Consider the following 53581-nt stretch of genomic DNA (forward strand, 5'->3'; position numbering starts at 1 on the left):
AGCCGCGCGACTGGGTCGAGGCGGTGGGCTATGTCGGACCGGACCGGCGGCGCTTCAACTCGGACGACTACGCGGGTCCGCAGAAGCGACGGGCGGACAAGCCGCGCTCGGGCGCCGAGGCTGCGGTGGCGGTCAAGGATCAGGCGATGCGGATCCTGTTCTCGGCCCTGACGCAGTTCGACAGCGACCCGTTGCAGGCCGTGCGCGCCATCAAGCAGCAGGCCGAGACCCTGAAGGCGCTGGCCATCAAGACGGGCGATGCTCCGCTGGCTATCGCCGCGGCCGGGCTGGACACGGTGCTGGCCGCCGGAGCGCCGACCAAGGCTTCGCTGACGGCGCCGGTTCAGGCGGTGCTGAAGCTGGCGCCGCCCGAGACCCTGGCGCGGGCGGGTTAGGAGACGGGTCGACGTCAGGCGTCGACCAGGTTCCGTTCCTCAGCCGCAGCGCGCATGGCCTTCTGCAGCTTTTCGAAGGCGCGGACCTCGATCTGGCGGACGCGCTCGCGGCTGACGCCGTACTGACCGGCCAGTTCCTCGAGCGTGACCGGGTCGTCCTTGAGCCGGCGTTCGGTCAGGATGTGCTTCTCACGGTCGGTCAGCTCTTCCATGGCCTCTTGCAGCAGGCCCATGCGGATCGACTTTTCCTCGCTCTCGGCCAGTTCGGTCTCCTGGCTGACGGCGTTGTCGTCGGCCAGCCAGTCCTGCCACTCGCTTTCGCCGTCGGCGCGCAACGGAGCGTTCAGCGAGGCGTCGCCGCCGAGACGGCGGTTCATGTCGATGACGTCCTGCTCGGTCACGCCCAGCTTGGTGGCGATGTGCGAGACGTGGTCGGGGTGCAGATCGCCTTCCTCGAAGGCCGAGATCTGGCTCTTGGCCTTGCGCAGGTTGAAGAACAGCTTCTTCTGCGCCGCCGTGGTGCCCATCTTCACGAGCGACCAGGAGCGCAGGATGTATTCCTGAATGGACGCGCGAATCCACCACATGGCGTAGGTCGCCAGGCGGAAGCCCTTGTCAGGGTCGAATTTCTTGACGGCCTGCATCAGGCCGACGTTGCCTTCCGAGATCACCTCGCCGATCGGCAGGCCGTAGCCGCGATAACCCATGGCGATCTTGGCCACGAGGCGCAGGTGAGAGGTCACGAGTCGGTGGGCGGCCTCGGTGTCCTGGTGTTCGCTCCACCGCTTGGCGAGCATGAACTCCTCGTCCTTGGTCAGCATGGGAAACTTACGGATTTCCGTAAGATAACGGGACAGTCCCTGTTCGGGCGACATCACCGTCAGCGTATTGTTGGCCATATGGTCCCTCCGGCTGCATGAGCTGGCGCTACGGTTCCGACCACATGACGTGCATCTTCACCTCGCCCCTCAACTGACAAGATGGGAATCCGTTGCCCGAAGCGGAAGGGGCGGATTGTCCCAATTCGGCGGCGACGGTCCGTCGTCGTCGGTCATCTATCTAGCACAGATGTTGTTGCGAATAAAGCGGCCCGCTCCGGGGCCGCCTCAGAGGTCGGCCAGAAGGGCTTCCAGGCGTTGCATGTCCTCGGGCGGAGCGGTTTCGAAGCGTAGCGCCTGACCGGTCACAGGATGGACGAAGCCGAGGACGGCGGCGTGCAGGGCCTGGCGTTTCAGCCCGGCCGCCTCGACGGCCGCGCGGACCGGGGCGGAGGGGCTGCCCGAGCCGTAGACGGGATCGCCGAGCAGGGGCGCGCCTCTGGACGCCATGTGGACGCGGATCTGGTGGGTGCGGCCGGTGTGTAGAGTGCAGGCGACGCGGGCGGCCAGGGGGGCGTTCGAAGCCTTGGCCGGGCGGCCGAAGGTCTGCTGGACCACATAGTCGGTGATCGCCTCGCGTCCGCCGGAACGCAGCACGGCCATCTTCTTGCGGTCGCCGCTGGAGCGGCCGATCTGGGTCTGGATGCGGCCCTTCTCGGGCGTGGGGGCTCCGCGCGTGAGAGCCACATAGGTGCGTTCGATGTCGTGGGCGGCGAACAGGGCGGACAGGCCGACGTGAGCGCGGTCGGACTTGGCGGCGACCATGACGCCCGAGGTGTCCTTGTCGAGGCGGTGGACGATGCCGGGGCGGGCGACGCCGCCGATGCCGGACAGGCTGTCGCCGCAATGCGCCAGAAGCGCGTTGACCAGGGTGCCGGTCTCGCAGCCGGGCGCCGGGTGGGCGGCCATGCCGGGCGTCTTGTCGATGACGATCAGGTCGGCGTCCTCGAACAGAACCGTCAGCGGAAGGGATTCGGGTTGCGGCGTCGCCGGCGCGACGGGCGGCAGGGCGACGGCGTAGAGGCCGGGTCGGGCCTTGGCCGAGCCGCTGGAGACGACCTGCCCGTCGCGGGTCACGGCGCCGTCGGCCAGCAGGGCCTGGAGCCGGGCGCGCGACAAGGCGGGGAAGGCCTCCGCCAGCGCCTTGTCCAGGCGCACGCCGGAGGCGTCGATGCGCGCCTGCATCACCTCGACGGCGTCGCGGGGCGCCTCTTCAAGCGTTTCGTCGTCTTCCGTCAGCAAGGGTTCATCGGCCATAGGGCGAAATAGCATGGCTTGCGCAGAGAGGCGTCATCGGTCCTTGAACGCACGAAATACGCCCTGGAGGGGCCGAAGATGAAGTCGCTGATCGCCGCTGTTGTCGCTGTATCGGGCGTGGTCCTGCTGTCGGGCTGCGCCACCATGAACGAGGATCAGTGCCTTGTCGGCGATTGGGGCGGTCAGGGCTGGCGCGACGGCGCGGCCGGACGCCAGGTCAGCCGCCTGGACGATCACGCCAAGGCCTGCGCCAAATACGGGGTGGCGCCGAACATGAGCGCCTATCTGGCCTCGCGAGAGGACGGGTTGCGGACCTATTGCACGTGGGAGAACGGCTTCCGGCAGGGTCGTGAAGGGAACAGCTATGGGGGAGTCTGCGCCCCGGCCGAGGAGCGCGACTTCCTGCCCGCCTATGAGGACGGACGACGCATCCATGCGGTCGAGCAGGCGGTGAGCTCGGCGGAGAGCGCATTGAACTCGGCGATCAGCCGTATCGACAATCGCGAGGACAAGCTGGAAGCCAAACAGCGCGAACTGCGTCAGGAAGGGCTGACCGATGAGGAACGTCGTCGCATCCGCGACCGTATCCGCGAGGTGCGCGAGGAAATCCGCGACGCCCGCCGGGATGCGCGTCAGGCCGAGGAGGCGCTTCACTACGCCGAGATCGAGGCGCGGGCGGTGCGCGGCGCGATCGGCGGCCGCTACGGCGTCTGGTGAAGATGAAAACGCCCGCCTCCATCGACTGGAGGCGGGCGTTTCCGTCCGATCAGGACGCGACCGGCGATCAGCCGATGCGCGGGTCCAGTTCGCCCGAAGCGTAACGCTTGGCCATCTGGGCGGTGGACAGGGGCTTGATCTTCGAGGCCTGGCCTTCGCAACCGAAGGCCTGATAGCGCTCGATGCACAGCTTGCGCATGGCTTCCTTGGCGGGCTTCAGATAGGCGCGCGGGTCGAACTCGCCCGGCTTCTCGGCCAGCACCTTGCGGATGGCGCCGGTCATGGCCATGCGGTTGTCGGTGTCGATGTTGACCTTGCGCACGCCGTTCTTGATGCCGCGCTGGATTTCCTCGACCGGCACGCCCCAGGTCTGGGGCATCTGGCCGCCATACTGGTTGATGATGTCCTGCAGGTCCTGCGGCACCGAGCTTGATCCGTGCATCACCAGGTGGGTGTTGGGCAGGCGGCGGTGGATTTCCTCGATCACGTTCATGGCCAGGACTTCGCCGTCCGGCTGACGCGTGAACTTGTAGGCGCCGTGCGAGGTGCCCATGGCGATGGCCAGGGCGTCGACCTTGGTGGCCTTGACGAAGTCGACGGCCTGATCCGGGTCGGTCAGCAGGGCCGAGTGGTCCAGCTTGCCTTCAAAGCCGTGGCCGTCTTCGGCCTCGCCCATGCCGGTCTCGAGGCTGCCCAGCACGCCCAGTTCGCCCTCGACCGAGACGCCGCAGCTGTGGGCCATCTCGGTGACGCGGCGGGTGACGTCGACGTTGTAGTCGTAGGAGGCGGGCGTCTTGGCGTCTTCTTCCAGCGAGCCGTCCATCATCACCGAGGTGAAGCCGTACTGGATGGCGGTGGCGCAGGTGGCGGGGCCGTTGCCGTGGTCCTGGTGCATGCAGACCGGGATGTGCGGATACAGTTCGACCAGGGCGTCGATCAGCCGGGCCAGGACGATGTCGTTGGCGTAGGAGCGGGCCCCGCGCGAGGCTTGGATGATGACCGGCGCGTTGACGGCGTCGGCGGCCTCCATGATGGCCAGGCCCTGCTCCATGTTGTTGATGTTGTAGGCGGGCAGGCCGTAGTCGTGCTCCGCCGCGTGGTCGAGCAGTTGTCGCAGCGTGATGCGCGCCATGGATAGTCTCCTGAACCGGTTATGATTTTGCCCGACCTCTTAGCCGTTCGGGCGGGGGAAGTCACGCCGGGTTACAGCGCCGCGGCGTAGTGGACTTTGTGCGCTGAAGCCCTATGGGGTTCCGACGCGTGAACAGCGTCAGACCAGGGAGCGGCTATGGGCCAGAATGATGATGCGCTGGACGAGGACGGCGGCGGTTTCGACGTCGACGACTGGTCGCGGCTGACGCCCTTCGCCGGCACTGTGGCGACGCTGGATGACGTTCAGGCGGGCAAGGCCGTCTTCGCCCTGGGCGATACGGAAGAGGCGCGCGTCATCGACATGGAACTGCCTCAGCCGGTCATCTGGTGGGAAGATGACGGCGAGCAGGCGGCGGTCATCGTTCAAGCCGAGGCCCACGTCGGGCCCGACGGCGATCTGATGGAAGTGCTGGGCTTGATCCTGCCGGACGGCGGCGGGGCGGTGGCCCTGCTGGACGACGTCGATCTGGTGGACGACACCGATCCGACGTGGCGCGATCTGGTCGCGCGCGCCGTCGATATGGACGGCGAAGACTAAAGCTTTCGACATCAGGGGCGAGGGCCGCGAACAGCCCTCGCCTTGATGGTTGTCGCTTAAGCGGCGCGCAGGGCCTCGACGCCCGGCAGAACCTTGCCCTCCATCCATTCAAGGAAGGCGCCGCCCGCGGTGGAGACGAAGGTCATGTCGTCGGCCGTGCCCGCGTGGTTCAGGGCCGCGACGGTGTCGCCGCCGCCGGCCACGGCGACCAGCTTGCCGGCCTTGGCCAGTTCAGCGGCGTGCTTGGCGGCTTCGACCGTGGCCTTGTCGAAGGGCGGGACCTCGAACACGCCCAGCGGGCCGTTCCAGATCAGGGTCTTCGACAGGTCCATGGCGCGGTTCAGGCGGGCGACGGTTTCCGGCCCGGCGTCCAGGATCAGGTCGTCGGCGGCGATGCGGTCCAGGGCGCGCACGCCCGATTCGATGCCCGGCTTGACGCCCTTGGCCACCACCACATCGACCGGTAGCAGCAGTTCGCAGCCCTGACGGCGGGCTTCCTCGATGATCTCGCGGGCGGTGTCGGCCAGATCCTTCTCGCACAGCGAACCGCCGACATCGACGCCCTGGGCGAACAGGAAGGTGTTGGCCATGCCGCCGCCGATGGCCAGATAGTCCAGCTTGGCGACCAGGTTCTTCAGCAGGTCGAGTTTGGTCGAGACCTTGGCGCCGCCGACGATGCCGATGACCGGCTTCTGCGGCTTGCCGAGCGCCGCATCCAGCGCCTCAAGCTCGCGCGCCATGGCGCAACCCGCATAGGCGGGCAGCAGGCGGGCCAGCCCTTCCGTCGAGGCGTGGGCGCGGTGTGCGGCCGAGAAGGCGTCGTTGACGTAGAGGTCGCCCAGCTCAGCCAGCTGCTGGGCGAAGGCCGGGTCGTTCTTTTCCTCGCCCTTGTGGAAGCGGACGTTCTCCAGCAGCAGCACGCCGCCCGCGTCCAGATCGGCCACGGCGGCCTGGGCCTCATCGCCCACGCAGTCGTCGGCGAAGCGCACGGGGCCGTGCAGCAGCAGCTCCAGCGGTTGAACGACGGGCTTCAGGCTCATCGACGGCACGCGCTCGCCCTTGGGACGGTCGAAGTGGGCCAGCAGCACCACCTTGGCGCCCGCTTCGCGCAGGCGGTGGATGGTCGGCAGGGCGGCCGTCAGGCGGGTATCGTCGGTGACGTTTCCGTCCTCCATCGGCACGTTGAAATCCACGCGGACCAGGGCGGCCTTGCCCGAAAGGTCGGAAACGTCGTCGAGGGTGCGGAAGGTCATCGGTGATCCGTCTTTAATCTGGGGCGGCGGGCCCGTCGTCTTGAAACAAGGGGCTCTCAGCCGTTCGGCGAGAGCCCCTCATAGGTCAGCAGTCTGTCAGGCGCGAGACCGGATCAGAGGAACTTCGCCATCTCGAGGGCGGTGTCCGACATGCGGGTCGCGAAGCCCCACTCGTTGTCGTACCAGGTCAGGACGCGGGCCAGTTTGCCGTCGACGACCTGCGTCTGGGGCAGGGCGGCGGTCGACGAGGCGGCCACGTGGTTCAGGTCGATCGACACCAGCGGATCGGTGGTCGTGGCCAGGACGCCGCTCATCGGGCCGTTCGCGGCGGCCAGCAGGGCGGCGTTGATTTCCTCGACGGTGACTTCGCGACCGGCGACGACCTTCAGGTCCACGACCGAGACGTTCGGGGTCGGGACGCGGATCGACGAGCCGTCCAGCTTGCCCTTCAGTTCGGGCAGGACCAGGCCCAGAGCCTTGGCGGCGCCGGTCGAGGTCGGGATCATGCTGAGGGCGGCGGCGCGGCCGCGGTACAGATCCTTGTGCATCGTATCCAGCGTCGGCTGGTCGCCGGTGTAGGCGTGGATGGTGGTCATGTAGCCGCGCTCGATGCCGAACAGGTCGTGCAGCACCTTGGCCACCGGGGCCAGGGCGTTGGTCGTGCACGAGCCGTTGGACACGACGATGTCGTCGGCCGTCAGGGTCTCATGGTTGACCTTGAAGACGATGGTCTTGTCGGCGCCGTCGGCCGGGGCCGAGACCAGCACGCGCTTGGCGCCCGCCTTCAGGTGAGCCGAGGCCTTGTCCTTGGAGGTGAAGATGCCCGTGCATTCCAGGGCGATGTCCACCTTCAGCTCGGCGTGCGGCAGGTTGGCCGGGTCGCGCTCGGCCGTGACCTTGATCTTGCCGGTGCCGACGTCGATCCAGTCTTCGCCCGTCGTGACCGTGCCGGGGAAGCGGCCGTGCACCGAGTCATAGCGGAACAGGTGGGCGTTGGTCTCGACCGGACCCAGGTCGTTGATCGCCACGACCTCAATGTCCTTGCGGCCGTGCTCGACGATGGAGCGAAGGACGAGGCGGCCGATGCGGCCGAAGCCGTTGATGGCGACGCGAACGGTCATGGGGGGAGGTCTCCTGAACCAAGGGTTATTTATGATTGGCGCCTTAGTGGGACGGAGCGCGCGCGGTTGCAACCCCGTCGCCGTAACAAGGCCCGTAACAAGGTATGATCGCCTGTAACCGTCCGAGCGCGGCCCAGCCCTTCAGCAGCAGCGGAAGCCGCCCCCTTCGCCAAACCGCCGCGCCTCATGCAGGCGGAAGAAGGCGGTGCGGTCCAGCGGTTCCTGATCCGGGTGGGTCGCCTTCGCATGGGCGACATAGGCGTCATAGTCGGGCTGGCCGATCATCAGCCCGGCGGTGCGGCGGGCGTCCTTGCCCCACCGCACCAGAGTGTCGCGACAGGCGCAGAGCAGGTCCGCGCCCCCGGTTGTCGCCCAGGATGAAGAGGGCCTAGGCACGGGCGATGTCCATGGCTTCGTCGGCCAGGGTCAGCTCATGCTCGGCCGGGGTCTCGACCACGGTCGGGCGATCGGACTTCAGCGCCTTGAGGCAGGCGCCGACGCCATAGACCACGACCGTCAGCACCACGAACAGGAAGCCCGCCGTCAGCGCCGAGTTGACGTAGTCGTTGACGATGACGCGGTGCATGTCGCCGATGGTCTTGGCCGGAGCCAGGATGTCTCCGGCGGCCATGGCGTCCTGATATTTGCGGGCATGGGCGAGGAAGCCGATCTTCACGTCGGGGTGGAACAGTTTCTGCAGCCCCGCCGTGACCGTGCAGATCAGCAGCCAGACCGCCGGAACCGCCGTGGCCCAGGCGAACCTCTGCCGCTTCATCTTGAACAGGACGACCGTGCCCAGGATCAGGGCGACCGCCGCCAGCATCTGGTTGGCGATGCCGAACAGGGGCCACAGGCTGTTGATCCCGCCCAGCGGATCGACCACGCCGGTATAGAGGAAATAGCCCCACAGCCCGACCGTCAGGGCCGTGGCCACGACGTTGCCGGTCCAGGATTGCGTCTGGCGCATCTTCGGCACGGCCATGCCCAGCAGGTCCTGGATCATGAAACGGCAGACGCGGGTGCCCGCATCGACGGTGGTCAGGATGAACAGGGCCTCGAACAGGATGGCGAAGTGATACCAGAAGGCCATCATGGCCTTGCCGCCGATGACGCCCGACAGAATGTGGGCCATGCCGACGGCCAGGGTCGGGGCGCCGCCCGCGCGCGACAGGATGGAGTGTTCGCCGACGTCCTTGGCCAACTGCTCCAGCTCGGCCGGAGTAATGTGGAAGCCCCACTGGGCCACGGCGGCGGCGGCGGATGCGGCGTTGTCGCCGATCACGGCGACCGGGCTGTTCATGGCGAAATAGACGGCCGGGTCCAGCACGGTGGCGGCGATCAGGGCCATGATGGCCACGAAGCTTTCGCACAGCATGGCGCCATAGCCGATCAGCGGGATCTGGTTCTCGTTCTCCAACAGCTTGGGCGTGGTGCCGGACGAGATCAGGGCGTGGAAGCCTGACACGGCTCCGCAGGCGATGGTGATGAACAGGAAGGGGAACAGGGCGCCCGAGAAGACCGGGCCGCTGCCGTCGATGAAGGGGGTGATGGCGGGCATCTGCACGTGCGGCCGCACGATCAATATGCCGATGGCCAGGGCGACGATGGCGCCGATCTTCAGGAAGGTGGACAGATAATCGCGCGGGGCCAGCAGCAGCCACACCGGAATGACCGAGGCGATGAAGCCGTAGGCCATCATGGCCAGCGCCAGCGTCGTGCCCGAAAGGGTGAAGGCCGGACCCCAGAACGGATCGGCCGCAATATGGCCGCCGCCGATGATGGCCAGGACCAGCAGCACCACGCCGATGACCGACACCTCGCCCACGCGACCGGGCCGCAGATAGCGGGTGTACAGACCCATGAAGATGGCGATGGGAATGGTGGCGGCGACGGTGAAGGTTCCCCATGGGCTTTCGGCCAGGGCCTTGACCACCACCAGCGCCAGCACGGCCAGGATGATGACCATGATCATCAGCACCCCGACCTGGGCGATGACGCCGGGGATCGGGCCCATTTCGGTGCGGACCATGTCGCCCAGCGACCGGCCGTCACGGCGGGTCGACATGAACAGGACGATCATGTCCTGCACCGCCCCCGCCAGCACGGCGCCGACCAGAATCCACAGCACGCCCGGCAGATAGCCCATCTGCGCCGCCAGCACCGGCCCGACCAGAGGCCCCGCGCCCGCAATGGCCGCGAAATGGTGGCCGAACAGAACGTTTCTGGGCGTCGGGACGTAATCCAGCCCGTCGTTGTGCCGGACGGCCGGCGTGGGCCTGTGGGCGTTCAGCCCCAGCACCTTTCCGGCCAGGTAGCGGGCGTAGAAGCGGTAGGCGATGGCGTAGACGCACAGCGCCGCGACCACGATCCAGACGGCGCTGATGCTTTCGCCTTGGTGCAGGGCGATGACGGCGAAGGACACGGCCCCCAGGATGGCGATGGCGCCGAATATCAGCGCCGTCTTGAGCTTGCCCATGGCGAACGGTCCTCCGGGTCGACTGGGTGCGACCTTTCGCCTTTTTTGGACCCTAATCGCGCCCGGCGCCAATCGACAAAAGTCGAAGAAGCTTGGCTGCGGGCATGACCGGCGCCTCAACCCTCTCCCGGCGGGAGAGGGCTTGAGCGCACGAGAGCCGAAGGCGATCGTTCTTTGCGCGAAAGGGTGAGGGGCTTGTCCTGTGCGTCGGCGTAAGCCGTCGCGTCGACGATCAGCTACGGCCTTCGGCCGACTTCACCCGCGAACCCTCACCCTTTCGCCCAACCAATCGCTGCGCTCTTGGGGGCTCAAGCCCTCTCCCATTGGGAGAGGGAGAAGGATCAGGGCTTAATCACCCGCACCTTGCTCGCCGCCTCGGCTGCGCGCGCCCGCGCCTCGTCGGTGTCCGCGCCGCGGGCCAGAGCCACGCCCATGCGGCGGCGCTCGAAGGCCTCGGGCTTGCCGAACAGGCGCAGGTCGGCGGTCGGGACCGACAGAGCTTCGGCCACGCCCTCGAACACGACGCCTTCAGCCTCCATCCCGCCGTAGATGACGGCGCTGGCGCCCGGTTCGCGCAGGGTGACGTCCACCGGCAGGCCCAGAATGGCGCGGGCGTGAAGCGCGAACTCACTCATCACCTGCGTCGCCAGAGTCACCAGCCCCGTGTCGTGCGGGCGCGGCGACACCTCCGAGAACCAGACCTCGTCGCCCTTCACGAACAGTTCGACGCCGAACACGCCGAGACCGCCCAGAGCCTCCGTCACCTTGGCCGCGATGGCCTGCGACGCCTTCAACGCCGCCTCGCTCATGGCCTGCGGTTGCCAGCTTTCGACATAGTCGCCCTTCTGCTGGCGGTGGCCGATAGGGGCGCAGAAGTCCGTGCGGACCGCGCCATCGCGCAACGACCGCACCGTCAGCAGGGTGATCTCATAGTCGAAGTCGATGCGCCCCTCGACGATGACGACGCCGCCCGCGACCCGGCCCGAGGCTTCGGCATAGGCCCAGGCGTCGGCCACGCCCTCCGGCCCCTCGACATAGGACTGGCCCTTGCCCGAGGACGACATCACCGGCTTGACGAAGCAGGGGAAGCCGACGGCCTGCGCCCCCGCCGCCAGCTCCTCGGCCGAGGCGGCGAAGGCATAGGGACTGGTCGGCAGGCCCAGTTCCTCGGCGGCCAGACGGCGGATGCCCTCGCGGTTCATGGTCAGCTGCGTCGCCCGCGCGGTGGGGATGACGCGGGCCAGACCCGCCGCTTCGATGCCGGCCAGCACGTCGGTAGCGATGGCCTCGATCTCGGGCACGATGATGTGCGGCGCCTCGGCCAGGATGACGCCGTTCAGCACCTGGGCGTCGGTCATGGGGATGACGTGGCTGCGGTGCGCCACCTGCATGGCCGGAGCGTTGGCGTAGCGGTCGACCGCGATCACCTCGGCGCCGAGGCGCTGCAGCTCGATCGCGACCTCCTTGCCCAGTTCGCCCGAGCCCAGCAGCATGACGCGCGTGGCGTGGTCGGTAAGCGGCGTGCCGATCTTCATGGCGTCAGGCTCCGAAAAGTCGTTCAGGTTCCCGGCTCGGCCGGAACCGCATAGAGGCGACGAAAGGCGTCCAGCGCCGCGCCGTGATAGATGCTGGCGTGGCTTTCGGCCGGGCGCGGGGTGAAGTCCCATTTGACGCCGGGCAGGGCGTGGTCGCGCAGATTGGCGGTCAGCACGTCCATCGGCGCCTGCATCATCTCGCCCTCGTCGCCCAGCGTCAGGATCAGGGTGCGCGGGTCGTTGGAGTGGTCGCGCAGATGGGCGCCGGACTGCCGGGCCAGCCTGCCGCCGTCCCACCACAGGCTGGGGCTGACGGCGACATAGGCGTCGAACATCTGCGGCTCTTTCAGGAAGGTCTCGACCACGAACAGGCCCGCGAGAGACTCGCCCATCAGCGCCGTCTCGCCGCTGGTGCGCAGGCGGCTCTCGATGAAGGGCTGAACCTCTTCGCCGATGAAGCGACGGAAGCGGTCGGAATGCCCCTGCGTCGGATAGCGGGCGATCAGTTCGGCGTCTTCCGTCGGCAGGGCCAGTTCGTTGCGGCGGTCGACCGAGGCGACGCCGACGACGATCACATCGCGGGTCGCGCCGACGATGGTTCCCAACTGGGCGATGCCCGAGATGTGGTGGAAGTCCTGATCCTGGCCGCCGTCCAGCACATAGAGGACCGGATAGGTCTGGCCGCTTTCAGCATATCCGGGCGGCAGCCAGACGTTGATCTCGCGCGTCTGACCCATGACGGCCGAGGGCAGGGCGTAGGACCGGCCGATGACGATGGGCGTCTCGGCGACGGCGAGCGCGTCCTCGGCCGGTGTGGCGAGGGCGGTCGCGCCGCCCGCCATCGACAAGCCGAGGCTCAGGACGAGGGCGAGGCGGCGCATGAGGGTTACAGTCGGGCCTTGGCGGCTTCGACCACGGCCTCGGCGGTGATGCCGAACTCGCGGTAGAGGACTTCGGCCGGGGCCGAGGCGCCGAAGGACGACATGCCGACAAAGCCGCCGTCCTCGCCGATGAAGCGTTCCCAGCCCTGCTTGATCGCGGCCTCGACGGCGACGCGGACGGTGCCGCGGCCGATGACGGCGTTCTGATAGGCCTTGGGCTGCTGCTCGAACAGGGCGAAGCAGGGGACCGAGACCACGCGGGTCGGCACGCCTTCGGCCTCCAGCGTCTCGGCGGCCTTCAGGGCCAAGGCGACTTCGGTGCCGGTGCCGAACAGGGTGACTTTCGCCTCGCCGTTGGCGGCCTTCAGCTCATAGGCGCCCTTCCTAGAGAGATTTTCGCCCGCGTCGGTCACGCGCACGGCCGGAGTCTTCTGGCGCGACAGGCACAGGGCGGTCGGCGTGGTCTTGTGCTGCAGGGCGACCTGCCAGCACTCCAGCGCCTCGACCGTATCGGCGGGGCGCATGGTCAGCAGGTTCGGGATGGCGCGCAGGGCCGCCAGATGCTCGACCGGCTGGTGCGTCGGGCCGTCTTCGCCCAGGCCGATGCTGTCGTGCGTCAGAACGTGGACCACGCGCACGCCCATCAGGGCGCCCAGACGGATCGCCGGACGGCTGTAGTCCGCGAACGCCATGAAGGTGCCGCCGTAGGGGATGACCCCGCCGTGCAGCGCCAGACCGTTCATCGCCGCGGCCATGCCGAACTCCCGGATGCCGTAGTTCAGGTAACGGCCGGCATAGTCCGGCGCGTCCATGATCTGGGTGTTCTTGACGAAGGTGTTGTTCGAGCCGGTCAGGTCGGCCGAGCCGCCGACCATTTCGGGGATGGCGTTGAACACCGTCTCCAGCGCCTCGCCCGAGGACTGGCGCGTGGCCAGCGCAGGCTTGTCGACGACCAGCGACTTCAGCTTGGCGTCCAGCGCCTCGAAGGCGCCGGTGGGCAGGTCGCCGGCCATGGCGCGGGTGAAGTCGTCGCGGTGGTCGTGGTTCAGCAGGCGGGCTTCCCACGCCTTGCAGGCCTTGGCGCCCTGTTTGCCGACCTTGGCCCAGGCGGTCTTGATCCCTTCGGGCAGTTCAAACGGCTCGAACGGCCAGTTCAGCGCCTGGCGGGTCGCCGCGATCTCGGTGGCGCCCAGGGCGGCGCCGTGGGTCTTGTGGCTGCCTTCCATGGTGGCGGCGCCCTTGCCGATCTTGGTCTTGCAGGCGATCAGGGTCGGCTTGTCCTGCTTGGTCGCCCAGTTCAGCGCCTTCTGGATCTGCTTGTAGTCGTGGCCGTCGATGGCCTTGACCGCCCAGCCGGAGGCCTTGAAGCGCGCCAGCTGGTCGGTGGCGTCCGAGAGCGACAGCTTGCCGTCGATGGTGATCTCATTGTCGTCCCACAGGACGCACAGCTTGTTCAGCTTCAGGCGGCCCGCCAGGGCGACGGCTTCCTGCGACACGCCTTCCATCAGGCAGCCGTCCCCGGCGACGACCCAGGTGCGGTGATCGACCAGATCCTTGCCGAAACGCGCCGCCAGATGCCGCTCCGCCAGGGCGAAGCCGACCGAGGTGGCCAGGCCCTGACCCAGCGGGCCGGTCGTCGTCTCGATCCCGGCCATGTGGCCGTACTCCGGGTGGCCGGCGGTCTTGAAGCCCCACTGGCGGAAGTTTTCCAGCTGCTCCTTGGTCGCGTCCTTGTAGCCCGTCAGGTGCAGCAGGCTGTAGATCAGCATCGAGCCGTGACCGGCCGACAGGATAAAACGGTCGCGATCGGCCCAGTCGGGACGGCTGGCGTCGAACTTCAGGAATTTCGAGTACAGCACGGTGGCGACGTCGGCCATGCCCATCGGCATGCCGGGGTGGCCGCTCTTGGCTTTTTCAACCGCATCCATGGACAGCACCCGGATGGCGTCGGCCATCTGTTTGGGCGAAGGCTTGGCGAATGCGGCTTGGGCGTCGGTCACGGCGAGACCTTTCCTCAGGAACAGGATAAAGCGGGGGCGGCGCCGCTTTACCCCGGCGCGCCGGCAGGTTCTACACGGAATCTGGAAGAAAGGACCCCCATGGACGCCGTTACGGCTGCAAAGGCGCGGATTGATCGAGCGTTGGCCGATCTGGAGCGCAAGGTGCTGGAGCTGAAGGCGAGGCCCGCCTCGGCGCCGCCGATCGCCGATGACGACCTGTTCGCGCCACGTCCCTCGAACGCGGCCGATCTGGCGCGCATCGCCGAGCTTGAAGAGGTCGGCCAGGAAACCGCCCAGGCCCTGGCCCTTGCGGCCGACGCCGTGCGCGAGGTGCTGGCGCAACAGCAGGCGGCCTCACAGCAGGCCGCTGGGCGAGAGGAGGCGAACTGATGGCGACGGTGACGGTAGAGGTTCACGGCCGCCCCTATGCGGTGGGCTGCGCCGATGGTCAGGAGGCGCGGGTGCGCGACCTGGCGTCCCAGTTCAACGAGCGGGTGCAGGGCGTGGCCGATCAGGTCGGCCAGGTCGGGGACGTGCGCCTGTTCCTGATGGCGGCCCTTATGCTGGCCGACGAGCTTGGAGAGGCGAAACGTCAGGCGGCGGTCCAGAACTCGGGCCGGGCCAAGGCGACGGCTGCGGCCGCCGTTGCGCCGGCCTCCGCCAGCGACGGCGTGGCCGAAGCCCTGAACGCCGTGGCCGCAAGGATCGAGAAAATCACACAGACGATCTGAGCGCGGTTTCTCCTCCCCATAAAGGGGAGGGAGAGGGATGTTCGCCATTGTTGAAACCCGCGTGAACGCCTATCTTGTGCGGCGGCGGGTCCTGCTGCGGCTCACGTCGAAGACAACATATCCTTCTGACCTTAATTCACTCATAGGGATCTGTCCCTGTCCGGGCTCGAGGGCCTGGGCATACGGAGCCCACCTGGCTACCCAGGTCGAGAGGATTTAAACGCGCTTCACGGCTCACGCGGCGCCGCCAACCTTCTTTTTTAGTGCGCTACGCTCGCGACGCGGTCGCTCGCTGCTTGAGCGCGTTCTGTGTGCCATCGCTCGCCGCGTCGCGTCTCGCTGTTTGAGCGTGTTAGCCCAGTTCTTCTCCCGTTCCTCCCTCCGCCGTCATCCTCGGGCTTGACCCGAGGATCGGGTTGGGCGACGCGCTCTGCTTGTCGGCGTTCAGCGCGCCGTTGGGCTGGATCCTCGGGTCAAGCCCGAGGATGACGGTGGAATTTGGCGAAGGGCCGAGCGGCGATGACCCCCAAGCACGAACTTCGCGCCGCCATGCGCGCGCTTCGCAAGCGTCTGGCCGAGGCCGACCCCGAGGCGGCCGAGCGCGCCGCAGGCCATGCCGACGCCCTTCCTCCCGGCGAGATCGTCGCCCTCTACCGCGCCATGGGATCGGAGCTGGATACGGATGCTCTCGCCAATATCCTGCATCAGGCGGGGCGTCGTCTGTGCCTGCCGGTGGTGCTGGAGCGCGACGCGGCCATGATCTTCCGCGCCTGGGCGCCGGGCGAGCCGCTGGAGCTGGACGCGGCCGGGTGCCCCGCGCCCCTGCCTCTCGGCGAGGTGGTGACGCCCGACCTGATCCTGACGCCCCTGCTGGCCTTCGACGCTCACGGCGGGCGGCTGGGGCAGGGCGGCGGTTACTACGACCGGACCTTCGCGGTGCTGCCCGACGCCCGGCGCATCGGCTTCGCCTATGCCGGGCAGGCGGTCGAACGCCTGGATCTGGAGCCGCATGACATCCGTTTGCATGGCGTTCTGACCGAGACCGGCTATAGAGCGATCCCATGAGATTGGCGTTTTTCGGTGACGTGGTCGGCAAGTCCGGGCGCGATGGACTTTCGGACCACCTTCCGGGGCTGAGGCGCGACCTCAGGCTCGATTTCGTGGTGGTCAATGCAGAGAACGCCGCGGGCGGCTTCGGCATCACCGAGAACACGGCCAACGACATCTTCAACGCCGGGGCCGACGTCCTGACGCTGGGCAACCACAGCTGGGACCAGCGCGAGGCCCTGACCTATATCGTGCGCGAGCCGCGCCTGATCCGGCCCGCCAACTATCCGCGCCTGATGGATGCGCCGGGACGCGGCGCCGACGTCTTCGTCACGCCGGACGGGCGCCGAGTGCTGGTCATCAACGTGCTGGGCCGCGTGCACATGGACCCGATGGACGACCCCTTCAGCGCGGTCGAGCGCGAGCTGGAGGCCGCGCCCCTGGGCGTCGTCGCCGACGCCGTCATCGTCGACATGCACGCCGAGGCGACCAGCGAGAAGATGGGCATGGGCCACTTCTGCGACGGCCGGGCCAGCCTGGTGGTCGGCACCCACACCCACGTCCCGACGGCGGACGCCCAGATCCTGCCGCACGGCACGGCCTATCAGACCGACGCAGGCGGCTGCTGCGACTACGACTCCGTCATCGGCAACGACAAGGAAGAGCCGCTGCGCCGTTTCACCACCCGTCTGTCCGGCGGGCGCTACACCCCGGCCAGCGGTCCTGCCACCATCTGCGGCGTCTTCGTCGAGACCGATGACCGCACCGGCCTGGCCAAGCGCGTCGAGCCGATCCGCGTCGGCGGGCGTCTCAGCCAGGCGATCCCGCAGGTCTAGGCCGCAGCGGCCCGCTTCCGCGCCCTGAGCCGCAGGCGCAGGGTCCGCTGGCTGCGCAGGGTGACCTGATGGATGGGGCGGGGCTCGATCGGGGTGATGGCCTCGACCTCGGCGGCCTTCAGGATTTCGGCCAGGGCGATCACCGCCTCCTGCATGGCGAAGGCGGCGCCGATGCAGATGCGCGGGCCGCCGCTGAAGGGCAGCCAGGCGTAGCGATCGATCGACTTGCGGTTCTCGGGCAGGAAGCGTTCGGGGCGGAAGGCGTCGGGCTCGACCCACAACTTCTCATGCCTATGGATGACCCAGGGCGCGATCAGCACGCTCTGACCCGCCTTCACCTCATGGCCGCCGATCTCGTCGTCCTCCAGCGCCTGCCGGATCATGGCGGGGGCGGGCGGAAACAGACGCATGGCCTCCTCGATCACCGCACGGTGCCAGATCAGGTCGCGCACGCCCGCCGGACTGCGGTCCCAGCCGTCCGCCTCGGCCTTCAGAATGTCGGCCACGCGGCGGTCGCGGCTGATCAGGTGCAGGGTCCAGCCCAGGGTCCTGGCCGTCGTCTCATGTCCCGCCAGGATGAAGGTCAGGATGTTGGAGGCGACCTCATGATCCGACAGGCCCGAACCGTCGCCTTCCTCATCCCGGGCGTTCAGCAGGGCGGTCAGCAGGTCGTCGGGCGCGTCGCCGTGGGTCAGGCGGGCGCGCCGTCGCGCCACCAGGGCCGCCACCCGCTCCTCGAAGAAGCGCGCCGCCCCGCCTGAGGCCACGCGGCCCAGACGCGGGATCCAGTCGGGCGCCTTCAGCGCATCGAGCGGACTGATCCGCGCCCCGACCGACAGATACTGGTTCAAGGCCCTTTCAAACCCGGCGGCGTCGCCGTCCAGGTCGTCGGAGAACATGGTCGCCGACAGGATGTCGAAGGTCAGGCCGCTCATCTCGCTGTCGATGTTCAGCACGCGCGCGCCGTGGTGCGGCAGGCGCCAGCCCTCGACCCGGCGGCGGCAGACCCCATCCATGATTTCCGCCGTTCGGGCTGTGTAGGCGGGCGTGAAGAGCGGCGCCATGATGCGGCGTTGCCGCCGCCACTGCTCGCCCTCGGTCAGCAGCAGGCCGTCCGCCAGCATGGGCCCCAGCACCCGTCTTTGCAGGTCGCCCTTCACATAGTTGGCGGCGTTGTCGGTCAGGACATGACGCACGCCGGCCGGGTCGCTGACCACCAGCGACCGTCCCAGCGGCGACTGGCCGCTGATGTAGAGCTCCCTGAAGTGCGCCTCGCCCCAGATCTGCAGCGGGTCGCGCCAGCTCTGCCACAGGAAGGGCAGCAGGCTCATCCGCGCGGTCCGGCGCGGCGGCGTCCAGGGACGGAAGGTCGAGGCGGCGGCGTCTGTCATGGAGCGCTCCTTCTCAGGTCGACTCCATATTTATTGACTATAATGTCAAAATGAAGGGGGCTTCGAGGCTATCCCGCCAAACGCCTGGCGCTGAGCAACCGTTCACGCAGGTCGTGGAGTTGCGTCGCGCGACGCTGGGGAGCGTGGGTCTGCAGGACATAGGTCTGTGCGGCCCGGGCCAGCGCCAGGCGTCGTTCGGGATCGCCGATGAGGCCGTCCATCGCCGCAGCCAGTCCTTCGGCGGTCAGGTCGTCGACATAGACGGCGTGCGGGCCGCTGGCTTCGCGCAGGCCGCCGCGTCCCGACGAGATCAGGGCCGCCCCCGCCGCATGGGCCTCCAGCGCGGTCAGGCCCAGGGGCTCGGCCCAGACCGAAGGGGTCAGGGCGATGGCCGCCCGTTGCATCACCGCCTGGACCTCGCCCAGCGGCGCGGACTTCAACACCGATACGCGATCGCCGAACCGCTCCAACGGCGCGACGTGCGGTGCGGCCCAGGCGGCGTGCTTGTCCCAGTCGTTGAGCATCAGCACGGCGCGCCAGTCCGGATGGCGCTCCAGCACGGCGGGCAGGGCGGCGCAGATCAGGTGCACCCCCTTCTCCGGCATGGCGCGACCGGCGAAGGCGATCACCGGCTCGCGGTTCTCGACCGGCGCTCGCCACAGATCGACGCTGATCGGATTGGGAACGGCGAAGGCCTTCGGCTCCTGGCGCGGAAAGTCGTGCAGGAATTCCCGCCGCCCGGCCTCGCTGACGAAGACCAGGCCGTCCAACTGGCGAAAGCGCCGCTCGTAACGCCAGCGATCAAGCGGAGTGCGTGGGGATTTCAGCGCATTGTGCCGATAGAGAACCCGCGTGGCGCGAGGAAACCGGCGGGCGATATGAAGGGCCTGTCGGAGCTGCTGATGGAATTCGATCACATCCGGCTGATAGTCGCTCAGCGCCTTTTCAAGCGCCGCCATGCGCTTCCTGTCGCTAGGCAGGCGGTGGGCCGGCAGGTCGCCGTGGTCGTCAGCGCCTTCGCAGCAGAAGATGCGGAGTTCCGCCTTCTGCGCGCCGCGAGCCAGGGTGCGCACGACCGTCTCCATGGAATTCGGCTGGGATGCGGAGAAGCGGCAACCGGAAGGCAGGACGACAGCGACTTTCAGCGGAGGGCTCCGTCGGGGCTTGGCTATGCCGAGCGCCCTACACCATCAACATGAACGGCTGCTGACAATCCGCCTTAAGGTTGTACGGCGCGGCGCGCTTCAAGCGCGCGCAGGCTGGCTTCCTCGGCCTTCAGGTCTTCGGCCAACTGGGCCTTCAGCGCCGGATCGGCGACGGCGGCCAGGGCGGTGCGGGTCTCCTCGACCGCCTGGCGTCGTGCGGCGATCAGTCGCGACAGTTCGTCCGGCTCATGCAGGGTCGGGCCGGAGGCGGTCGGGCGACGGATCGCCTGGACCTCTTCTTCATCGGTGGTCTTCAGCGCGGTGGCCTGCCGGGCGGCCGCCGCATCGCGCAGGGCGTGCTGGACGGGATCGCCGCCCTCGAACTCGCAGGCCGACAGCAGGGCGGCGCCGGCGACGACGAGGGTGAGGACGGCGGCTCGCATCAGCCTTCGATCCAGTTCGGCATCCAGCCTTCGTGGAACTCGCGCACATGGGCGACGGGGATGCGGAACAGCTCGCCCTTCGGACCCGAGGAGGCGAAGTCCGTTCCCTTGACCAGACCGACGACCGAGGCGTGCAGCCCCGCGTCCTGGGCCTTGGCGATCAGGGCGTCGGCGTCCGCCACGGCGACCAGATAGCGGGCCTGGTCCTCGCCGAACAGGAAGGCGTGGGCGTGAGCCTGGCTGGAGGCGTTCAGCTCGATCCCGACGTCCGAGGCCAGGGCGATATCAGCCGCCGCCCCGACCAGGCCGCCGTCCGACAGGTCGTGAACGACCGTCAGCTCGCCCGCCTCGATCAGGCCGCGCACGAAGTCGCCCGTCTTGCGTTCCAGCTTCAGGTCGACCGGCGGCGGGGCGCCGTCCTCGCGGCCCAGCACCTCGCGCAGATAGATGGAAGCGCCCAGTTCGCCGTGCGTCTGGCCGATCAGCACCAGCTGGTCGGCCTCGGCCGCGCCGCCGAAGCCGGTGGTCACGTCGTAGTTGGTCAGCAGGCCCACGGCGCCGACGGTCGGCGTCGGCGGAATGGCGACGCCGTTGGTCTCGTTATAGAGGCTGACGTTGCCGCTCACGACCGGGAAGTCCAGTTCGCGGCAGGCCTCGGCCATGCCGTCGGTGGCGCGCACGATCTGGCCCATGATCTCGGGCCGCTGCGGGTTGCCGAAGTTCAGGTTGTCGGTGATGGCGATGGGGCGCGAGCCGACGGCGGTCAGGTTGCGCCACGCCTCGGCCACGGCCTGCTTGCCGCCTTCATAGGGGTCGGCCTGGACATAGCGCGGGGTGCAGTCGCTGGTGACGGCCAGGCCCTTTTCCGTGCCGTGGACGCGGATCACGCCCGCGTCGGCGCCGGTGGCCGAGTCCTGAAGCGTGTCGGCCATGACGTGGCGGTCGTACTGCTCCCAGATCCAGCGCTTGGACGCCATGTCGGGGCAGGCGACGACCTTCAGCACGGCGTCGTTCCAGCTTTCCGGCGCGGGGACTTCAGCCGGGTCGAGGCGCGGTTGCAGCTCCGGCTGGACCCACGGACGGTCGTACAGGGGCGCGTCGTCGAACAGCGGGGCCAGCGGCACGTCGCAGACGACCTCGCCGTGATGCTTCAGCACCAGATGGCCGGTGTCGGTCGTCTTGCCGATGATGGCGAAGTCCAGTCCCCACTTCTGGAAGATGCGATAGCCGACGTCTTCGAAGCCGGGCTTCAGCACGGCCAGCATCCGCTCCTGCGATTCCGACAGCATCATCTCATAGGCGGTCATGCCGGTTTCGCGCTGGGGCACCTTGTCCAGGTCCAGCTCGACGCCGACGCCGCCCTTGCCCGCCATCTCGACGGACGAAGAGGTCAGGCCCGCCGCGCCCATGTCCTGAATGGCGGCCACGGCGCCCGAGGCCATCAGCTCCAGCGTGGCTTCGATCAGCAGCTTCTCGGCGAAGGGGTCGCCGACCTGCACCGTCGGGCGCTTGGCGTCCGACTCGTCGTCGAACTCGGCCGAGGACATGGTGGCGCCGTGGATGCCGTCGCGGCCGGTCTTGGAGCCGAAATAGACCACGTCGTGGCCCGCTTCCGGCGCGGCCGAATAATAGATCTCATCGGCGCGGGCCAAGCCGACGCACATGGCGTTGACCAGGATGTTGCCGTTGTACCCGGCGTGGAAATTCGTCTCGCCCGCGACGGTCGGCACGCCGACACAGTTGCCGTAGCCGCCGATGCCGCTGACCACGCCCTTGACCAGACGCCTGGACTTCTCGTGCGACGGATCGCCGAAGCGCAGGGCGTTCAGCAGGGCCACCGGGCGCGCGCCCATGGTGAAGACGTCGCGCATGATGCCGCCCACGCCCGTCGCCGCGCCCTGATAGGGCTCGATGTAGGAGGGGTGGTTGTGGCTCTCCATCTTGAAGATGCAGGCGTCGCCGTCGTCGATGTCGATCACGCCCGCGTTCTCGCCGGGGCCGCAGATGACGCGCTCGCCCGTCACCGGGAACTTCATCAGCTGCTTCTTGGACGACTTGTAGGAGCAGTGCTCGGACCACATGACCGAGAAGACGCCCAGCTCGACCTGGTTGGGCTCGCGGCCCAGCCGGTCCAGCAGGACCTGATATTCATTGGGGGCGAGGCCGTACTCTTCGGCCAGCTGGGCGATGGTCTTTTGGGGCGCGCTCATGGGCGGGCCTTCTAGCCGTCTCTGGGGCGTCTGTCAGCCCATCCGAAGCGGCCTTGGCGAGACTCAACGACGGCGTTCGATTCCGCGCCTCAGGCCGAAGGTGACGATGACGCCGGCCACCACCACGACGAAGGCCGCCGCCAGGGCCGTAAAGGCCAGCACCGGCTTGACCTCCTGCTCGGCCACGAAGGCGCCGACCAGGCCCCAGGCGATGGGCAGGGGATAGGCCAGGGTCCGCAAGGCCCAGGTCACGCCGATCCCGATCAGGGTGGTCGCGATCACGGCCAGCACGGCCCAGCCGGTCGGCGACAGGGCGGCGGGCAGGGCCTCGAACGCCGTCGCCACGGTGATCAGGTTCAGCGGCGCCGCCACGGTCAGCCACCCGGCCAGGGCCGCCAGCGGCCAGATCAGGAACCAGCGGTCCCGCTCCATCGCCCCGGTCGCGCGGATCGTGCGCGCGCTGGCCAGCATCGGCAGCAGTAGGGCCAGGAGCGAGGCGAAGATGACGATGACGCTGGCCGCCTTGAGGTTCAGCGCCGCCATGATGATCCAGAAGCCGATGCCGAAGAAGGCGACGACCGACGGCCAGCCCATACGGTTGATCAGGACGCTTTCGCCCGTCTGGGGCAGGGCCTGACGCCCGGCGTAGATCAGCAGGCCCAGATAGAGCAGGCTCCAGATCGAAAAGGCGTAACCGGCCACCCGCAACGTCTGGTTTCCGTCGGCGGCGAACTCGGCCTGACTCAGGCCGAAACCGCCCAGGGCCTGAACGATGGGCACGATGACGGCGAAGACGGCGGCGGCCAGCACGGCCAGGCGGCGCGTCTGCTGGGCGGGGGTGGGGCGTTCGATGGCGGTCATGCGTCTCTCCGGCTCAGCTTCGCCGTATCTACGCGCGGCGCCGAAGAAGGTTCATCGGCGGGGCATGGAACCGCGACCGGGCCTCCCGCCTTGCTTTCAGGCCATTGAGAAGGAGGCCGTCATGACCGACCCCGACAAACCGGACCCCAACAAACCGGACCCCATTGAACAGACGCTCGAGGAAGAGGTCGAGACCAATCGCGCCCTGGAGCAGGGCCTGGGCGTCGGCGCTCGCGAACTGGCCGCCATTCACGAATCCGGCGCCGAAGGCACGCTGGAGCGCGCGACCGACGAGGACGGCGAACCGATCGAGGAAGAGGTCGAGGTCGGCGACGCCGGCCGCAGCGCCAGCGTCCTGGATCGCAAGGGCGACTGAGACGCTTGACCGTCGCGATGGAGGGCGGTTCCATCCTCCCATGACCGACGTTCGCTCCCCTGATCCACGACTTCAGGTCGACGCCCTCCTGCGCGAGGCGCGGCGGGCGCGCGAGCGGTCGGACGCTGCGGCCCTGGCGGCGGCGGCCGAGGCGCTGTTGCGGATCAACCCGCGCGAGCCGCGCGCCCTGGTGCTCAAGGGCGACGCCCTCAGCGCTCAGGGGGATCATCGCTCGGCCATGAGCTTCTACGGCGCCGCCCTGGCTCAGGGTCGGGCGATCGCCGCCCCGCCGCCGGACCTGCGGGCGGAACTGCAACACGCCGCCGCAGCCCAGGCCGAGGGCGCTCGTCGCTTCGAGCAGGGCCTGCGCGACGGGCTGGCGAGGCGCGGATTCGACCCCGCAACCTCCAGCTCACGCTTCGCCGCCTCTCTGGATCTGATGACGGGCAAGCGGCGGCTCTACTACCAGCAGCCGAAATTCTACATGTTTCCCGGCCTGCCGCAGATCGAGTTCCAGCCGCGCGAGACCGTCGCCTGGCTGGCCGAGGTCGAGGCGGCGGCGCCCGCCATCCGCGCCGAACTCGACGCCATCCTGGCCGAACCTGCGCTGTTCGCCCCCTATATAGAGGACCGCTCCAACCGGCCCCGGAACGATCAGGCGGGGCTGCTGGGCAATGACGCCTGGAGCGCGGTCTTCCTGTGGAAGGACGGGGTCGAGGTTCCTGAGATCGCGGCGCGCTGCCCGCAGACGATGAAGGCGCTGGCGGCGGCGCCCCTGTGCCGTATCCCCAGCCGTTCGCCGTCGATCCTGTTCTCGAAGCTGCAGGCGGGCGCGACCATCCCGCCGCATCACGGCCTGATCAACACGCGGCTGATCTGTCACCTGCCGCTGGTCGTGCCGCCGGCTTGCTGGTTCCGCGTCGGCGGCGAGGAGCGCCAGTGGAGGGCGGGCGAGGCCTGGGCCTTCGACGACACGATCGAGCACGAGGCCGCCAACGACAGCGACCAGGACCGCACCATCCTGATCTTCGATGTCTGGAAGCCCGAGATCACGGCCGAGGAGCAGGACCTGATCCGCGCCCTGTTCGCCACCATCGACGCCAGCGGCGCGGCTGCGCCGAAGCTGGGCGTTTAGGCCGCCCTCCGCCGTCATCCTCGGGCTTGACCCGAGGATCCAGCTGCATGACATCTGACGTCGCGCCTCAAACGGCCTTCATCCAGCAGCACCACGGCTGACGTTGCGACTCGACGAGCCTTGACCCACGGCGAAGGGGCTGGATCCTCGGGTCAAGCCCGAGGATGACGGCAATCGGGGCGACGGCCGGCGATGGCGCCGGTCACGCCGCCGCGTAGATGCTCTGGAACAGGGTCGCGCCGTCGGCGCTGCCCAGTTCGGCTTCGAACGCGCGGTCCGGGTGGGGCATCATGCCCAGGACGTTGCCGCGCTCGTTCTGCAGGCCGGCGATGTCGCCGACCGAGCCGTTGGGGTTGTCGACGTAGCGGAAGACCACCTGGCCCTCGCCCTCGATGCGCTTCAGCGTCTCGGCGTCGGCGTAGTAGTTCCCGTCGGCGTTGCCCTGGGTCATGACGATTTCGCGCTGGCCCTGATAGCCCGAGGTGAAGCGCGTCTGGCCGTTGGCGACGGTGATGCTGATGGGCTTGCAGATGTATTTCAGGCTGCTGTTGCGCATCAGGGCGCCCGGCAGCATCCCAGCTTCGCACAGCACCTGGAAGCCGTTGCAGATGCCGACCACGGTGACGCCGTCGTCGGCGGCCTTCTTGACCGCCTGCATGATCGGGGCCTGGGCCGCCATCGCGCCGCAGCGCAGATAGTCGCCGTAGGAGAACCCGCCGGGCAGCACGATCAGATCGAGGCCCTTGGGCAGTTCGGTCTCGGCGTGCCAGACCATCTGGACCTGTTCGCCAGTGGAACGTTCGACGGCGACCTTGCAGTCGCGATCGCAGTTGGAACCGGGGAAGACGATGACGGCTGCGCTCATGACCGGGCCTCCTAGCACCCTTCGTGGAGAATGTCAGGCGTCGCTTTGCGGCGTCTTGCGACCGGTGGTCCAGGCGACCGCCCAGACCGCGAAACCGCCCAGCGACAGGGCGACGCCGACCCAGCCGGTCGAGGTCCAGCCCCAGCCCGCCGCCACCGCCATGCCCGCCAGCAGGGGGCCGATGGCGTTGGCCGTGTTGAAGGCCGAGTGATTCAGGGCGGCGGCCAGGGTCTGGGCGTCGCCGGCCACGTCCATCAGCCGGGTCTGCAGCACCGAGCCCAGCCCGCCGCCGCCGCCGATCAGCAGCACCACGATCATCACCGCCCACAGATGCGGCGCGGCGAAGGGATAAAGGGCCAACGCCGCCGCGCTCCACAGCAACAGGCCGCCCGCCGCCAGCATGCCGAAGCGATCGGCGGCCCAGGCGCCCAGCAGATTGCCCGCCATCATCCCCAGACCGAACAGGGCGAAGACCCAGGGCAGGACCTCAGGCCCCACGCCCGTCACCGCCTTCAGCGTCGAGGCCAGATAGGCGTAGACCGCGAACATGCCGCCGAAGCCGACGGCGCCGACGCCCAGCGTCAGCCAGACCTGGCCGCGCTTCAGGGCGCCCAGCTCGCGCCAGGGACTGGCGTCGGGATGGGCCGGATCGCGCGGCGCGAACAGGGCGACCAGCGCCATGGTCAGCACCGCCAGCACGCTGACGATGGCGAAGGTCCAGCGCCAGCCGAACTCATGACTGACGGCGTTGGCGACCGGCACCCCGATCACCGTGGCGACCGTCAGGCCCAGCAGGATGGTCGAGACCGCGCGGGTTCTCAGGCGCAGGGGAACCAGCGACGCCGCCACCAGCGCCGCCACCCCGAAATAGGCCCCGTGCGGCACGCCGCTGAGAAAGCGGAAGGCCAGCATCCACTCATAGGTCGGGGCGATGGCGCTGAGCGCGTTGCCGACGGCGAACAGGGCCATGAAGCCGATCAGCAGCAGCCAGCGCGGCAGGCGCGCGCCCAGCACGGCCAGGATCGGCGCCCCGACCACCACTCCGGCGGCATAGGCGCTGATGACGTGGCCCGCCTTGGGCTCGCTGACGCCCAGGCCTGCGGCGAAGTCGGGCAGGACGCTCATGGCCGCGAACTCGGTCACGCCGATGGCGAAGCCGCCCATGGCCAGGGCCAGCAGCACCAGCGCCGTCTTGCCCGGCTCGGCCACGCGCTCGATGTCGCGACCGGCCGTGATGCAGCCGGTTTCGTCGAGGCAGGGGGCGGCGTCGGCAGGGGCCATGGATTATCGCAATGCAGCAAAAGGGGAGGTTGCGCTGCAAAATAGGAACGCCGCCCACGGCATCAACCGGAGCGGCGTCGAAGCGCTCATCACGCTTTGTGTCCATGCCTCGGGAGGCCGGGCGTCAGCCCCGGTTTTCGTAGGTCGCTGTGATCGACGCCTTGGCCAGGGTGTGGAAGTGCAGGTTGAAGCCGAAGACCGCGCCCGAGTTGTCTTCCGTCACGTCCAGCCGGTCCACATCCACGGCGAAGACGGTGAAGATGTAGCGGTGCGGGCCGTGGCCTGGGGGCGGGGCGGCGCCGCCGAAACCGGCCTCGCCGTAGTCGGTGCGGCCCTGGACGGCGCCCTTGGGCAGGTTCGCCCCGCCGACCGCGCCCGCGCCGGCCGCCAGTTCGGCGACATCGGCTGGAATGTTGGCGACGGTCCAGTGCCAGAAGCCCGACCCGGTCGGCGCGTCAGGGTCATAACAGGTGACGGCGAAGCTCTTGGTTCCCTCCGGGGCGCCCGACCATGAGAGCTGCGGCGACGTGTCGCCCAGCGCCTTGACCTGGGCGTCAGGCAGGACCCCTCCGTCAGAAAAGGCGGTCGAGTTGACAGTGAAGCTCATGGCGGCGTTCTCCCTTTGGCGGCGGATCAGGTCGCCGAAACTGAAACAGGACTAACGAAAGACTGGTCACGGACGTTGCGTCGCGACATTCTGTCCCTAGCTAAGGTCAAGCTGTCTTGATGAGCGGAGGAACGGGATGCTGCAAGCCCTGTTGGACCGAACCTTTCAGACGCGGTCGATCCGGGTGCGATTTCCCGACGGCCGCGAGCTGACGGCAGGGCCGGGCGAGCCGGAACTGACGGCCGTGCTGACCGATATGAAGGCGGCCGTCGCCATCGCCGCCAATCCTGACCTGGCGTTGGGCGAAGCCTTCATGGATGGAACATTCCAGGTCGAGGGCGGCGGCATCTATGACTTTCTGGAGCTGGCCGCCTCGCAGATGGCCTTGCGTCCGCGCACGCCGAAGATGACCTGGATGCAGCGGATCAAGCGTGGCGCCGAGCAGGCCAATGATCGACTGAACGCGCGCAGCAATGTGCATCACCACTATGATCTGACGGTCGACTTCTACCGCCTGTTTCTGGACGACGACCTGCAATATTCCTGCGCCTTCTTCGAGACGCCGGACGCCAGCCTGGAACAGGCCCAGGTCGCCAAGAAGCGCCGCCTGATCGACAAGCTGTTGCTGGAGCGGGGGCATCGCGCCCTGGACATCGGCGCCGGTTGGGGCGGGCTGGGGCTTTCCATGGTCGAGCGCGGGGCGCGGGTGACGGGCGTCACCCTGTCGACGGAGCAGCACCGGACGGCCAATGAGCGTGCGGCGGCCCTGGGCGTCACGGACCGGGCGGACTTCCGGCTTCAGGACTATCGCGACCTGGACCAGACATTCGATCGCATCATCTCGGTCGGCATGTTCGAACATGTCGGCGCGCCGAACTATCAGGAGTATTTCGACACCGTCGCCCGCCTGCTGGATGACGACGGGGTGGCGGTGATCCACGCGATCGGCCGTAACTCGCCGCCCAATCGCACCCAGCCCTGGATCCGCAAATACATCTTCCCCGGCGGCTATATTCCGGCTCTGTCGGAAGTGCTGCCCGCCATCGAGCGGGCGGGCCTGTGGGTCACGGACATGGAGGTGCTGCGTCTGCACTACGCCGAGACCTTGCGGCATTGGCGCGAGCGGTTTCTGGCGCGGCGCGGCGAGGCGCGGGCCATGTATGACGAGCGCTTCTGCCGGATGTGGGAATTCTATCTGGCCTGCAGCGAGGTCGCCTTCCGCGAACTCGGCCACATGGTCTTCCAGCTGCAACTGACGAAGAAACAGACCGCCGTGCCGCTGAGTCGGGATTATCTGTGCGGTCAGGCCTGACCGAAGGCGGGATCATAGCGGACGGGACCCGTCCCCGTGATGGGGCCGAAGCTCAGCGCCATGAAATATTCAGGCGGCAGCCCAGGATAGGTCAGACGCGGGTCCTGAGCGAACCCGAAGCGGGTGTAATAGGCGGGGTCGCCTAGGACGACGCAGCCGCGCGCGCCGTTGCGGCGCAGATCGCCCAGGCCCGTTTCTATCAATCGGCCGCCGATGCCTTGACCCTGATGGGCCGGGGCGACGGACACGGGCCCAAGGCCGAACCAGCCGGGCTGAGCAGACCATTCGACCGGGGAAAAGGCGGCGTGGCCGACGATCCGACCGTCCAACTCGGCGACGAGAGACAGGGCGAGGGCGCCGGCGTCTCGCAGGGCGTCGATGATGCGCGGCTCCGAGCCGTCGCTGTGCGGGTGGCCGTCAAAGGCCGCCGCGGTCAGAGCCCGGATCGCGGCCTGATCCGCATGGGTTTCAGGCCGCAGGATCATGTCAGGCGATTTCGATCCGGTAGCTTTCGATGACGGTGTTGGCCAGCAGGGTGTCGCACATGCGCTTCACCTCGGCCTCCTTGTCGGCGACGGCGTCGTCGAGGTCGAACTCGATCAGCTTGCCGACGCGGGCGTTCGACACGCCGTTCCAGCCCAGACCCTGCAGGGCGCCTTCGACGGCCTTGCCCTGGACGTCCAGGACGCCGGGCTTGAGGAAGACGTGAACTTTAACCTTGGCCATTAATGCAGCCCTCCCTGAATCACGGTCGGCATGTCCTTCATGATGCCGAGGCGGCGGGCCACCTCGGTGTAGCTTTCGATGACGTCGCCCATGTCGCGGCGGAAGCGGTCCTTGTCCAGCTTCTCGCCCGTGGTCGAATCCCACAGGCGGCACGAGTCGGGGCTGATCTCGTCGGCCAGGATGACGCGGCTGAAGTCGTTCTCCCACACGCGGCCGAACTCGATCTTGAAGTCCACCAGGGTGATCCCGACGGCGCCGAACATGCCGCACAGATAGTCGTTCACCCTCACCGTCATGGCCAGGATGTCGTCCAGTTCCTGGGTGGTGGCCCAGTTGAACGCCGTGATGTGCTCTTCGGTCACCATCGGGTCGTTCAGCTCATCCTTCTTGTAGTAGAATTCGATGATCGAACGGGGCAGGGGCGTGCCCTCTTCCTGGCCCAGGCGCTGGGCCAGCGAACCGGCGACGACGTTGCGGCAGACGACCTCCAGCGGGATGATCTCGACTTCGCGGATCAGCTGCTCGCGCAGGTTCAGACGCTTGATGAAGTGGTTGGTCACGCCGATCGTGTTCAGGCGCGACATGATGAATTCGCTGATGCGATTGTTGATGACGCCCTTGCCTTCCAGGGTCGCCTTCTTCTGCGCGTTGAAGGCGGTCGCGTCGTCCTTGAAATACTGGATCAGCGTGCCCGGCTCAGGCCCTTCGTACAGGATCTTGGCCTTGCCCTCGTAGAGCTTCTTGCGCTTGGTGTTCATCTTCGGGTCCCGGACGGGAAGGAAACGGACGGCCTCAAAACGAAAAACGCGCGGCCCGAAGGTCGGGGCGGCGCGGTCCTTGAATCGACGGCGGCTCTAATAGAACCACGCGCCCTTTAACCGAAGGGCGTCTGTGACACAAATATCCTGAAGCGACCCTGCGTCAGCATCCGCGACCGAAGTCTGGTTGCGTTCGCTCGCGCCGGGGGCCATAGAGCCGTTTGCGGGCGAGACTGGCCCGTGACTGGAGTTACGACGCGCATGACGACCTTCGACGATCGGGAACAGGCCTTCGAGGCCAAGTACGCCCTCGATCAGGAACAGGAATTCAAGGCCATCGCGCGTCGCAACAAGATGCTGGGCCTGTGGGCGGCCGAGAAGATGGGCCTGTCGACCGAAAGCGCCGAGCAATACGCCGCCGCCGTGGTCCGCGCCGACTTCGAGCAGCCGGGCGAGGAAGACGTCTTCCGCAAGGTGGCCGGCGACTTCAAGGCCTCGGGCATGACGGTGTCCGAGGGCGAGCTTCGCTCCAAGATGGACGAACTGGCCTCGATCGCGCGCGAACAGATCCGCGCCGGCGAATAGGGCGCATCGCCACCCGATGACAGAAGGGCCGCAACCGGCGACGGTTGCGGCCCTTCTTCGATCTGCCTCCCGCCGGGGAAACGGGGGTGACCGGAGGCGCCGGGGCGCATCTGATCAACGCGCCTGAGGCCTATCAGTTCGATCGGTTCGGTTCGATCCGGCGCCTATTTCGGCATCAGCACCGTGTCCACGACGTGGACCACGCCGTTCGACTGGGCGATGTCGGCCTGGGTGATGGTCGAGGTTCCGCCCTTGGCGTCGGTGATCCGCCACTGGCCGCCGCCGGCGTCCTTGACCGTCAGCTTCTCGCCCTGAACCGTGGTCAGGGTCGCGGTTCCGCCGTTGGCCTGGGCCTGGGCGGCGATATCGGCGGCGGTCAAACGGCCCGGCACCACATGATAGGTCAGGATCTTGGTCAGTTCAGCCTTCTGGGCCGGCTGCATCAGACTCTCGCGCGTGGCGGCGGGAATCTTGTCGAAGGCGGCGTTGTCAGGGGCGAAGACCGTGAAGGGGCCGGGGCCCTGCAGGCGCTCGGTCAGGCCGGCGGCCTGAAGCGCGCTGACCAGGGTGGTCAGGTTGGGAGCCTTGGACGCGTTGGCGACCAGGTTGTCGGAAGGATTCATCGCGGCGCCGCCGACCATGGGTTCGGTCGTGGCGGGAACGGCCGAAGGCGTGGGGCCCTCGATCATGGACGGTTGTTTCTTGCCGTCGTTCTGACCGCAGGCGGCCAGGGTCAAGACGGCGACGCTGGACACGGCGAGTACTGCAATGCGGATATTCATGGCGTCTCTCCTTCGATAGCGGCGCACGGGACGACATGGCCCCGGTGGAAGGGATACGGCCCAGATACGCAAAAGGATGCGAGCGGGTTCAAATTTTCAGGCGTCGCGCGTGAACCTTCAGCCCAGATAGGGTTCGAGCATCCGCCAATGGGCGAGCTTTTCCTCGAAGGCGCGGGCGTGGGCCGGACTGGACGACGGCAGGTCGATCAGGGCGGCGGTCGTCGCGCCTTCCAGGATGCGCCGCCCGTGTCGCGCGGCGGTTCCGCCGTTGAAGGCGATCGCTCGCAGGTCGGGCAGGCGGTGCGTCAGGGCGATCAGATCGGCCGCCTCGGGCGTGCGGATGGCGGCGTCCAGACTGCCCTTGCGCTCGGCCGAGGCGATCACGTCCCAAAGACCGACCCGCGCGGCCTTCAGGCTTTCCAGCCGCGCCTCGTAAGGCAAGGAGGCGAGGTCCGATTGACCCAGCAGGCTTCCCATCAGTCGCCAGAAGCTGTTCTGCGGGTGGGCATAATACTGCGCCGCTTTTAAAGACGCCTCGCCTGGCAGGCTGCCCAGAATCAGGACGCGAGCGTGTACGCCGAAGACGGGCGGGAAGGCGTGGCGTCGCGCGTTGCCCCAGTCCATCCTTTCAGCTCGATTTGTGAGGCGGGTCGTCCCTTAGCCAGCCGGTCACGGTCAGACGAGGTTTGGCGGCGTAGTTGGCGACCTGCGATACGGAGTGAATCTGGGGGGTGCGGAACACGGTCCACGCGTTGAAGCGCGGCTTAAAACCCCGCAGGACGTCCCCGTCTTCGTCGTGAAACAGAAGTTGGCCGCCCCAGTCGGCGCGCCACTCGCGGGTCAGGCCCAGGGTGTAGGCCGCACGCCGTTCCCCATCGCCGGTATCGTCATGCAGGGTCAGGAAGTTTCCCGGTTGGAAACAGGTCGCCTGAGCGTCGATCTTGGTCAGGCTGGCTTCGCCTGTCACGGCGCGGGCGAAGGCCAGGAAGGCTGGACTGTTGAAAAATTCGGCAAGGACATGGGTCGGGTGACCAGGGTCTTCGCCGTCCAGCAAGGCGCTTATGATCGGGTAGGCTTGGTAGATGAAGGCGAAGCCGTTGGCGGCGTCCGCGCCGGCGGCGGTGACCCGCCGCTGCAGTTCTGCGGCGCCCAGGGTGCGCGCATCTTCAGGCCTCAGCATCTGGCCCTTGCCCTGGTGTGACAGAGCAAGCCGCCAGGGCGTCGCCTGCTCAAGCGTCGAGGCCAGCCATTCGGCGCTTTCCTTGGTCAGGAAGTCGCCGATCTGCACCATGCCGTCGCGGGCGTAGATTTCCGCGTGGTCGGCGGCGACCAGCGCGGGGTTGAGCGCCAGGCCGCCTGCCGGAATCACGCCCCGAACACCCGGTCGAAGACCACGTCGACGTTCTTGGTGTGGTAGCCGAGGTCGAACAGGGCCTCCAACTGGTCGTGGGGCAGGGTGACGCGCGGGTCGGCCTTCAGGAAGTCGATGAAGGCGCCCTCGCCGCGCCAGACCTTCATGGCGTTCTCCTGAACCGCCGCATAGGCGTCCTCACGCGAGACGCCCGCCTGGGTCAGGGCCAGCATGACCCGTTGCGAGAAGACCAGGCCGCCCAGGCGGTCGAGGTTCTTCTGCATGTTCTCGGGATAGACGTTCAGGCGTTCGATCACGCCCGCCAGACGGTGCAGGGCGAAGTCCAGGTGGATGGTGGCGTCCGGGCCGATGCCGCGCTCGACCGAGGAGTGGCTGATGTCCCGCTCGTGCCACAGGGCGACGTTCTCCATCGCCGGGGTCACGGCCGAGCGGACCAGACGGGCCAGGCCCGTCAGGTTCTCGGTCAGGATCGGGTTGCGCTTGTGCGGCATGGCCGACGAGCCCTTCTGGCCCTTGTCGAAGAACTCCTCGGCTTCGAGGACTTCGGTGCGCTGCAGGTGGCGAATCTCGACGGCCAGACGTTCGACCGAGGAGGCGACGACGCCCAGGGCGGCGAAATAGGCGGCGTGGCGATCGCGCGGGATGACCTGGGTCGAGACGGGCTCGACGGCCAGACCCATCTGGTCGGCGACATATTGCTCAACCGCCGGATCGACGTTGGCGAAGGTGCCGACGGCGCCCGAGATGGCGCAGGTGGCGATCTCTTCACGGGCGGTGATCAGGCGGCGCTTGGCGCGCTGGAACTCGGCGTGATAGCCGGCCAGCTTCAGGCCGAAGGTGACCGGCTCGGCGTGGATGCCGTGCGAGCGGCCCACGGTCGGGGTGTATTTGTGTTCCTTGGCGCGGGTTTCCAGCGCGGCCAGGACCCGGTCGACGCCGCCCAGCAGCAGGTCGGTCGAGCGCGCCAGCTGCACCGCGAAACAGGTGTCCAGCACGTCCGAGGACGTCATGCCCTGGTGCAGGAAGCGGGCTTCCTCGCCGACGATCTCGGCGACGTGGGTCAGGAAGGCGATGACGTCATGCTTGGTGGTGCGCTCGATCTCGTCGATGCGGTCGGCGTCGAAGTTTGCGTCCTTGCCCTTGGCCCAGATGGCCTCGGCCGATTCCTTCGGAATCACGCCCAGCTCGGCCATCTTGGTGGCGGCGTGGGCCTCGATCTCGAACCAGATCTTGTACTTGGTCTCTTGCGACCAGATGGCGACGGCGTCGGGGCGGGAATAGCGCGTGATCATGGACCGGTCGTGTCGGGCGAGAGGGCCGGTGAGTCAAGACGGGGCGCACCAATCCTTCTTCCCCCGTGAGGGGGAGGGCGGTCGGCGAAGCCAGTCGCAGGAAGGGCCGGACAGGGGGGCGTCATCCCGATCCCCTGATCGACGCCTTCCTCAAGAGACAGGACGGATCGCGGATCAGGCGGCGGGCGCCTTCAGCCGCAGGTCGTCGGTGACGTCGCCCGCCTTGGTCGGCTCGCCCTGGAATTCACCCGCGTATTCCGGGGACAGGGCGCTCTGGAAGGCCGACAGCGGCAGGGTCAGATAATAGGCGCCCTCGACATAGGGGCCGACCGCATAGGCGTCGAGCAGGAAGGTCAGGCCGCCCGCCTTGCCCGGAACCGTGCCCGGCGCCAGCGTCACGGCCACGTCCTTCAGCTTGGGGCAGGCCCACATGTCGCCCGTGGTCGAGACCGGCGTGGATCCGGGGCGCTTGGTCTTGGCGGTGTTCACCGCCTGACAGAGGGCGCGCTCCAGATTGGTCGTGTCGGCCCGATCCGCAAACAGGTCGGACGCGGCGATGCGGCGGGTCTCGGCCTTGTCCCACAGCAGGCCGGTGGCCACCGTGTTCGGGTGGGCGCCGCCCGAATAGTCGAAGTCGGTCCGCATCAGGCTGAACAGGCGGCCGGTCTCGATCGGGGCGCCGTAGACGATGGTCTTCTCATAGGGGGGCATGCCTTCGGGCGATCCGGCCTCGGTGCGGTCGGCCTGGGCGCCCTCGGCGTATTCCTTCAGCTTGGCCACCTCGTCGCGGTACAGCGGGGTGTAGAGCGCCGGATAGGACAGCACGGCCTCGGGCAGGCTCAGGCTGACCTTGGCGTAGGGCGTGGCGCTGTCGTACTTCAGCGGCCCCTCGACGGCGTGGGCGGAGGCGGTCGGCGCGGCGGGCGTGTCCTTTTTCTCATTGCGCTGGCAGGCGGCGAGCGAGGCCGCGACGGCGGCGGTGACGAGAAGGACGCGAAGGGGGCGCGAAGGGATCATGCCGGGCTCCTTTGGAACGGTTCGATCAGAAAGCTAGGCCGTTGAACGCGATGGCGGCCAGAAGGATCAACCCCGCATCGCGATTCGACTTGAAAAGACGCAGGGAAAGTTTCGGATCGTCCGGCTGCAGCCGCCGCACCTGCCACACGAAATGCAGGGCGTAGAGCGCCAGACCGAGATAGAAGACCGGCCCCAGACCGGCGACGTAGCCCGCCGCGCCCGCCAGGACCACGGCCAGGATGTAAAAGACGGCCACGCCTTCCTTCACCTTGCCGCCCAGCGCCCGCGCCGAGGACTTCACCCCGGCCATGACGTCGTCCTCGATGTCCTGAAGCGCGTAGATGGTGTCGTAGCCCAGGGTCCAGAAGACGCCGCCCGCGTAGAGCAGGCCCGCGGACAGGGCGAGGTTCCCCATGCGGTTCAGGCTCTCGGCCATCCAATAGCTGTCCCCGCTGGCCTTCACGCTCAGGACATAGAGCCCGCCGAGCGCGAACAGCCCGCCCGTAGCCGCCGCGAAGCCCAGCAGGGCGCCCCAGTTGAAGGTCAGGCCCAGCCAGGCCTGCGGCCACCAGGTGATGCGCTTCATGAAGGGATAGGCCGCCACCAGCCCCAGCGACAGGGCGCCCAGCAGCACCGACGTCAGGTTCATCGTCAGCAGGATGCACAGGCTGATGAGGCTGAGGCCGCCGACGAAGGCCCAGGCCTGCTTGACGCTGATCTGGCCCGCCGGAATGGGGCGCAGGGCGGTGCGCGCCACCTGGGCGTCGAAGTCGCGGTCGACGATGTCGTTCACCGCACAGCCCGCACCGCGCATCAGGGCGGCGCCGACGGCGAAGCCGACGATCAGCCACAGCTCATAGCCGCCGAACGGCCGGTCATACTGGTTCAGCGCCAGCATGATCCCCTGCCAGCCGGGCAGCAGCAGCAGCCACGTCCCGATCGGCCGGTCGAAGCGGCCCAGCTTCAGCCAGGGCTTCAGACGCTCGGGCGCATGACGGTCGACCCAGTTCTGGCCGGCGGCGTCGGGAAGCGGGGCTGTGTTCATGCCGACCGTCTTAGACCTTGATGACGCTGCGGGTGAAGAGGGGGCTTCGAACCGGCGTCTCTCCAGACGGTTGCATCGGCTCGCCGCACCGCCTTTACTCGCAACCAGACAGAAGCGAGCCGCCGATGACCGAAGCGCCGATCAAGGGCCCAGCGTCCTATTTCCCCTCCATCGAGAAGAAGTACGGCCGCCCCGTCGCCGAGTGGAAGGCGGAGATTCGCGCCGGCTACCCGGCCAAGCACATGGAACTGGTCGCCATGTTGAAGAACGAGCACGACATGGGACACGGCCACGCCAACGCCCTTGTGGCGCACACCCTGGCGGAAGACGGACTGAAATAGCGCTCTGACCGCCATCTGGCGGAAAGGCGAAGTCTCAGATTTATGAAGTTTGCGGCCCAGGCTGGACAGTGAGCGCCGTATCCGCCAATGGGCGCGAATGGCTCGCAGCTCCATCCCCCGCAGCGTCTGGATTTTGGGCCTCGTCAGCCTGTTGATGGATGTCTCGTCGGAGATGATCCAGACGCTTCTGCCCATCTATCTGGTGGTGGGGCTCGGCGCCTCGGCGGTGATGATCGGTCTGGTCGAAGGCTTTTCCGTCGTCGTGGCGACGGCGGTGAAGTTCCTGTCGGGCTTCTGGTCGGATCGTATTTCGCGGCCCAAGTGGCTGGCGGTCGCGGGCTATGGGCTGGCGGCCCTGTCCAAGCCGATCTTCCCTCTGGCGGCCTCGGTCGAGGGGGTGTTGCTGGCCAAGGGCGTGGACCGGATCGGCAAAGGCGTCCGCACCGCCCCGCGCGACGCCCTGGTGGCGGCGGTGACGCCGCCGGACATTCGTGGACGCGCCTTCGGCCTGAGAAAATCGCTGGATACGGTCGGCGGTTTCGTCGGCCCGCTGCTGGCGATCGGGCTGATGGTGGTGCTGGCGAACGATATCAAGGCGGTGTTCTGGCTGGCCTCCATCCCCGCCTTCCTGGCCGTGGCCCTGCTGGTCGGCGGCGTGTCCGACCCGCCGCGTCCCGACGGGGGCGCCAGGAAGCCGCCCAGCCTGAAGGGGGCGCTGCGTCTGGACGCCGCCACCTGGACCATGATCGCCCTGACGGCGGTGATCGGCCTGGCGCGGTTCAGCGAGTCCTTCCTGCTGATGAAGGGGCTGGACGTCGGCGTCCCCGCCGCCTTCGCGCCGGCGGCGATCGTCCTGCTGCACCTGGTGTTCGGTCTTGCGGCCTTCCCGGTGGGGGCGCTGTCGGACCGCATCGGCCGCACCTCCCTGCTGCTGCTCAGCCTGATCTTCCTGGCCGCCGCCGATGTGGCGCTGGCGCTGGCGAGCGATCAGGTCGTCTTCTATCTGGGCGTGGCCCTGTGGGGCCTGCACATGGGCTTTTCCCAGGGCCTGCTGATGACCCTGATCGCCGATGCGGCGCCCGCCCATCTGCGCGGCTCGGCGTTCGGCCTCTTCGCCCTGATCTCGGGCCTGATCGCCCTGGCGGGCAATGTGGCGGCGGGCCTGTTGTGGGACGGCTTCGGGCCGCAGGCGACCTTTGCGGTCGGCGCGGTGCTGAGCCTTGTCTGCGCCCTGGGCATCGCGGGGTGGATGCGGCTTCAGGCGGCGCGCAGCCGCTCCAGCGCCTCGGAGTAACGACGCGACAGCGGGACGTCCAGGGCGCCCAGCTCCACCGTCCAGTCGCCTGATCCTTCAGGCCGCAGTCCGGTCATCCGCGCGGCGTTGACCAGCCAGCCCCGGTGCGTTCGCACGAAGCCGAAGCGCGCCAGTTCGCCCTCGACCGCCGCCAGGGTGACGCGCATCAGCGGCCTGCGCCCGTCGGCCAGGACGAACTCGACGTAGTTGCCCGCCGAGGTCGCGGCCAGAATGTCGTCCAGCGGCGCCCGGATCAGGCGCGCCCCGTCGCGGATGTCGAAACTGACGGGCCGCAGCGGCGTCTCGCGCGCCTCGCGCAGGCCGCGCACGCCCCAGAAGGTCCCGACGAACAGGGTGTAGCTCAGCAGATCCTTGCGCAGTTCATAGACGAAGCGCTCGACGGGCGGGCCATAGTCATAGACCTCGCCCATCAGGGCGTAGACGCCGTGCCGCATCGCCACCATCATCAGGACGTGCAGCAGGCTGTAGAGGCAGACGGCGCCCAGGTGCAGGGCCAGGAACCGCCCTCGCGCGCGCCAGCCGTCGTGCAACAGGTCTGTCGGCGCGGCGGCGGCCGCCATCCACGGCAGCCAGATCAGCAAGGCCAGGGCCAGGGCGCTCGATCCTTCCCACACCCAGGGCGCCCATGACCGCAGGCTCGGCCAGTCGGCCTGAACCGTCAGGGCGTTGACGACGAGAAAGCCCAGGGTGACGGCGATGATGATCGGCGCGCCGGTCAGCAGGTCGCGCCGGTCCGCCCCGTTCGTCCCGGCGGCCGCGCCGCTCGTCCCTGGCGCCTGCGGTCCGGCCCCCGAGTCTGACCGGACGGCCCCTGCGCCTTGCCGGACGTGAGGCGCCCGAGGCACGGCGGATGGCGTCGTTTCCGTCATTTCAGGTCGTCCATGTCCTCAGAACCCCTCGCATCCGAAACCCCCGCAGTCCTGCGCCGCCATGACCTGGACTGGATTCGGGTCGGCGCCTTCATGCTGCTGATCCTCTACCACGTCGGCATGTTTTACGTGCCCTGGGACTGGCATGTGAACAGTCCCCGGCCGGTCGAATGGCTGGAGCCGGTGATGCAACTGACCAACCCCTGGCGGCTGACCCTGTTGTTCCTGGTCTCGGGCGCGGCGACGCGATTCCTGTTCGACAGTTTCGAACGCGAGGGAAAGGGCGCCGCGCGCCGTTTCGCCGGATCGCGCACCTGGCGGCTGCTGCCGCCGCTGCTGTTCGCCATGTTCGTGATCGTGCCGCCGCAGTCCTACTATGAGGTGGTCGAGGCGGCTTCGGGGTTGGGCGTTGTCGACCCGGCGCGTTCGCCCTGGCTGGCCGACTTCTGGGTGAAATACGCCACGGCGTCCGGCGGCTGGTGCGACGCCGACGGCTGCCTGATCACGCCGACGTGGAACCACATGTGGTTCGTGGCCTATCTGTTCGTCTACAGTCTGGTGCTGGCGGGCCTGCTGGCGTTCGGGCGCGGGTTGCTGCCCGTGATCCAGTCCGGGCTGGAGCGCGCCTTGAAGCGTTGGGGCCTGCTGATCTGGCCGGTGCTGTGGCTGTTTCTGCTGCGCTGGACCCTGGCGCGCATCTTCCCGACGACCCACGCCCTGACCGACGACTGGTACAACCACGCGGTGTCGTTCAGCGCCTTCCTGTTCGGCTTTCTCAGCGTCCGCTCGGTGGTGCTGAAGGCGACCTATGAGCGGCTGCGGCGACCGGCGCTGATCCTGGCCCTGTGCGCCTGGGCGGGATGGGCCGCCTATGCCTGGACCTATCGCGACAGCGGAACGCCGCCCGAAGCGCTGAGAGCCGCCATGCGCCTCGTCTATGCGCTGGATCAGTGGGCTTTCATCGCCGCGGTGCTGGGCTATGGCGCGCGCTATCTGAACCGGGGCGGGCCGTGGCTGCGCTATCTGACGGGCGGCGTCTTCTGCTTCTACATCGTGCACCAGACGATCACCGTGGTTGCGGCCTATCACCTGTCGAAGCTGGGCCTGCCGCAGGGGCTGGAGGCGGGGCTGTTGATCGCCGTCACCTTCGGCGGTTGCTGGGCCGCCTATGAGGTCGCGCGCCGCCTAGGACCGTTGGGCCTGGTGCTGGGGGTGCGGCGCAACGCCGGGCTTGCGCCTCGGAGCCGTCCGGTTAGGCTCGAGACCCGAGAACAGCAGCCGGTCGGACAGGACGGATGACGATACGCAGGAAGGCCCCGTTCCCCTGGCTGCTCGTCCTGACCTGGCTGGTGTTGCTGGGCGCGGCCGTCGGCGGCCTGTTGACGGGGGAGTTCAGCGTCACCTTCGTCGGCGCCGGGACCTTCCTGCTGACGCTCGTCCCGTTCTGGCTGGCGCCGCGCGTCGGGCTGAACCTGCCGATCGGCTTCGTCACCGCCATCGCCGTCTTCCTGTGCGCCACCCTGTTCCTCGGCGAACTGGGCGATTTCTACGAGCGTTACTGGTGGTGGGACGTAGTGTTGCACGGCGGTTCGGCCGTGGCCTTCGGCTTGGTCGGCGCCCTGCTGATGCTGATGCTGGTGCAGGGCAGCCAACTGAAGGCCGCGCCCCTGACGGTGGCCTTCTTCGCCTTCTGCTTCGCCGTGACCATCGGCGCCCTGTGGGAGATCTGGGAGTTCACCCTGGACCAGGTGTTCGGCCTCAACACCCAGAAGTCCGGCCTGGTCGACACCATGTGGGACCTGATCGTGGATGCCATCGGCGCCCTGATCGGGGCGGGCGCCGGCTGGGCCTATCTGAAGGGGCGCGAAGGCGGGCCGCTGGTGCGGGCCATGCGCGCCTTCATCGACAGGAACCGGCGCCTGTTCGGCGGCTGACGCCGCCTATTCCGCCAGCCGTCCTTGCGCCTCATCGCCGGGGAAGACCACGTCCGGGTCCGGTTCGCGGCACTCCAGGCCGGGACGGTTCAGGCGGCGCAGGACGTGGCGCAGGATGTTCAGCCGCGCCGTCTTCTTCTTGTCGGTCGCCACCACGGTCCAGGGCGCATAATCGACATGGGTGCGCTTCAGCATTTCGTCGCGCGCCTTGGAATAGTCGCTCCAGCGCGCCTGGGCTTCGGCGTCCAGGGACGAGACCTTGAAGCGCTTCAGCGGGTGATCGACGCGCTCCTCCAGACGGCGGCCCTGTTCGTCGCGGCTGATGTCCAGCCACAGCTTGATCAGCAAGGTCCCGGACTGGGTCAGCATCCGCTCGAAATGCGGGGCGTCGTGCAGGAAGCGTTCGTATTGCGCGGGCGTGCAGAAGCCCATGACCGGCTCGACTCCGGCCCGGTTGTACCAGGAGCGGTTGAAGATGACGATTTCGCCGGCCGCCGGCAGATGGGCGGCGTAGCGCTGGAAATACCACTGGGTCGTCTCGCGGTCGGTCGGCTTGGGCAGGGCGACGACCCGCGTCTGGCGCGGGGCCATGTATTCGGTCATGCGCTTGATCGCCCCGTCCTTGCCGGCGGCGTCGCGCCCCTCGAAGACGATGACGACCTTCAGCCCCTGTTCGATGGCCCAGGCCTGGGTCTCGACCATCTGGATCTGCAGGGCTTCCAGCATGTCGTCGTAGTCGTCCTTGGCCATGGGCGTGTCCTTGTGTCGCGATCGGCGAACCTTGCGGCGAATTCACTGGCGTCGCCAGCCTCGCCGTTCACGGTGCAACGCAAAGGAGCGTGAAATGATCAATCGACGTCATGTCCTGGCGGTCGGCGCTGCGGCTGCCGTCGCGCCTTCGGTCGCGCGCGCGGAAGGGGAGGGGGCGTTCGACGCCGCCCTGACCGCGGCCTTCGACACGGTCAAGCCGGTCGCCCTGGCGGGCGGCGTCGTGACGGACGAGGGCCTGGTCTGGTCCGGCGTGCGGGGCGTGCGGCGGGTGGGAAGGGACGATCCGGCGACGCTGGCCGACCGCTGGCACCTGGGCTCCAACACCAAGGCGATGACGGCGGCTTTGTTCGCCCGTCTGGTCGAGCAGGGGCGGGCGCGCTGGGCCATGCCGCTGGCCGAGGTCTTTCCCGACCTGACCATCGAGGCCGGCTGGGACGGGGCGACGCTGGACGACTTCATGACCCATACGGCGGGGCTGAAGGACGAGGCGGTCATGGGGATGGCCTGGCTGATGACGGCGCGCGCCGATCCCCGGTCCCTGGCCACGCAACGCCGCGCCATCGTCGAACGGGCGCTGTCTGCGCCGCCGTCGGGCGTGCGTGGGACGTTCGCCTACGGCAACGCCAACTATGTGCTGGTCGGGGCGGCGATCGAGGTCATCACCGGCGGGTCGTGGGAAGAGGCCATGCAGGCCGAGGTGTTCGGACCTCTGGGCCTGACTTCGGCGGGTTTCGGCGCTCCTGAGACCAATATCTCTGGGGGAGCGAACGCCTGGGGCCATCGCCGCACGGGCGAAACGGCCCTGGCGACGGACCCGGCCGATCCGGGATCGGACAATCCGCTCGCCCTGGGCCCCGCGGGCACGGTGCATATGACGGCGGCCGACTACGCCCGTTTCCTCAAGGTCTTCCTGACCGAAGGCGACGGCTGGCTGAAGCCCGAGACGGTGCGGCGGCTGGTCACGCCGGGCGAGGGGCGGACCTACGCCTGCGGCTGGATCGTCCTGCCACCCCAGCCCTGGGCCAGAGGCCCCGTGATCGCTCACGAAGGCTCCAACACCCTGTGGCACGCCATCGCCCTGGTCGATCCGGCGGGCGGTCGGGCCGTGCTCGGCCTGTCGAACGACGGGGGCCGCGGCGGCCCGGCCTGCCAGGCCCTGGCGATGGGGATCCTGCGCGCGCTCTGAGCATTGGCTCAGCGATGACCTCCCCTTCCGCGCCGCCAAGGCCCAAGCCCCCGCCGCCCACGCCGCCGTCCACCCCTCTGGCCGATCTCTGGAGCGAGGCGTGGATGCTGGCCCTGGCCGCCTGCGGCGCCTTCGCCCTGATCGACGCCTGGGCCCCGCCGCAGGATCTGCCGTGGAAGCCGCTCGACCTGCGCCTGCCCATGGGCGCCGCCACGGCCGCAAAGATACGGGCGCTGGACCTGCCGCCGACGGCGACAGCCGCCGAGGTCGAGACCGGCACGACGCGCTGCATCACCCTGCTGCGCCAGGCGGGGGTCGCGGTCGAGCGGGCGCCGGATCGCGACGACGGCGGGTTCTGCGTCGTGCAGGGGGCGGTGCGGCTGACCGGCGGCGATTTGACGCCCCTCGACCCGTCGGGCGTGGCCATGCGCTGCCCCATGGCGGCGCGGTTCCTGTTGTGGGATCGCGAGGTCGTCCGTCCCGCCGCCCGCGAGATCATGGGCGCTGAGGCCGTCCGGATCGACAATCTGGGAACCTACGCCTGCCGTCGCGTCTACGGCTCGGCCGACACGGCGGCGCGCCCCAGCCAGCACGCGCGCGCCAACGCGCTCGACGTAGCGGGCGTGGGCCTAGCGGACGGCCGTCGGGCCACGCTGGCCGCCGATTGGGACGGTCAGGGCCCTTCAGGGGCCGCCGGGGCGGCGTTTCTTCGGCGTTTGCGCGACGGGGGATGTCGTCTGTTCGGCAATGTGCTGACGCCGGACTACAACGCTGCGCATCGCGACCACTTTCACCTGGACGCAGCGGGCCGGGGAGTATGCGCGCGGCGGCGAAATTAACTGTAACGACTGTCAGTTCGGTTTCGCTTTACAGTTGACCGCTGTGGATAGTCGGGTGACAACATCGCCGCAGTCCGGATTTCACGTGGGGTCCAAACCCGCGTCTCGCTCCTTCGCCTGAACGAGCTTGTCCAGATGGGCTGACGGGCTCTCCTGCATGGAAGCCCGCCTGGCAAAGCGCGTTTACGGAGACGCAATATGGCGACCGGCACGGTCAAGTGGTTCAACCCCACCAAGGGCTACGGCTTCATTCAACCCGACACGGGCGGCTCGGACGTTTTCGTCCACATCACCGCCGTCCAGAAGGCGGGTCTGGCGGGCCTGGATGACAACGCCAAGGTCGAATACGAGCTGGAAACCCAGCGCGGCAAGACCTCGGCTGTGGAGCTCAAGCTCCTCTAAGGCCTGACGGACCTTCGGGTTCATCAAACAGGAAGACGCGGAGGGCGACCTTCGCGTCTTTTTTGTCGGCGGGTTGTCAGCACGCGGCCGCTCGGCCGCGTCGAACGCGGGATCGAACCGCGCGCCTGGGGTTTCTCTTCAGCAGAAGAGGAGAGACCCATGCTCAAGAACAAGAATTCCTCGGCCATTGTGGCGGTGAAGGATCTGGAGCGCGCCCGGACCTTCTACTCGGACGTGCTGGGGCTGAATCTGGCGGACACCGGGATGGACGGGGTGCTGGGCTATCGCACCGGCGCCACCTGGCTGACGGTCTATCGCTCGGACTTCGCCGGGACCAACCGGGCCAACGCCGTGGTCTGGGACGTGGGCGTGGAGGTGGACGACATCGTCGCCGATCTGAAGGCCAAGGGCGTCGCCTTCGAGCGCTACGACGGCATGGAGCATGACGGAGATATCCATGTCGCCGGGGGACTGCGTCTGGCCTGGTTCAAGGATCCGGACGGCAACATCCTGCACCTGTTCGGCGGAGCGGGCGCAGCCTAGCCCTCCAGCGAGACGACCGGCTGGCTGACAGGCTTCTCGCGGCCCCGCGCCTTCAGCCAGGCGCGGATGCGGTTCTGGATCGGCTGATCGATCAGATAGTGCAGGCCGAAGGCGAAGACGAAGGCGGCCAGCACGCCCAGGCCCCACAGGCCCCAGCGCCAGGCGTCGCCCAGGGCCAGCTTGTCAGCGGCCGCCTCGGCGAGGCCGAACCAGGCGATGCGCACCACCTCGTTGGAGATGAACATGGAGAAGGACACCATGGCCGCCTGTTCGACCAGCTTCGACGGCTTGCGGCCCGGCGCCGCGCCCGCCGCCACGATGATGAGGCTGATGAAGACCAGCGAGATCAGGGCGTGCTTGTCGAAATACTGCACCCCGGCCAGGGCGACGGCGGCCAGCGCCCCGGTCCAGCCGGCGACGCGTGGGTTGATCCACACCCCTTGCGCGAACCAGGCCAGCCCCATGCCGAGGATGAACAGGGGCAGGGCGCGCCATATGCCCAGGTTCAGCGGCATCTGATAGACGGGATACTTCAGGATCGCCCAGCTCAGCTCATTGGCCGCCAGATAGCCGACCACGACCAGGGCCAGCGCCGTCCACGGCCCGATCCGGCTGAGACCGCGCAGCACGAAGGGGAAGGCGACATAGCAGCCCAGAAGGGCCGAGATCGACCAGGTCGGGGCGTTCCAGCCGATGCCGCCGTACACGCCGAACGACTGCACCAGGGCGACCTGGGCGGGCAGTTGATCCCAGGCGAACCACTCGGGATGGCTGGGCGGCTTTCCGGCGAGCGTCGCCGCCAGCACCAGGGCGACCAGCAGGCCCAGCACGATCAGGTGCGCCGGATAGACCCTCAAGGCCCGCTTGAGGAAGAAGTCGGTCTTCGACATCCGACCCGAGCCGACCGCGCGGCCGTAGACCCGCATCAGCACATAGCCGCTGTCGATCAGGAAGAAGTTGGTCAGCAGGAAGCCGCCTCGCTCGAACACGGGATGGAGGCTCTCGGCCAGGGGAACGGGCGCCGACATCTGGAAGTGATGCAGGATGATCAGGGCGGCCACGATGAAGCGCAGCGCATCCAGCCATCCGCCGCGCGAGATCGGCGGCGGTTCATTCCGGGACGAAAACACGGCCTGCAGCATGGCGACCCCCTTGTTCAGGGCGAGCCATGCAGGAACGGGGCCGGACCATTGCAATATTAATCGTCCTTGATGTAACGCTGTAATGTATTGGCGAGGCTCGTATGTCAGCAAGGCGGCGATCATGAAGACGGCTACAGCAAGGATAGGCGGCGCGGCTGCCCTGGCCATGGCCCTAGTTCTTTCGACGCCGAGCGATGTCCGCGCACAGCAGCTTTCGACGCCCCAGGGTTCTTCCAAGATGGAGGAGCGGCCGACCGTAACGTTGAATATCGTGAGCGGCGACCTTTCGGGGCAGGAGAAGCGGGACTTCGACCTGGTGGAACGGGCGATGCGCGACATACAGGCGCGAGGTTACGCAGGCCTGGACCGTCATCTCCCCGCGCTCAGGCGTGCCTTGGCGCGCGCGCCGGCTATCTACCCGTACGTCGAAAAGCGGAACGCCGACGAGTGGATCGTGCGCACGCAGGAAATCGGCGAGACTGTGCTGACGGCGACGATGCTTCAGGTTGCGGCGCAGGAAGACGGCGCGTCGTCTGTGACGGTGCGGCAGCAACCCAACGTCTACCAGCTTGTCGCGCTGATGCTGGGCAGCGAGGCTGTCGAACGCAGGCGCCTGGACGAGGCGATCGCCGTGCTGGATCAGGGGCTGGCGCGTCAGCCCGACGACTGGGTGCTGATTAAGGAAAAAGCGTCGGCTCTGCAGGCAGCCGGGCGCAATGAAGAAGCTCTCAAACTGGCGAGCGAGGCGCTGGCGTCCGATTCGATCCGCATCCTGCTGAACGCCGGCGCTCTGCATCGCAGCCGGGGCTTCAGCCTGATCGAACTGCAGCGGTTGCCGGAAGCTCGCGCCGCCTATGACGAGGCGTTGAAGTTGGACCCTGAAGATCGATCCGCCAAGGCTCAGCTAGCCTATATCGACGGTCTGGAGGCGGGGCAGGCGCCCACTGCGCCGGTCGTCATGACGCCGTCGGCCGCAGCGGGAAAACCGGCGAACCCTTAGGACCCGCCGGACGGCAAGCCTGGCCTTACCCCCGCACGAGCCGCAGGAACTCCTCGCGGGTGCGCGGGTCTTCGCGGACGGCGCCCAGCAGGCAGCTGGTCGACAGACTGGCGCCCGGAACGTCGACGCCGCGCATGGTCATGCAGCTGTGCTCGGCCTCGATGACCACCCCGACGCCGAGCGGACGCAGCACGTCCTGGATGGCGTTGGCGATCTCGGAGGTCATCTTCTCCTGGATCTGCAGGCGGCGGGCGTAGCCGCGCACCACGCGGGCCAGTTTGGAGATGCCGACGACCCGGTCGGTCGGCAGATAGGCGACGTGCGCCTTGCCCACCACCGGCAGCATGTGGTGTTCGCAGAAGCTGACGAAGCGGATGTCCTTCAGCACGACCAGCTCGTCGTAGCCGCCGACCTCCTCGAAGGTCTTTTCCAGATAGTCGCGCGGCTCGACCTCATAGCCCTGGAACAGCTCGCGATAGGATTTGGTCACGCGCTTGGGCGTTTCGATCAGGCCTTCGCGGTTAGGGTTGTCGCCGGCCCAGCGGATCAGGGTGCGGACGGCGGCTTCGGCTTCTTCCTGGGAAACGGCGGGGGAAAAGGGGGTCTGGTCGCTCATGACAGGCTGCATACCCCCCCTGCGCCGGTTTTGGAAACGGCGCCGCTGTTTAAAACAGTCTCTTTCAGGCTCAGGACAGTTTGCCTGTCAGGACAGGCGGACCAGCTCGACACGGCGATTGCGGGCGCGGCCTTCGTCGCTGGCGTTGTCGGCGACGGGCTTGTCGGCGCCGAAGCCCTTGGCCTCCAGTCGCTGGGCGTCGATCCCGTGCTGGGTCAGGGCGGCGACCACGGCGCGGGCGCGTTCCTCGGACAGGGGGCGGTTGCGGGCCGGCGCGCCGGTGTTGTCGGTGTGGCCTTCGACGGACAGACGCAGGGCCGCATCATCCTTCAGCAGTTGGGCGACGGCGTCGATCTGGGGCCGCGAGGCGTCCAGGATGTCGGCCTTGTCCAGAGCGAACTCGACCGGCACGGCGACGCGGCCGTCGGCGGCGATCTTGCGCGCCAGTTCGCTGGCGGGCAGCAGGCCGGCGGTCGGGACCAGGGCCTTGACCTCGGCGACGGCCAGGGAGCCGGACGCGCTGCCGACATGCAGGTGGACCCAGACGGTGCGGTCCGCCTGACGGATGACCCAGGTCTGCGACGGGTCGTTGTAGATGTCGCCGAGGCCGTCCAGCGCGGCCAGCTGCACGGCTTCGGGCAGGGCATGGGCGGCTTCACTCGGGATCTGACCGTCGAAGATGCGCACGGCGCCGGCGTCCTTCAGCGCGTGCTCCATGTTCCGCAGCAGTTCCAGCCTCGAGAAGGTCTTGTCGCTGTCGTTGGTGATCCGAACCTGATGGATGCGGCCTTCGACCATCTCGAAGCGTGATCCGGTCCAGAAGGGGAAGTCGGCGAAATCCTGCGTCTCGCTGTTCTGCGGCTTGTAGCCCTCAGGCAGGCGCAGATAGGGGAAGTCGCCCAGGCTGGCGGTTGACAGCGCCACGCCGTTCACGTCGAAGGCGCCCGTTGCGGCGGCCGACGCGCCCTCGGCCGGAGCCGCGGTCGTCTCGGTCTGTTCCGGCGCCTTGTTGTCGCACGCGGCGACCAGCGACGCCGAGGCCGCGATCATCAGGACGGAGGCGAGACGCAGGAACGGTTTCATGGGGCATCCTTCAGGCGTGGAATCGAGGAGGGCGAAACCGTTCGTCTAGTCGCCGGTGTTGTCAATCGCGTGAAACGGGCTCGACCGGAACCCTGACCTCCTTCTCTCGTCCTAACGTCGCGTTAACCATCCTGTCGGCATTTTCTGCCCACTGTCCCGCGCGTGTGTTCGGGGCGCTTCGGGGATCGGCGATGAACGGCGCGGAAGTTCTGGATGTGGGTCGCGACGCCCTGTGGCTGACGATCCAGCTGTGCCTGCCGGCCCTGATCGTGGCCCTGGTCGTCGGCGTGGCCATCGGTCTGTTCCAGGCCCTGACCCAGATCCAGGAGCAGACCCTGGTCTATGCGCCCAAGATCGTCGCCGTCTTCGTGTCGCTGCTGCTGTTCCTGCCGCTGATGGGCGCGCTTCTGGGCGGCTTCATGCGCGAGATCGCCGCCCGCATCGCGGGCATGTAGGCGAGGGCGAGAGGGCATGGAGCCTTACGCCACGGCGGAACAGGTCTGGGCCGGGGGGCTGATCTTCGCGCGCGTCGGGGCGATCCTGATGCTGCTGCCCGGCTTCGGCGAATCCTATGTGCCGCCAAGGGTGCGCCTGTCGCTGGCCCTGGTGCTGTCGCTGGCGCTGTGGCCCATCGTGGGAAGCAGCCTGCCCGCCCTTCCGGCGACCTTGGGGGCCACCGTCGGCTGGGTGATCCGCGAGGTGCTGACCGGCCTGGCCATCGGCGCCATCCTGCGCAGCTTCATGACCGCCATGACCACGGCGGGCGAGATCGTCTCCCTGCAGACGACGCTCGGCTTCTCCCAGACCGCCAACCCCCTGCAGGCCCAGCCCGGCACGACCCTGTCGGCCTTCCTGATGCTGCTGGGCGTGACCCTGGTGTTCGCCACCAACACCCATCACCTGTTCATCGGCGGCATGGTCGGCTCCTATGAGGCCATCGCCCCGGCCAGGCCGCTGATCGTGTCGGACTTCACCGCCATGGCGGTGCGGACCCTGAGCCAAAGCTTCATGCTGGGGGTGCAGCTGGCGGCGCCTGTGCTGGTCTTCGCCCTGATCTTCAACCTGGCCTCCGGGCTGGTGGCGCGGGTCATGCCCAGCTTCCAGGTCTATTTCGCCGCCGCGCCGCTCAGCGTCATCCTGGGCCTGTCGGTGTTCACCCTGAGCCTGGGCGTGCTGGGGACGGTCTTCATCGACCGCTACCGTTCGGTGGCGGCCTTCTTCACGGGAGGCGCCGTTGGCTGACGGCCCCGATCCCGAGTCGAAAACAGAAGACGCCACCCCGCGAAAACTCGAGGATGCGCGGAAAAAGGGCGACGTCGCCAAGTCGCCGGACGTGGCGGCCGCCCTGTCCCTGGCCGGGGCGGCGGGCGTGCTGCTGGCCGGCGGCGGCTGGTTCTCGACCCGGATCGCCGAGGCGCTGACTCCCTTCCTGGCACAACCGCACGCCATGATCGGCGGGCTGGAGGCGGGGGCGGGCGTCGAGATCGGCATGCGCGCCGTCTGGGCGGCGGCGCCCTTTCTGGCGGCCCTGATGTTCGCGGTCATCCTGGGCGGGGCGGGCGGCAATCTGGCGCAGTCCGGCCTCATCTTCACCACTGAGAAGATCAAGCCCAAATGGTCCAAGGTGAATCCGCTGGAGGGCTTCAAGCGCATCTTCGGCCCGGACGGTCTGGTGCAGTTCCTCAAGACCTTCATCAAGCTGGTCGCCATCGGCCTTGTCTGCTGGTGGGTGCTGAAGCCCCACACGCGCGAGCTTGAGAACCTGGCCGCCATGAGCCCGGCCTCCATCCTGCCCTTCGCCCGCGACCTGGCCCTGGCGCTGATGCTGTCGGCCCTGGTGTTTCTGGGACTGACCGCGGGGGCCGACTACCTGTGGCAGCGGATGCGCTTCGCCAAGCGGATGCGGATGACCAAGGAAGAGCTGAAGGAAGACTTCAAACAGTCCGAAGGCGACCCGCACGTAAAGGCCAAGCTGCGTCAGATCCGTATGCAGCGCGGTCGTCAGCGGATGATGCAGGCCGTGCCCGACGCCACCGTCATCATCACCAACCCGACCCACTATTCGGTCGCCCTGCGTTATGAGCCGGACCAGGGCGACGGCGCGCCCGTCTGCGTCGCCAAGGGCGTCGACGCCCTGGCCTTGCGCATCCGCGAGGTGGCCAGGGAGCACGACGTGCCCATCGTCGAGAACGTGCCCTTGGCCCGCGCCCTCTATGCGGCGGTCGAGGTGGACGACATCATTCCGCGCGAACATTTCGAGGCGGCGGCCAAGGTCATCGGCTTCGTCATGCAGCAGAGGAAGCGGCGATGAGGGCGACGGTGGAGGAACGGCGTATGCTGACGAACCCTGATTCGCCCGGGCGAGACGTCATGACCATTTCCCGACCGCAGGACCGCCAGAAGGCTCGCGCCGTGCGTCGCCCGCGCTTCGATCCGTGGCTGGTCCTGATGGCGGTCGGCTTCGCCCTGGCGATCGCGGCCATCGCCTATCCGGCGTTTCGGGCCAGCGCCTTCACCGCGCCGGGGCTGATCCTGATCTTCGCCGCGGGGGCGACGGCGCTGATCTGGCTGTCGGCGTTCGGCCGATCCGAGCGGCGTCCCGCTGCGGGCGACACGGCGGTCGAGATGCTGGACGCCATGGCCGAGCCCGCCGCCCTCGTCTGGCCGTCGGGGCAGGTGCTGGCCTACAACGCCGCCTGGGCCGAGGAGAACGGGGCCGTCACCACCCTGCCCAGATCCGGCAAGGGAGGGGGCAAGTCCGCCCAGGCCCTCTACATGGCCTTCGCCCAGGCGCGCGAGGGACATCAGGGCCGCGCCATCGTCCAGATCGGCGCGCGTGAGATCGAGGTGCTGATCGGCCAGGCGGGGCAGGGGCGTTTCCTGGTCCGCGCCGCGCCGGAGGCCGTCCTGCCGCTGGCCCCGACTGCGCCCGCCGCGCCCCAGCCCGTCGCCCCGACCGGTGAGGCGCGGGCCATGGCCGCCGGCGCCCCCTTCGGCTCGGCGGTGATCGGCGGCGAGGACCTGTTCGCCGGTCGGGTCGAGGAGCCGAATGCGGCCCTGGCCCTGCTGACCGGCCCGGCCGCCTCGGGCGACGCCGCCTTCGGCCATCTGTTCGACCCGGCGGGCGTCGCCGAGGCCAGGACCAAGCTGGAGGCCGGATCGTCCGGTCCGATCGAGCTGATCGCCCGCGCCCATCCGGATCGCCAACTGCACCTCTACGTCGCGCCCGAAGGCGACCGGCGCCGCGTCTGGCTGTTCGACGTGGCGGCGCAGAAGTCGATGGAGCTGCAGCTGTCGCAGGCCCAGAAGATGCAGGCCGTGGGCCAGCTGGCGGGCGGGGTGGCGCACGACTTCAACAACCTGCTGACGGCGATCCAGCTGCAACTGAGCGGCCTGTTGGAGCGCCATCCGGTCGGCGACCCCTCCTATGAGGGGCTGAACGAGATCCGCCAGACGGCCATCCGCGCCGCCGATCTGGTGCGCAAGCTGCTGGCCTTCTCGCGCAAGTCGACGGTGCGGCGCGAGCGGCTGGATCTGGGCGAACTGGTGGGCGAGTTCGCCGTGCTTCTGCGTCGTCTGCTGCGCGAGGACGTGCGGCTGGAGACCGACTACGGCCGCGACCTGCCGCTGGTGCTGGCCGACAAGAGCCAGCTGGAGACGGCGGTGATGAACCTGGCCGTCAACGCCCGCGACGCCATGCGCGGCGTGGTCGAGCCGGGCGCGGGCGTCGTCACCATCCGCACCCGCCGCCTGACCGGCGCGCAGGCGCGCGACCTGGGCTGGCGCGAGGCGTCCGAGGACGTCGCCCTGATCGAGGTGTCGGACACCGGCCCCGGCGTGCCGACGGCCCTGCTGGACAAGATCTTCGAGCCCTTCTTCACCACCAAGGCGGTGAATGAGGGGACCGGCATGGGTCTGGCCACCGTCTACGGCATCGCCCAGCAGGCGGGCGGCCACATCACGGTCGCCAATCTGGAAAACGCGGGGGCGGCCTTCCGTATCTTCCTGCCCGCCGCCACGGCCGAGGAACTGGTCGAGGCCCCGGTGGTCGAGAAGGTCGTCAAGGCGCCGCGCGACCTGTCGGGCGCCGGCCGCATCCTGTTCGTCGAAGACGAGGCCGCCGTGCGCGGCATCGCCGCCCGCCTGCTGCGCCAGCGCGGCTATGAGGTGATCGAGGCCGCCGACGGCGAGGAGGCCCTGATCCTGGCCGAGGAATGGGCGGGCCAGATCGACATGCTCATCTCGGACGTCATCATGCCGGGGCTGGACGGGCCGTCGCTGCTGAGGAAGGCGCGGCCCTTCCTGGGCGACGCGCCGGTGATGTTCATCTCGGGCTATGCCGAGAGCGACTTCTCGGACCTGCTGCAGGACGAGGTGGGGGTCTCCTTCCTGCCCAAGCCGCTGGACATCAAAACCCTGGCCGAACGGGTGAAGCAGGAGCTTCACGCGGGCTGATGCAGGGCGAGGGCGTCAGGCCCTCAGGTCGAGCCGATCGTCCGACGACCAGCGCCGCTCCCGCGCGGCTTCGTGCAGGGTGTCGGCGAGATCGATCAGCTGATGACGGCGGAGACGCGGAATCACTTCCAGCAACTGCAGGCGCAGGCTTTCGGCTTCGGCGTCGGAGAGGAAGGCGTCGCGAGAACGACCAGACATGGCGCACCGCCCTGAAAAGCGACCGGAAAGACGGTCAGGGGCGTTCGGAAAACAGCTATTTCGCGCTTTAGGTTCCGAAAATCGGCTTTGGCTCGAGAATTGTGAACAAAGGCGACGTTCAAGGCTTGGGTATGTCGCGCGCGGCCCTAGATAGGGTCCAGAGGAATCAAACGCCGTAAAGGAGTCTCCCATGGCCTTCACCCTGCCCCCGCTGCCCTACGCCTATGACGCGCTGGAGCCGGCCATCGACAAGGAGACGATGACCTTCCACCACGACAAGCATCACCAGACCTACGTCGACAATCTGAACAAGGCGATCGACGCTGACGCCTCCCTGCAGGGCAAGTCGCTCGAAGACCTGTTCGCCCAGATGTCGAAGCTGCCCAAGGCGGTCCGCAACAACGGCGGCGGCCACTGGAACCACAGCCTGTTCTGGGAACTGCTGGCCCCGGCCGACAAGGCGGGCGCGCCCTCGGCCGAACTGGCCGCCAAGATCGACGCCGAACTGGGCGGCATGGACAAGTTCAAGGCTGACTTCGACGCCGCCGGCGCCGGCCAGTTCGGTTCGGGCTGGGCCTGGCTGATCCTTCAGGACGGCAAGCTGAAGGTCACCTCGACGCCGAACCAGGACAACCCGCTGATGGATCTGGCCGACGAGAAGGGCGCCGTCCTTCTGGCCGCAGACGTGTGGGAGCACGCCTACTACCTCAAATACCAGAACCGCCGCGTCGACTACCTCAAGGCCTTCTGGTCGGTGGTGAACTGGAACAAGGTCAACGAACTGTACGAAGCCGCCAAGGGCTGATCGCCCTGCGTCTGAGCGCCTGATCTGCGGCCGCCGTTTTCCGAAGGGAAGCGGCGGCCGTT

Annotated in this window: 58 protein-coding genes and 1 other RNA gene (1 of these 59 cut by a window edge); 26 read left to right on the forward strand and 33 right to left on the reverse strand. The window is 68.1% G+C overall.

All coding sequences use genetic code 11. From position 1 onward, the window contains the following. A protein-coding gene (locus ACWIDZ_RS10335) for a response regulator (protein ID WP_346485685.1) crosses the window boundary here: on the forward strand, positions 1–395 show its 3' end. Its footprint begins 412 nt before the window's first position; the window shows 395 of its 807 coding nt (coding positions 413–807); the start codon falls outside the window, past its left edge; its stop codon occupies positions 393–395. 14 nt (positions 396–409) lie between these two features. Here ACWIDZ_RS10335 and rpoH read toward each other — a convergent pair whose 3' ends face one another. Then, a complete protein-coding gene (gene rpoH / locus ACWIDZ_RS10340; protein WP_291777990.1) occupies positions 410–1294 on the reverse strand; it encodes an RNA polymerase sigma factor RpoH in 885 nt (294 codons plus the stop codon). A gap of 207 nt (positions 1295–1501) precedes the next feature. Next, positions 1502–2530 (reverse strand): RluA family pseudouridine synthase, encoded by a 1029-nt coding sequence (locus ACWIDZ_RS10345; protein WP_453989646.1) that lies wholly within the window; start codon positions 2528–2530, stop codon positions 1502–1504. Between the two features lie 78 nt (positions 2531–2608). Here ACWIDZ_RS10345 and ACWIDZ_RS10350 point away from each other — a divergent pair, with 78 nt between their 5' ends. Continuing rightward, a complete protein-coding gene (locus ACWIDZ_RS10350) occupies positions 2609–3247 on the forward strand; it encodes a DUF2799 domain-containing protein (protein ID WP_453989565.1) in 639 nt (212 codons plus the stop codon). A gap of 67 nt (positions 3248–3314) precedes the next feature. Here ACWIDZ_RS10350 and fba read toward each other — a convergent pair whose 3' ends face one another. Then, entirely contained in the window at positions 3315–4379 is a 1065-nt protein-coding gene (gene fba, locus ACWIDZ_RS10355) for a class II fructose-bisphosphate aldolase (protein WP_291777996.1), read from the reverse strand. Positions 4380–4535: 156 nt separating this feature from the next. Here fba and ACWIDZ_RS10360 point away from each other — a divergent pair, with 156 nt between their 5' ends. Continuing rightward, positions 4536–4937, forward strand: coding sequence for a hypothetical protein (locus ACWIDZ_RS10360; protein ID WP_346487271.1), 402 nt, complete (start codon positions 4536–4538; stop codon positions 4935–4937). A 56-nt stretch (positions 4938–4993) separates the two neighbouring features. On the opposite strand, the gene ACWIDZ_RS10365 is transcribed toward ACWIDZ_RS10360, so the two are convergent. The 7 genes from ACWIDZ_RS10365 to tkt form a co-directional block, all read right to left on the reverse strand. Beyond that, a complete protein-coding gene (locus ACWIDZ_RS10365) occupies positions 4994–6190 on the reverse strand; it encodes a phosphoglycerate kinase (RefSeq protein WP_453989566.1) in 1197 nt (398 codons plus the stop codon). 113 nt (positions 6191–6303) lie between these two features. Then, positions 6304–7311, reverse strand: a complete 1008-nt coding sequence (gap, locus tag ACWIDZ_RS10370) for a type I glyceraldehyde-3-phosphate dehydrogenase (RefSeq protein WP_343830912.1) — start codon at positions 7309–7311, stop codon at positions 6304–6306. 141 nt (positions 7312–7452) lie between these two features. After that, a complete protein-coding gene (locus ACWIDZ_RS10375; protein ID WP_453989567.1) occupies positions 7453–7707 on the reverse strand; it encodes a YbdD/YjiX family protein in 255 nt (84 codons plus the stop codon). Next, positions 7700–9787: a carbon starvation CstA family protein gene (locus tag ACWIDZ_RS10380; protein ID WP_453989568.1), complete on the reverse strand. Its 2088-nt coding sequence runs from the start codon at positions 9785–9787 to the stop codon at positions 7700–7702. The genes ACWIDZ_RS10375 and ACWIDZ_RS10380 overlap by 8 nt, the downstream gene beginning before the upstream one ends. A gap of 341 nt (positions 9788–10128) precedes the next feature. Beyond that, entirely contained in the window at positions 10129–11322 is a 1194-nt protein-coding gene (gene purT, locus ACWIDZ_RS10385; RefSeq protein ID WP_453989569.1) for a formate-dependent phosphoribosylglycinamide formyltransferase, read from the reverse strand. A 23-nt stretch (positions 11323–11345) separates the two neighbouring features. Then, positions 11346–12203: an alpha/beta hydrolase gene (locus ACWIDZ_RS10390; RefSeq protein ID WP_453989570.1), complete on the reverse strand. Its 858-nt coding sequence runs from the start codon at positions 12201–12203 to the stop codon at positions 11346–11348. A 5-nt stretch (positions 12204–12208) separates the two neighbouring features. Further along, positions 12209–14158, reverse strand: a complete 1950-nt coding sequence (gene tkt / locus ACWIDZ_RS10395) for a transketolase (protein ID WP_453989647.1) — start codon at positions 14156–14158, stop codon at positions 12209–12211. A 144-nt stretch (positions 14159–14302) separates the two neighbouring features. Here tkt and ACWIDZ_RS10400 point away from each other — a divergent pair, with 144 nt between their 5' ends. The 5 genes from ACWIDZ_RS10400 to ACWIDZ_RS10420 all read left to right on the forward strand — a co-directional run bounded on the left by ACWIDZ_RS10400 (position 14303) and on the right by ACWIDZ_RS10420 (position 16817). Next, positions 14303–14593 carry a hypothetical protein gene (locus tag ACWIDZ_RS10400; RefSeq protein WP_312218016.1) on the forward strand — a complete coding sequence of 97 codons (291 nt, stop codon included), beginning with the start codon at positions 14303–14305 and terminating at the stop codon, positions 14591–14593. Further along, a complete protein-coding gene (locus ACWIDZ_RS10405; RefSeq protein ID WP_291778013.1) occupies positions 14593–14934 on the forward strand; it encodes a cell division protein ZapA in 342 nt (113 codons plus the stop codon). The genes ACWIDZ_RS10400 and ACWIDZ_RS10405 overlap by 1 nt, the downstream gene beginning before the upstream one ends. Before the next feature lie 88 nt (positions 14935–15022). After that, positions 15023–15183: non-coding RNA, 6S RNA (ssrS, locus tag ACWIDZ_RS10410), on the forward strand. 270 nt (positions 15184–15453) lie between these two features. Continuing rightward, positions 15454–15999, forward strand: a complete 546-nt coding sequence (locus tag ACWIDZ_RS10415) for a 5-formyltetrahydrofolate cyclo-ligase (protein WP_453989571.1) — start codon at positions 15454–15456, stop codon at positions 15997–15999. After that, positions 15996–16817 carry a TIGR00282 family metallophosphoesterase gene (locus ACWIDZ_RS10420; protein WP_125901736.1) on the forward strand — a complete coding sequence of 274 codons (822 nt, stop codon included), beginning with the start codon at positions 15996–15998 and terminating at the stop codon, positions 16815–16817. Before ACWIDZ_RS10415 ends, ACWIDZ_RS10420 begins: the two co-directional genes overlap by 4 nt. Here the strand turns inward: ACWIDZ_RS10420 and ACWIDZ_RS10425 are convergent. The 5 genes from ACWIDZ_RS10425 to ACWIDZ_RS10445 form a co-directional block, all read right to left on the reverse strand. Further along, positions 16814–18208 carry a cytochrome P450 gene (locus tag ACWIDZ_RS10425; protein ID WP_343830924.1) on the reverse strand — a complete coding sequence of 465 codons (1395 nt, stop codon included), beginning with the start codon at positions 18206–18208 and terminating at the stop codon, positions 16814–16816. The two genes, ACWIDZ_RS10420 and ACWIDZ_RS10425, sit on opposite strands and share 4 nt — an antisense overlap. A gap of 68 nt (positions 18209–18276) precedes the next feature. After that, positions 18277–19281, reverse strand: coding sequence for a glycosyltransferase family 4 protein (locus ACWIDZ_RS10430; RefSeq protein WP_346487282.1), 1005 nt, complete (start codon positions 19279–19281; stop codon positions 18277–18279). A 146-nt stretch (positions 19282–19427) separates the two neighbouring features. After that, positions 19428–19796 carry an indole-3-glycerol-phosphate synthase gene (locus ACWIDZ_RS10435; protein WP_453989572.1) on the reverse strand — a complete coding sequence of 123 codons (369 nt, stop codon included), beginning with the start codon at positions 19794–19796 and terminating at the stop codon, positions 19428–19430. Next, positions 19796–22006, reverse strand: a complete 2211-nt coding sequence (gene purL / locus ACWIDZ_RS10440) for a phosphoribosylformylglycinamidine synthase subunit PurL (RefSeq protein ID WP_453989573.1) — start codon at positions 22004–22006, stop codon at positions 19796–19798. The genes ACWIDZ_RS10435 and purL overlap by 1 nt, the downstream gene beginning before the upstream one ends. 63 nt (positions 22007–22069) lie before the next feature. Next, a complete protein-coding gene (locus tag ACWIDZ_RS10445) occupies positions 22070–22867 on the reverse strand; it encodes a hypothetical protein (RefSeq protein ID WP_338576389.1) in 798 nt (265 codons plus the stop codon). A gap of 121 nt (positions 22868–22988) precedes the next feature. Here ACWIDZ_RS10445 and ACWIDZ_RS10450 point away from each other — a divergent pair, with 121 nt between their 5' ends. Both ACWIDZ_RS10450 and ACWIDZ_RS10455 read left to right on the forward strand, forming a co-directional pair. Next, entirely contained in the window at positions 22989–23243 is a 255-nt protein-coding gene (locus ACWIDZ_RS10450) for a hypothetical protein (RefSeq protein ID WP_453989574.1), read from the forward strand. 40 nt (positions 23244–23283) lie between these two features. Further along, positions 23284–24378: an aspartyl/asparaginyl beta-hydroxylase domain-containing protein gene (locus ACWIDZ_RS10455; RefSeq protein WP_453989575.1), complete on the forward strand. Its 1095-nt coding sequence runs from the start codon at positions 23284–23286 to the stop codon at positions 24376–24378. Between the two features lie 202 nt (positions 24379–24580). On the opposite strand, the gene purQ is transcribed toward ACWIDZ_RS10455, so the two are convergent. From purQ to ACWIDZ_RS10470, 3 genes are all read right to left on the reverse strand, one after another. Continuing rightward, complete coding sequence (gene purQ / locus ACWIDZ_RS10460) at positions 24581–25243, reverse strand: phosphoribosylformylglycinamidine synthase subunit PurQ (RefSeq protein ID WP_453989576.1); 663 nt, start codon at positions 25241–25243, stop codon at positions 24581–24583. 33 nt (positions 25244–25276) lie between these two features. After that, positions 25277–26524 carry an MFS transporter gene (locus tag ACWIDZ_RS10465; protein ID WP_346487289.1) on the reverse strand — a complete coding sequence of 416 codons (1248 nt, stop codon included), beginning with the start codon at positions 26522–26524 and terminating at the stop codon, positions 25277–25279. Positions 26525–26648: 124 nt separating this feature from the next. Continuing rightward, a complete protein-coding gene (locus ACWIDZ_RS10470; RefSeq protein ID WP_343830940.1) occupies positions 26649–27131 on the reverse strand; it encodes a YbhB/YbcL family Raf kinase inhibitor-like protein in 483 nt (160 codons plus the stop codon). 136 nt (positions 27132–27267) lie between these two features. Between ACWIDZ_RS10470 and ACWIDZ_RS10475 the strand changes: the two genes are divergently transcribed. Continuing rightward, positions 27268–28443 (forward strand): class I SAM-dependent methyltransferase, encoded by a 1176-nt coding sequence (locus ACWIDZ_RS10475; RefSeq protein WP_453989577.1) that lies wholly within the window; start codon positions 27268–27270, stop codon positions 28441–28443. On the opposite strand, the gene ACWIDZ_RS10480 is transcribed toward ACWIDZ_RS10475, so the two are convergent. From ACWIDZ_RS10480 to purC, 3 genes are read right to left on the reverse strand one after another with little or no spacing between them, the layout of a single operon-like run. Further along, positions 28434–28928 carry a GNAT family N-acetyltransferase gene (locus tag ACWIDZ_RS10480; RefSeq protein WP_453989578.1) on the reverse strand — a complete coding sequence of 165 codons (495 nt, stop codon included), beginning with the start codon at positions 28926–28928 and terminating at the stop codon, positions 28434–28436. The two genes, ACWIDZ_RS10475 and ACWIDZ_RS10480, sit on opposite strands and share 10 nt — an antisense overlap. Position 28929: 1 nt before the next feature. Further along, a complete protein-coding gene (gene purS, locus ACWIDZ_RS10485; RefSeq protein ID WP_269299347.1) occupies positions 28930–29169 on the reverse strand; it encodes a phosphoribosylformylglycinamidine synthase subunit PurS in 240 nt (79 codons plus the stop codon). Next, positions 29169–29927: a phosphoribosylaminoimidazolesuccinocarboxamide synthase gene (gene purC, locus ACWIDZ_RS10490; protein ID WP_291778039.1), complete on the reverse strand. Its 759-nt coding sequence runs from the start codon at positions 29925–29927 to the stop codon at positions 29169–29171. The genes purS and purC overlap by 1 nt, the downstream gene beginning before the upstream one ends. Before the next feature lie 261 nt (positions 29928–30188). Here purC and ACWIDZ_RS10495 point away from each other — a divergent pair, with 261 nt between their 5' ends. Next, entirely contained in the window at positions 30189–30512 is a 324-nt protein-coding gene (locus tag ACWIDZ_RS10495; protein WP_291778042.1) for a DUF1476 domain-containing protein, read from the forward strand. Positions 30513–30676: 164 nt separating this feature from the next. Here ACWIDZ_RS10495 and ACWIDZ_RS10500 read toward each other — a convergent pair whose 3' ends face one another. The 6 genes from ACWIDZ_RS10500 to ACWIDZ_RS10525 form a co-directional block, all read right to left on the reverse strand. Beyond that, complete coding sequence (locus ACWIDZ_RS10500) at positions 30677–31294, reverse strand: fasciclin domain-containing protein (RefSeq protein WP_343830946.1); 618 nt, start codon at positions 31292–31294, stop codon at positions 30677–30679. Between the two features lie 117 nt (positions 31295–31411). Beyond that, the gene (locus ACWIDZ_RS10505; protein WP_453989579.1) at positions 31412–31918 is read right to left on the reverse strand and encodes a DNA-deoxyinosine glycosylase; all 507 of its coding nucleotides are present in this window, start codon (positions 31916–31918) and stop codon (positions 31412–31414) included. Between the two features lie 4 nt (positions 31919–31922). Further along, entirely contained in the window at positions 31923–32663 is a 741-nt protein-coding gene (locus tag ACWIDZ_RS10510) for a 2OG-Fe(II) oxygenase family protein (RefSeq protein ID WP_453989580.1), read from the reverse strand. Beyond that, positions 32660–33958 (reverse strand): adenylosuccinate lyase, encoded by a 1299-nt coding sequence (purB, locus tag ACWIDZ_RS10515; RefSeq protein ID WP_453989581.1) that lies wholly within the window; start codon positions 33956–33958, stop codon positions 32660–32662. Before purB ends, ACWIDZ_RS10510 begins: the two co-directional genes overlap by 4 nt. Positions 33959–34132: 174 nt before the next feature. Further along, on the reverse strand, positions 34133–34975 hold the full coding sequence (locus tag ACWIDZ_RS10520) for a DUF3298 and DUF4163 domain-containing protein (RefSeq protein ID WP_453989582.1): 843 nt from the start codon (positions 34973–34975) through the stop codon (positions 34133–34135). A 25-nt stretch (positions 34976–35000) separates the two neighbouring features. Continuing rightward, on the reverse strand, positions 35001–36020 hold the full coding sequence (locus ACWIDZ_RS10525; RefSeq protein WP_453989583.1) for a UbiA family prenyltransferase: 1020 nt from the start codon (positions 36018–36020) through the stop codon (positions 35001–35003). 125 nt (positions 36021–36145) lie between these two features. On the opposite strand from ACWIDZ_RS10525, the gene ACWIDZ_RS10530 reads away from it, so the two are divergent. Both ACWIDZ_RS10530 and ACWIDZ_RS10535 read left to right on the forward strand, forming a co-directional pair. Continuing rightward, the gene (locus tag ACWIDZ_RS10530) at positions 36146–36361 is read left to right on the forward strand and encodes a DUF4287 domain-containing protein (protein WP_312219444.1); all 216 of its coding nucleotides are present in this window, start codon (positions 36146–36148) and stop codon (positions 36359–36361) included. Positions 36362–36458: 97 nt separating this feature from the next. Then, positions 36459–37655, forward strand: a complete 1197-nt coding sequence (locus tag ACWIDZ_RS10535; RefSeq protein ID WP_453989584.1) for an MFS transporter — start codon at positions 36459–36461, stop codon at positions 37653–37655. Here the strand turns inward: ACWIDZ_RS10535 and ACWIDZ_RS10540 are convergent. After that, positions 37619–38545: a LytTR family DNA-binding domain-containing protein gene (locus ACWIDZ_RS10540; RefSeq protein WP_454071125.1), complete on the reverse strand. Its 927-nt coding sequence runs from the start codon at positions 38543–38545 to the stop codon at positions 37619–37621. The two genes, ACWIDZ_RS10535 and ACWIDZ_RS10540, sit on opposite strands and share 37 nt — an antisense overlap. Before the next feature lie 12 nt (positions 38546–38557). Between ACWIDZ_RS10540 and ACWIDZ_RS10545 the strand changes: the two genes are divergently transcribed. Further along, a complete protein-coding gene (locus ACWIDZ_RS10545) occupies positions 38558–39844 on the forward strand; it encodes an acyltransferase family protein (RefSeq protein ID WP_453989586.1) in 1287 nt (428 codons plus the stop codon). Next, positions 39841–40479 (forward strand): hypothetical protein, encoded by a 639-nt coding sequence (locus tag ACWIDZ_RS10550; RefSeq protein ID WP_453989587.1) that lies wholly within the window; start codon positions 39841–39843, stop codon positions 40477–40479. The genes ACWIDZ_RS10545 and ACWIDZ_RS10550 overlap by 4 nt, the downstream gene beginning before the upstream one ends. A 6-nt stretch (positions 40480–40485) precedes the next feature. On the opposite strand, the gene ppk2 is transcribed toward ACWIDZ_RS10550, so the two are convergent. Beyond that, a complete protein-coding gene (gene ppk2, locus ACWIDZ_RS10555) occupies positions 40486–41229 on the reverse strand; it encodes a polyphosphate kinase 2 (protein WP_291778075.1) in 744 nt (247 codons plus the stop codon). A gap of 94 nt (positions 41230–41323) precedes the next feature. On the opposite strand from ppk2, the gene ACWIDZ_RS10560 reads away from it, so the two are divergent. From ACWIDZ_RS10560 to ACWIDZ_RS10575, 4 genes are all read left to right on the forward strand, one after another. Continuing rightward, on the forward strand, positions 41324–42436 hold the full coding sequence (locus ACWIDZ_RS10560; protein ID WP_453989588.1) for a serine hydrolase domain-containing protein: 1113 nt from the start codon (positions 41324–41326) through the stop codon (positions 42434–42436). Between the two features lie 14 nt (positions 42437–42450). Then, positions 42451–43275, forward strand: coding sequence for an extensin-like domain-containing protein (locus tag ACWIDZ_RS10565; RefSeq protein ID WP_453989589.1), 825 nt, complete (start codon positions 42451–42453; stop codon positions 43273–43275). 198 nt (positions 43276–43473) lie between these two features. Then, positions 43474–43677, forward strand: a complete 204-nt coding sequence (locus ACWIDZ_RS10570; protein WP_121481316.1) for a cold-shock protein — start codon at positions 43474–43476, stop codon at positions 43675–43677. A 159-nt stretch (positions 43678–43836) separates the two neighbouring features. Beyond that, positions 43837–44220 (forward strand): VOC family protein, encoded by a 384-nt coding sequence (locus tag ACWIDZ_RS10575; RefSeq protein WP_291778094.1) that lies wholly within the window; start codon positions 43837–43839, stop codon positions 44218–44220. Here ACWIDZ_RS10575 and ACWIDZ_RS10580 read toward each other — a convergent pair. Continuing rightward, positions 44217–45362, reverse strand: a complete 1146-nt coding sequence (locus tag ACWIDZ_RS10580; protein WP_453989590.1) for an acyltransferase family protein — start codon at positions 45360–45362, stop codon at positions 44217–44219. The genes ACWIDZ_RS10575 and ACWIDZ_RS10580 overlap by 4 nt on opposite strands. 121 nt (positions 45363–45483) lie before the next feature. Here ACWIDZ_RS10580 and ACWIDZ_RS10585 point away from each other — a divergent pair, with 121 nt between their 5' ends. After that, entirely contained in the window at positions 45484–46362 is an 879-nt protein-coding gene (locus ACWIDZ_RS10585; RefSeq protein WP_453989591.1) for a tetratricopeptide repeat protein, read from the forward strand. A 25-nt stretch (positions 46363–46387) separates the two neighbouring features. Here ACWIDZ_RS10585 and folE read toward each other — a convergent pair whose 3' ends face one another. Together folE and ACWIDZ_RS10595 are read right to left on the reverse strand one after the other, a co-directional pair. Further along, positions 46388–46978 carry a GTP cyclohydrolase I FolE gene (gene folE, locus ACWIDZ_RS10590; protein ID WP_453989592.1) on the reverse strand — a complete coding sequence of 197 codons (591 nt, stop codon included), beginning with the start codon at positions 46976–46978 and terminating at the stop codon, positions 46388–46390. 87 nt (positions 46979–47065) lie between these two features. Further along, positions 47066–48061, reverse strand: coding sequence for an OmpA family protein (locus ACWIDZ_RS10595; protein WP_453989593.1), 996 nt, complete (start codon positions 48059–48061; stop codon positions 47066–47068). Positions 48062–48252: 191 nt separating this feature from the next. Here ACWIDZ_RS10595 and fliQ point away from each other — a divergent pair, with 191 nt between their 5' ends. From fliQ to cckA, 4 genes are read left to right on the forward strand one after another with little or no spacing between them, the layout of a single operon-like run. Then, the gene (gene fliQ / locus ACWIDZ_RS10600) at positions 48253–48516 is read left to right on the forward strand and encodes a flagellar biosynthesis protein FliQ (RefSeq protein ID WP_291778108.1); all 264 of its coding nucleotides are present in this window, start codon (positions 48253–48255) and stop codon (positions 48514–48516) included. A gap of 16 nt (positions 48517–48532) precedes the next feature. Continuing rightward, positions 48533–49303 (forward strand): flagellar biosynthetic protein FliR, encoded by a 771-nt coding sequence (gene fliR / locus ACWIDZ_RS10605; RefSeq protein WP_291778110.1) that lies wholly within the window; start codon positions 48533–48535, stop codon positions 49301–49303. Then, positions 49296–50372, forward strand: a complete 1077-nt coding sequence (gene flhB / locus ACWIDZ_RS10610) for a flagellar biosynthesis protein FlhB (RefSeq protein ID WP_291778112.1) — start codon at positions 49296–49298, stop codon at positions 50370–50372. Before fliR ends, flhB begins: the two co-directional genes overlap by 8 nt. 59 nt (positions 50373–50431) lie before the next feature. Beyond that, positions 50432–52516, forward strand: a complete 2085-nt coding sequence (gene cckA / locus ACWIDZ_RS10615; protein ID WP_453989594.1) for a cell cycle histidine kinase CckA — start codon at positions 50432–50434, stop codon at positions 52514–52516. A 15-nt stretch (positions 52517–52531) separates the two neighbouring features. Here the strand turns inward: cckA and ACWIDZ_RS10620 are convergent, their stop codons facing one another. After that, positions 52532–52714: a hypothetical protein gene (locus tag ACWIDZ_RS10620; RefSeq protein ID WP_291778122.1), complete on the reverse strand. Its 183-nt coding sequence runs from the start codon at positions 52712–52714 to the stop codon at positions 52532–52534. Positions 52715–52904: 190 nt separating this feature from the next. On the opposite strand from ACWIDZ_RS10620, the gene ACWIDZ_RS10625 reads away from it, so the two are divergent. Next, entirely contained in the window at positions 52905–53519 is a 615-nt protein-coding gene (locus tag ACWIDZ_RS10625) for a superoxide dismutase (RefSeq protein WP_291778125.1), read from the forward strand. The last annotated feature ends 62 nt before the right edge of the window (positions 53520–53581 follow it).

The organism is Brevundimonas sp. NPDC055311 (genome assembly GCF_053645695.1).

Coding starts and splice junctions, on each gene's coding strand:
- ACWIDZ_RS10500 (WP_343830946.1), bottom strand. CDS start 31,294: ATGAATATCCGCATTGCAGTACTCGCCGTGTCCAGCGTCGCCGTCTTG.
- ACWIDZ_RS10585 (WP_453989591.1), top strand. CDS start 45,484: ATGAAGACGGCTACAGCAAGGATAGGCGGCGCGGCTGCCCTGGCCATG.
- ACWIDZ_RS10365 (WP_453989566.1), bottom strand. CDS start 6,190: ATGACCTTCCGCACCCTCGACGACGTTTCCGACCTTTCGGGCAAGGCC.
- ACWIDZ_RS10390 (WP_453989570.1), bottom strand. CDS start 12,203: ATGCGCCGCCTCGCCCTCGTCCTGAGCCTCGGCTTGTCGATGGCGGGC.
- purS (WP_269299347.1), bottom strand. CDS start 29,169: ATGGCCAAGGTTAAAGTTCACGTCTTCCTCAAGCCCGGCGTCCTGGAC.
- ACWIDZ_RS10595 (WP_453989593.1), bottom strand. CDS start 48,061: ATGAAACCGTTCCTGCGTCTCGCCTCCGTCCTGATGATCGCGGCCTCG.
- ACWIDZ_RS10495 (WP_291778042.1), top strand. CDS start 30,189: ATGACGACCTTCGACGATCGGGAACAGGCCTTCGAGGCCAAGTACGCC.
- ACWIDZ_RS10420 (WP_125901736.1), top strand. CDS start 15,996: ATGAGATTGGCGTTTTTCGGTGACGTGGTCGGCAAGTCCGGGCGCGAT.
- ACWIDZ_RS10540 (WP_454071125.1), bottom strand. CDS start 38,545: ATGACGGAAACGACGCCATCCGCCGTGCCTCGGGCGCCTCACGTCCGG.
- ACWIDZ_RS10415 (WP_453989571.1), top strand. CDS start 15,454: ATGACCCCCAAGCACGAACTTCGCGCCGCCATGCGCGCGCTTCGCAAG.
- ACWIDZ_RS10450 (WP_453989574.1), top strand. CDS start 22,989: ATGACCGACCCCGACAAACCGGACCCCAACAAACCGGACCCCATTGAA.
- ACWIDZ_RS10520 (WP_453989582.1), bottom strand. CDS start 34,975: ATGATCCCTTCGCGCCCCCTTCGCGTCCTTCTCGTCACCGCCGCCGTC.
- ACWIDZ_RS10445 (WP_338576389.1), bottom strand. CDS start 22,867: ATGACCGCCATCGAACGCCCCACCCCCGCCCAGCAGACGCGCCGCCTG.
- ACWIDZ_RS10465 (WP_346487289.1), bottom strand. CDS start 26,524: ATGGCCCCTGCCGACGCCGCCCCCTGCCTCGACGAAACCGGCTGCATC.
- ACWIDZ_RS10575 (WP_291778094.1), top strand. CDS start 43,837: ATGCTCAAGAACAAGAATTCCTCGGCCATTGTGGCGGTGAAGGATCTG.
- ACWIDZ_RS10405 (WP_291778013.1), top strand. CDS start 14,593: ATGGCGACGGTGACGGTAGAGGTTCACGGCCGCCCCTATGCGGTGGGC.
- ACWIDZ_RS10620 (WP_291778122.1), bottom strand. CDS start 52,714: ATGTCTGGTCGTTCTCGCGACGCCTTCCTCTCCGACGCCGAAGCCGAA.
- fba (WP_291777996.1), bottom strand. CDS start 4,379: ATGGCGCGCATCACGCTGCGACAACTGCTCGACCACGCGGCGGAGCAC.
- ACWIDZ_RS10435 (WP_453989572.1), bottom strand. CDS start 19,796: ATGCGAGCCGCCGTCCTCACCCTCGTCGTCGCCGGCGCCGCCCTGCTG.
- ACWIDZ_RS10360 (WP_346487271.1), top strand. CDS start 4,536: ATGGGCCAGAATGATGATGCGCTGGACGAGGACGGCGGCGGTTTCGAC.
- ACWIDZ_RS10560 (WP_453989588.1), top strand. CDS start 41,324: ATGATCAATCGACGTCATGTCCTGGCGGTCGGCGCTGCGGCTGCCGTC.
- purC (WP_291778039.1), bottom strand. CDS start 29,927: ATGAACACCAAGCGCAAGAAGCTCTACGAGGGCAAGGCCAAGATCCTG.
- gap (WP_343830912.1), bottom strand. CDS start 7,311: ATGACCGTTCGCGTCGCCATCAACGGCTTCGGCCGCATCGGCCGCCTC.
- ACWIDZ_RS10345 (WP_453989646.1), bottom strand. CDS start 2,530: ATGGCCGATGAACCCTTGCTGACGGAAGACGACGAAACGCTTGAAGAG.
- ACWIDZ_RS10350 (WP_453989565.1), top strand. CDS start 2,609: ATGAAGTCGCTGATCGCCGCTGTTGTCGCTGTATCGGGCGTGGTCCTG.
- rpoH (WP_291777990.1), bottom strand. CDS start 1,294: ATGGCCAACAATACGCTGACGGTGATGTCGCCCGAACAGGGACTGTCC.
- cckA (WP_453989594.1), top strand. CDS start 50,432: ATGACCATTTCCCGACCGCAGGACCGCCAGAAGGCTCGCGCCGTGCGT.
- ACWIDZ_RS10580 (WP_453989590.1), bottom strand. CDS start 45,362: ATGCTGCAGGCCGTGTTTTCGTCCCGGAATGAACCGCCGCCGATCTCG.
- ACWIDZ_RS10565 (WP_453989589.1), top strand. CDS start 42,451: ATGACCTCCCCTTCCGCGCCGCCAAGGCCCAAGCCCCCGCCGCCCACG.
- ACWIDZ_RS10545 (WP_453989586.1), top strand. CDS start 38,558: ATGTCCTCAGAACCCCTCGCATCCGAAACCCCCGCAGTCCTGCGCCGC.
- ACWIDZ_RS10550 (WP_453989587.1), top strand. CDS start 39,841: ATGACGATACGCAGGAAGGCCCCGTTCCCCTGGCTGCTCGTCCTGACC.
- ACWIDZ_RS10480 (WP_453989578.1), bottom strand. CDS start 28,928: ATGATCCTGCGGCCTGAAACCCATGCGGATCAGGCCGCGATCCGGGCT.
- tkt (WP_453989647.1), bottom strand. CDS start 14,158: ATGGCCGACGCCATCCGGGTGCTGTCCATGGATGCGGTTGAAAAAGCC.
- ACWIDZ_RS10400 (WP_312218016.1), top strand. CDS start 14,303: ATGGACGCCGTTACGGCTGCAAAGGCGCGGATTGATCGAGCGTTGGCC.
- purT (WP_453989569.1), bottom strand. CDS start 11,322: ATGAAGATCGGCACGCCGCTTACCGACCACGCCACGCGCGTCATGCTG.
- ACWIDZ_RS10475 (WP_453989577.1), top strand. CDS start 27,268: ATGCTGCAAGCCCTGTTGGACCGAACCTTTCAGACGCGGTCGATCCGG.
- purQ (WP_453989576.1), bottom strand. CDS start 25,243: ATGAGCGCAGCCGTCATCGTCTTCCCCGGTTCCAACTGCGATCGCGAC.
- purB (WP_453989581.1), bottom strand. CDS start 33,958: ATGATCACGCGCTATTCCCGCCCCGACGCCGTCGCCATCTGGTCGCAA.
- ACWIDZ_RS10425 (WP_343830924.1), bottom strand. CDS start 18,208: ATGACAGACGCCGCCGCCTCGACCTTCCGTCCCTGGACGCCGCCGCGC.
- folE (WP_453989592.1), bottom strand. CDS start 46,978: ATGAGCGACCAGACCCCCTTTTCCCCCGCCGTTTCCCAGGAAGAAGCC.
- ACWIDZ_RS10505 (WP_453989579.1), bottom strand. CDS start 31,918: ATGGACTGGGGCAACGCGCGACGCCACGCCTTCCCGCCCGTCTTCGGC.
- ppk2 (WP_291778075.1), bottom strand. CDS start 41,229: ATGGCCAAGGACGACTACGACGACATGCTGGAAGCCCTGCAGATCCAG.
- ACWIDZ_RS10530 (WP_312219444.1), top strand. CDS start 36,146: ATGACCGAAGCGCCGATCAAGGGCCCAGCGTCCTATTTCCCCTCCATC.
- ACWIDZ_RS10570 (WP_121481316.1), top strand. CDS start 43,474: ATGGCGACCGGCACGGTCAAGTGGTTCAACCCCACCAAGGGCTACGGC.
- ACWIDZ_RS10535 (WP_453989584.1), top strand. CDS start 36,459: ATGGCTCGCAGCTCCATCCCCCGCAGCGTCTGGATTTTGGGCCTCGTC.
- ACWIDZ_RS10380 (WP_453989568.1), bottom strand. CDS start 9,787: ATGGGCAAGCTCAAGACGGCGCTGATATTCGGCGCCATCGCCATCCTG.
- fliQ (WP_291778108.1), top strand. CDS start 48,253: ATGAACGGCGCGGAAGTTCTGGATGTGGGTCGCGACGCCCTGTGGCTG.
- ACWIDZ_RS10455 (WP_453989575.1), top strand. CDS start 23,284: ATGACCGACGTTCGCTCCCCTGATCCACGACTTCAGGTCGACGCCCTC.
- ACWIDZ_RS10470 (WP_343830940.1), bottom strand. CDS start 27,131: ATGAGCTTCACTGTCAACTCGACCGCCTTTTCTGACGGAGGGGTCCTG.
- ACWIDZ_RS10525 (WP_453989583.1), bottom strand. CDS start 36,020: ATGAACACAGCCCCGCTTCCCGACGCCGCCGGCCAGAACTGGGTCGAC.
- fliR (WP_291778110.1), top strand. CDS start 48,533: ATGGAGCCTTACGCCACGGCGGAACAGGTCTGGGCCGGGGGGCTGATC.
- ACWIDZ_RS10625 (WP_291778125.1), top strand. CDS start 52,905: ATGGCCTTCACCCTGCCCCCGCTGCCCTACGCCTATGACGCGCTGGAG.
- purL (WP_453989573.1), bottom strand. CDS start 22,006: ATGAGCGCGCCCCAAAAGACCATCGCCCAGCTGGCCGAAGAGTACGGC.